The sequence below is a fragment of the Streptomyces sp. S4.7 genome, from assembly GCF_010384365.1.
Classification (GTDB): domain Bacteria; phylum Actinomycetota; class Actinomycetes; order Streptomycetales; family Streptomycetaceae; genus Streptomyces.
Map to the genome: position 1 here is coordinate 5,368,142 of NZ_CP048397.1, position 57,671 is coordinate 5,425,812.

The 57,671-nt window shown below is 69.7% G+C and carries 46 protein-coding genes, 1 pseudogene and 1 riboswitch (2 of these 48 running past the window's edge); of the genes and pseudogenes, 32 read left to right on the forward strand and 15 right to left on the reverse strand.

Features of this window, described 5'->3' with window-relative positions; translation table 11 throughout:
• Window positions 1-514 carry the 3' end of a cytochrome P450 gene (locus SSPS47_RS24060; RefSeq protein ID WP_164252835.1) on the forward strand. It extends 833 nt beyond the left edge of the window, so 514 of the gene's 1,347 nt are visible here — the last part of the coding sequence; its start codon lies beyond the left edge, outside the window; its stop codon occupies window positions 512-514.
• Between the two features lie 277 nt (window positions 515-791).
• Here SSPS47_RS24060 and SSPS47_RS24065 read toward each other — a convergent pair whose 3' ends face one another.
• Together SSPS47_RS24065 and SSPS47_RS24070 are read right to left on the reverse strand one after the other, a co-directional pair.
• Complete coding sequence (locus SSPS47_RS24065; RefSeq protein ID WP_164252836.1) at window positions 792-1,787, reverse strand: hypothetical protein; 996 nt, start codon at window positions 1,785-1,787, stop codon at window positions 792-794.
• 3 nt (window positions 1,788-1,790) lie between these two features.
• Window positions 1,791-2,198, reverse strand: a complete 408-nt coding sequence (locus SSPS47_RS24070; protein WP_164252837.1) for a hypothetical protein — start codon at window positions 2,196-2,198, stop codon at window positions 1,791-1,793.
• Window positions 2,199-2,351: 153 nt separating this feature from the next.
• Here SSPS47_RS24070 and SSPS47_RS24075 point away from each other — a divergent pair, with 153 nt between their 5' ends.
• Complete coding sequence (locus SSPS47_RS24075; protein ID WP_164252838.1) at window positions 2,352-6,416, forward strand: CHAT domain-containing protein; 4,065 nt, start codon at window positions 2,352-2,354, stop codon at window positions 6,414-6,416.
• Between the two features lie 68 nt (window positions 6,417-6,484).
• Here SSPS47_RS24075 and SSPS47_RS24080 read toward each other — a convergent pair.
• The 7 genes and pseudogenes from SSPS47_RS24080 to SSPS47_RS24110 all read right to left on the reverse strand — a co-directional run.
• Window positions 6,485-7,534, reverse strand: a pseudogene (locus SSPS47_RS24080) (IS110 family transposase); the annotation flags it as partial.
• Window positions 7,535-7,798: 264 nt separating this feature from the next.
• Window positions 7,799-10,318, reverse strand: coding sequence for a TniQ family protein (locus SSPS47_RS24085; protein WP_164252839.1), 2,520 nt, complete (start codon window positions 10,316-10,318; stop codon window positions 7,799-7,801).
• Window positions 10,315-11,451 carry an AAA family ATPase gene (locus SSPS47_RS24090; protein WP_164252840.1) on the reverse strand — a complete coding sequence of 379 codons (1,137 nt, stop codon included), beginning with the start codon at window positions 11,449-11,451 and terminating at the stop codon, window positions 10,315-10,317. Before SSPS47_RS24090 ends, SSPS47_RS24085 begins: the two co-directional genes overlap by 4 nt.
• Window positions 11,448-13,625 (reverse strand): DDE-type integrase/transposase/recombinase, encoded by a 2,178-nt coding sequence (locus SSPS47_RS24095; protein ID WP_164252841.1) that lies wholly within the window; start codon window positions 13,623-13,625, stop codon window positions 11,448-11,450. The genes SSPS47_RS24090 and SSPS47_RS24095 overlap by 4 nt, the downstream gene beginning before the upstream one ends.
• Window positions 13,622-14,335 (reverse strand): TnsA-like heteromeric transposase endonuclease subunit, encoded by a 714-nt coding sequence (locus tag SSPS47_RS24100; RefSeq protein WP_239065033.1) that lies wholly within the window; start codon window positions 14,333-14,335, stop codon window positions 13,622-13,624. Before SSPS47_RS24100 ends, SSPS47_RS24095 begins: the two co-directional genes overlap by 4 nt.
• Before the next feature lie 155 nt (window positions 14,336-14,490).
• Window positions 14,491-16,332 carry an ABC transporter ATP-binding protein gene (locus tag SSPS47_RS24105; protein WP_164254936.1) on the reverse strand — a complete coding sequence of 614 codons (1,842 nt, stop codon included), beginning with the start codon at window positions 16,330-16,332 and terminating at the stop codon, window positions 14,491-14,493.
• A 620-nt stretch (window positions 16,333-16,952) separates the two neighbouring features.
• The gene (locus SSPS47_RS24110; RefSeq protein WP_164252843.1) at window positions 16,953-18,863 is read right to left on the reverse strand and encodes an ABC transporter ATP-binding protein; all 1,911 of its coding nucleotides are present in this window, start codon (window positions 18,861-18,863) and stop codon (window positions 16,953-16,955) included.
• Between the two features lie 204 nt (window positions 18,864-19,067).
• On the opposite strand from SSPS47_RS24110, the gene SSPS47_RS24115 reads away from it, so the two are divergent.
• The 4 genes from SSPS47_RS24115 to SSPS47_RS24130 all read left to right on the forward strand — a co-directional run bounded on the left by SSPS47_RS24115 (window position 19,068) and on the right by SSPS47_RS24130 (window position 22,866).
• Window positions 19,068-20,078, forward strand: coding sequence for an ABC transporter ATP-binding protein (locus SSPS47_RS24115; protein ID WP_164252844.1), 1,011 nt, complete (start codon window positions 19,068-19,070; stop codon window positions 20,076-20,078).
• A 1-nt stretch (window position 20,079) separates the two neighbouring features.
• Window positions 20,080-20,823, forward strand: coding sequence for an ABC transporter permease (locus SSPS47_RS24120; RefSeq protein ID WP_164252845.1), 744 nt, complete (start codon window positions 20,080-20,082; stop codon window positions 20,821-20,823).
• 131 nt (window positions 20,824-20,954) lie between these two features.
• On the forward strand, window positions 20,955-22,265 hold the full coding sequence (locus tag SSPS47_RS24125; RefSeq protein ID WP_164252846.1) for a sensor histidine kinase: 1,311 nt from the start codon (window positions 20,955-20,957) through the stop codon (window positions 22,263-22,265).
• Entirely contained in the window at window positions 22,228-22,866 is a 639-nt protein-coding gene (locus SSPS47_RS24130) for a response regulator transcription factor (protein ID WP_164252847.1), read from the forward strand. The genes SSPS47_RS24125 and SSPS47_RS24130 overlap by 38 nt, the downstream gene beginning before the upstream one ends.
• Window positions 22,867-22,914: 48 nt before the next feature.
• Here the strand turns inward: SSPS47_RS24130 and glgX are convergent, their stop codons facing one another.
• A complete protein-coding gene (gene glgX / locus SSPS47_RS24135; RefSeq protein WP_239065034.1) occupies window positions 22,915-25,335 on the reverse strand; it encodes a glycogen debranching protein GlgX in 2,421 nt (806 codons plus the stop codon).
• A 150-nt stretch (window positions 25,336-25,485) separates the two neighbouring features.
• On the opposite strand from glgX, the gene SSPS47_RS24140 reads away from it, so the two are divergent.
• The 17 genes from SSPS47_RS24140 to SSPS47_RS24215 all read left to right on the forward strand — a co-directional run bounded on the left by SSPS47_RS24140 (window position 25,486) and on the right by SSPS47_RS24215 (window position 40,935).
• Window positions 25,486-26,709: an Ig-like domain-containing protein gene (locus SSPS47_RS24140; protein WP_164252848.1), complete on the forward strand. Its 1,224-nt coding sequence runs from the start codon at window positions 25,486-25,488 to the stop codon at window positions 26,707-26,709.
• Window positions 26,710-26,957: 248 nt separating this feature from the next.
• Window positions 26,958-28,217 carry an Ig-like domain-containing protein gene (locus SSPS47_RS24145; RefSeq protein WP_164252849.1) on the forward strand — a complete coding sequence of 420 codons (1,260 nt, stop codon included), beginning with the start codon at window positions 26,958-26,960 and terminating at the stop codon, window positions 28,215-28,217.
• A 125-nt stretch (window positions 28,218-28,342) separates the two neighbouring features.
• Window positions 28,343-29,113: an enoyl-CoA hydratase-related protein gene (locus tag SSPS47_RS24150; RefSeq protein ID WP_078074984.1), complete on the forward strand. Its 771-nt coding sequence runs from the start codon at window positions 28,343-28,345 to the stop codon at window positions 29,111-29,113.
• 261 nt (window positions 29,114-29,374) lie between these two features.
• Window positions 29,375-29,884, forward strand: coding sequence for an ATP-binding protein (locus tag SSPS47_RS24155; protein ID WP_078074983.1), 510 nt, complete (start codon window positions 29,375-29,377; stop codon window positions 29,882-29,884).
• A gap of 115 nt (window positions 29,885-29,999) precedes the next feature.
• Window positions 30,000-30,215, forward strand: coding sequence for an EF-hand domain-containing protein (locus tag SSPS47_RS24160; protein WP_078074982.1), 216 nt, complete (start codon window positions 30,000-30,002; stop codon window positions 30,213-30,215).
• Between the two features lie 106 nt (window positions 30,216-30,321).
• Window positions 30,322-31,224 carry a CopD family protein gene (locus SSPS47_RS24165; RefSeq protein ID WP_164252850.1) on the forward strand — a complete coding sequence of 301 codons (903 nt, stop codon included), beginning with the start codon at window positions 30,322-30,324 and terminating at the stop codon, window positions 31,222-31,224.
• A 302-nt stretch (window positions 31,225-31,526) separates the two neighbouring features.
• Entirely contained in the window at window positions 31,527-31,907 is a 381-nt protein-coding gene (locus SSPS47_RS24170) for a DUF6221 family protein (protein WP_147873758.1), read from the forward strand.
• Between the two features lie 238 nt (window positions 31,908-32,145).
• Entirely contained in the window at window positions 32,146-33,801 is a 1,656-nt protein-coding gene (locus SSPS47_RS24175) for an ATP-binding protein (protein WP_239065035.1), read from the forward strand.
• Between the two features lie 2 nt (window positions 33,802-33,803).
• Window positions 33,804-34,211 (forward strand): roadblock/LC7 domain-containing protein, encoded by a 408-nt coding sequence (locus tag SSPS47_RS24180; RefSeq protein WP_164252851.1) that lies wholly within the window; start codon window positions 33,804-33,806, stop codon window positions 34,209-34,211.
• Window positions 34,208-34,579 (forward strand): DUF742 domain-containing protein, encoded by a 372-nt coding sequence (locus tag SSPS47_RS24185; protein ID WP_147873746.1) that lies wholly within the window; start codon window positions 34,208-34,210, stop codon window positions 34,577-34,579. Before SSPS47_RS24180 ends, SSPS47_RS24185 begins: the two co-directional genes overlap by 4 nt.
• On the forward strand, window positions 34,557-35,162 hold the full coding sequence (locus SSPS47_RS24190; protein ID WP_147873745.1) for an ATP/GTP-binding protein: 606 nt from the start codon (window positions 34,557-34,559) through the stop codon (window positions 35,160-35,162). Before SSPS47_RS24185 ends, SSPS47_RS24190 begins: the two co-directional genes overlap by 23 nt.
• A 59-nt stretch (window positions 35,163-35,221) precedes the next feature.
• Window positions 35,222-36,496 carry a cytochrome P450 gene (locus SSPS47_RS24195; protein ID WP_239065036.1) on the forward strand — a complete coding sequence of 425 codons (1,275 nt, stop codon included), beginning with the start codon at window positions 35,222-35,224 and terminating at the stop codon, window positions 36,494-36,496.
• Between the two features lie 107 nt (window positions 36,497-36,603).
• On the forward strand, window positions 36,604-37,857 hold the full coding sequence (locus SSPS47_RS24200) for a cytochrome P450 (RefSeq protein WP_164252852.1): 1,254 nt from the start codon (window positions 36,604-36,606) through the stop codon (window positions 37,855-37,857).
• Between the two features lie 75 nt (window positions 37,858-37,932).
• Complete coding sequence (locus tag SSPS47_RS34905) at window positions 37,933-38,256, forward strand: hypothetical protein (protein ID WP_203557916.1); 324 nt, start codon at window positions 37,933-37,935, stop codon at window positions 38,254-38,256.
• Entirely contained in the window at window positions 38,160-38,615 is a 456-nt protein-coding gene (locus tag SSPS47_RS24205) for a class I SAM-dependent methyltransferase (protein WP_203557917.1), read from the forward strand. Before SSPS47_RS34905 ends, SSPS47_RS24205 begins: the two co-directional genes overlap by 97 nt.
• Window positions 38,616-38,818: 203 nt before the next feature.
• Entirely contained in the window at window positions 38,819-40,588 is a 1,770-nt protein-coding gene (gene ctaD, locus SSPS47_RS24210) for a cytochrome c oxidase subunit I (protein ID WP_164252853.1), read from the forward strand.
• On the forward strand, window positions 40,585-40,935 hold the full coding sequence (locus SSPS47_RS24215) for a hypothetical protein (protein WP_164252854.1): 351 nt from the start codon (window positions 40,585-40,587) through the stop codon (window positions 40,933-40,935). The genes ctaD and SSPS47_RS24215 overlap by 4 nt, the downstream gene beginning before the upstream one ends.
• A 42-nt stretch (window positions 40,936-40,977) precedes the next feature.
• Here SSPS47_RS24215 and SSPS47_RS24220 read toward each other — a convergent pair whose 3' ends face one another.
• From SSPS47_RS24220 to gcvT, 5 genes are all read right to left on the reverse strand, one after another.
• Window positions 40,978-41,475: a DUF4396 domain-containing protein gene (locus SSPS47_RS24220; protein WP_164252855.1), complete on the reverse strand. Its 498-nt coding sequence runs from the start codon at window positions 41,473-41,475 to the stop codon at window positions 40,978-40,980.
• A gap of 137 nt (window positions 41,476-41,612) precedes the next feature.
• On the reverse strand, window positions 41,613-42,995 hold the full coding sequence (locus SSPS47_RS24225) for an L-serine ammonia-lyase (protein WP_164252856.1): 1,383 nt from the start codon (window positions 42,993-42,995) through the stop codon (window positions 41,613-41,615).
• A gap of 133 nt (window positions 42,996-43,128) precedes the next feature.
• Window positions 43,129-44,397 carry a serine hydroxymethyltransferase gene (gene glyA, locus SSPS47_RS24230; RefSeq protein WP_164252857.1) on the reverse strand — a complete coding sequence of 423 codons (1,269 nt, stop codon included), beginning with the start codon at window positions 44,395-44,397 and terminating at the stop codon, window positions 43,129-43,131.
• A 16-nt stretch (window positions 44,398-44,413) separates the two neighbouring features.
• Window positions 44,414-44,791, reverse strand: coding sequence for a glycine cleavage system protein GcvH (gcvH, locus tag SSPS47_RS24235; protein WP_078074962.1), 378 nt, complete (start codon window positions 44,789-44,791; stop codon window positions 44,414-44,416).
• A 79-nt stretch (window positions 44,792-44,870) separates the two neighbouring features.
• On the reverse strand, window positions 44,871-46,034 hold the full coding sequence (gcvT, locus tag SSPS47_RS24240) for a glycine cleavage system aminomethyltransferase GcvT (protein WP_147873738.1): 1,164 nt from the start codon (window positions 46,032-46,034) through the stop codon (window positions 44,871-44,873).
• 157 nt (window positions 46,035-46,191) lie between these two features.
• Window positions 46,192-46,289, reverse strand: a riboswitch (glycine riboswitch).
• Window positions 46,290-46,516: 227 nt separating this feature from the next.
• Between gcvT and SSPS47_RS24245 the strand changes: the two genes are divergently transcribed.
• The 9 genes from SSPS47_RS24245 to SSPS47_RS24285 form a co-directional block, all read left to right on the forward strand.
• Window positions 46,517-47,191, forward strand: a complete 675-nt coding sequence (locus SSPS47_RS24245) for an AAA family ATPase (RefSeq protein WP_147873737.1) — start codon at window positions 46,517-46,519, stop codon at window positions 47,189-47,191.
• A gap of 197 nt (window positions 47,192-47,388) precedes the next feature.
• A complete protein-coding gene (locus SSPS47_RS24250; protein ID WP_164252858.1) occupies window positions 47,389-48,138 on the forward strand; it encodes an enhanced serine sensitivity protein SseB in 750 nt (249 codons plus the stop codon).
• A gap of 133 nt (window positions 48,139-48,271) precedes the next feature.
• Window positions 48,272-49,066, forward strand: coding sequence for an enhanced serine sensitivity protein SseB C-terminal domain-containing protein (locus tag SSPS47_RS24255; protein ID WP_164252859.1), 795 nt, complete (start codon window positions 48,272-48,274; stop codon window positions 49,064-49,066).
• 390 nt (window positions 49,067-49,456) lie between these two features.
• Complete coding sequence (locus tag SSPS47_RS24260) at window positions 49,457-50,455, forward strand: ABC transporter permease (RefSeq protein WP_147873735.1); 999 nt, start codon at window positions 49,457-49,459, stop codon at window positions 50,453-50,455.
• Window positions 50,456-50,538: 83 nt separating this feature from the next.
• On the forward strand, window positions 50,539-52,293 hold the full coding sequence (locus SSPS47_RS24265; RefSeq protein ID WP_147873734.1) for an ABC transporter substrate-binding protein: 1,755 nt from the start codon (window positions 50,539-50,541) through the stop codon (window positions 52,291-52,293).
• Between the two features lie 108 nt (window positions 52,294-52,401).
• Window positions 52,402-53,415 (forward strand): ABC transporter permease, encoded by a 1,014-nt coding sequence (locus SSPS47_RS24270; protein ID WP_147873733.1) that lies wholly within the window; start codon window positions 52,402-52,404, stop codon window positions 53,413-53,415.
• 65 nt (window positions 53,416-53,480) lie between these two features.
• Complete coding sequence (locus SSPS47_RS24275) at window positions 53,481-54,545, forward strand: ABC transporter ATP-binding protein (RefSeq protein WP_239065329.1); 1,065 nt, start codon at window positions 53,481-53,483, stop codon at window positions 54,543-54,545.
• A gap of 35 nt (window positions 54,546-54,580) precedes the next feature.
• The gene (locus SSPS47_RS24280) at window positions 54,581-55,804 is read left to right on the forward strand and encodes a dipeptide ABC transporter ATP-binding protein (RefSeq protein WP_239065037.1); all 1,224 of its coding nucleotides are present in this window, start codon (window positions 54,581-54,583) and stop codon (window positions 55,802-55,804) included.
• Between the two features lie 289 nt (window positions 55,805-56,093).
• Window positions 56,094-57,671: the 5' portion of an ABC transporter substrate-binding protein gene (locus SSPS47_RS24285; protein ID WP_164252862.1), read on the forward strand. It continues 93 nt past the right edge of the window; 1,578 of the gene's 1,671 nt are visible here — the first part of the coding sequence; the start codon lies at window positions 56,094-56,096; its stop codon lies off the right edge, out of view.

A 57,671-nucleotide genomic window follows, 5' to 3' on the forward strand; every position in this document is an offset into this window, starting at 1 on the left:
CTGGCTCCATCTGCTTCTCGACCGGCACCCCGCCGCCCGTGCGCAAGCCCTCGCGGCCGGCGGCGAGGGCTCGCAGCAGCGCCTTCGGGCCGTCCAGGCGCTGGTCCACGAGACGCTCCGGCTCTACCCGTCCGCCTGGATCCTGCCCCGCCACGCCGCCGAGGCCGACACCCTCGCCGGACACCCCGTCGAAGCGGGCACCGACATCCTCGTCTGCCCGTACCTCACACACCGCGACCCCGAACTGTGGCCGGACCCGGAGCACTTCGACCCCCGGCGCTTCATCGACCCGGCCAGCCGGCCGGCGCATCCGGGTGCCTACTTCCCCTTCGGGATCGGGCCCCGCGCCTGCCTCGGCCTGCAGTTCGCGCTCCGCGAGTCGACCGTCCTGCTCGAACACCTGCTCCCGGCCCACACCCTGGCCTTCTCCGCCACCCCGGCGAAGACGGTGTACGGCATCACGGTCCGCCCCGACGGCCCCGCCCTCGCGACCTCGGTCCGCCCGCTCAGCTGAAGGCCGGCCGGCCGGGGATCAGGCCAGGCTGTCGCGCCACGTGTAGGTTCCGTGACTTGATGCGCACTGGTTCCTGCAGAGACGCTGGATTCCGTGCTCGGTGAGCACTCGTCATGTCGACTGGGAATGAGCAATTGGCGCCGTTGGCGGTAGACGGTCGGTCACAGTCGGTAGGAAAGCCCAGAACCCGCGAGCTCCATCAGGGCCCGTGGCGTGCGAATTTGGCGATGGGCCCCGGTTGCCCGGTTCGGGGTGGCTGGTGTGCGGGAGAGGGCTGTCACCCGGTGGGGGGTGGGGGTGGGGTGGGGGTCAGGTGATGAGTGAGGGCGTCGCCGGTTTCGGGGGTGAAGGGACCGGAGAGGTTGAGTCCGAGAGAGTCGCCCGTTTCGGGGGTGAGTGTGGTGGGGCGGCCGGTGGGGTTGAGGCCGAGGCGGTCGGCGAGGTCGCGGGTGTGGAGGCGGGCGGTGGCCTCCAGGAGGAGTGCGTAGGTTTCGGTGGCGGTGCGGGTGCGTGCCCAGCCAGTGAGGGTGAGTGTGGTGGTGATGAGGGCGGCGGGCCACCACCAGGCGGTGAGGGGGAGGTAGAGCAGGGCCCAGGCGGTCAGGGTGGTGGCGCGGGTGAGGTTTTGGCGGGCGAAGGTGATCTGGGTGCGGGTCTCTTCGGGGAGGATCAGCCATACGTGCGGCCAGAGGGTGGTCAGGTCGAGGTGGTGGTCGCGCTCCAAGCGGACGGCTACCGCGTTGAGACGGTCCCCGCTCCACGTGGGGCGGCTGGGTTCCTCGGGGGCTATGCGGGTCATGGCGCGTTCGGCGGCGTGCCGGGCGGCGGGGTCGGCGCGTTGACCCTGGGCCCGGGTTCGGGCGTCCTGCTCGCGACGGTGGTGCCAGATACGGGCGGCGCGAGTCCAGCGGCCGCGTCGGCGGGTGGTCTGCCGGGAGGCGAACTGGCGGAGTGGGAGTGGCCAGGTGTGCCAGTCGGCGGCCAGGCAGAGCCATTCGGTCAGGGAGCCGAGGGCCTGGGCGGCCAGTCCTGCGGCGGCTGCGGCGGCCAGTGTCGCGGCCAGCAGCACTACCTGGCCGCCGGCGGTACTTGTGGCGGGGTGGTTGGCCCAGGTGGTGATCTGTTGGGTGAGGTGGGGCAGGTCGAAGGGGTGGGTGTGGCCGAGGGTGTGGGCGGTGGCCGCGACGGCAAGGTAAAGGGCGCCGGGCAGAACCAGCAGGGACAGCCACCGCTCGGCGAGTTTCTTACCCAGCTCCGACAGGAAGCCTCCCACCGGTTACAGCCGTTCCCGGCGCAGAGGGGTGCTGCTGATCGCACACTTCGGTACCGGTACGACGGGCTGGGGCCACCAGTAACGCGCACATCGGCCTGCCGGGCACACATATATCGGCTCGGCACGGGTGGTGCTGATCCCGGCCGGCTGCAGACCACGAATCCCGCCCGCGTGGTCGGTGTAGCCGTCCAGCCCCTGAGGGTCGCCGTCGGCCTGCAGGACGGCGTGCAGCACCGCGAGAGTGCCCGCCAAGTCCCCGCCGTCCTGTACGGCGGCCAGCACCTGCTCAACCGGATCCTCGTCCCCGCCCGGCCCGCTCCGCAGATCCGCGCGGATCTCCTCCAGATGACCGCAGACCGCGGCCAGCCTCTCTGCCCCGCCCGGCGCTGCCGCCTCGTCCCCGTCGGCCATGGACTTCCTCCTTGCCTTGTCTCATCACCGGCCCGTCGCATGGCCAACTTCGTTGCTGTGGAATAGCGTTTGACTCAAATCACGAGGCTACGCGGGTCCCCGTAATTCCGGGATGGCGCGTAGCAGGGGGCGTTGGCAGCATCGGGGGTTGGAATGACTGAGGAACGGCTGGCTGCGGTCCAGGCCCGGTTGAAACGGATCGCCGACACCGGCGATCCTTCCCCGGCACTGGAACCCCAAGCTCTGATCGAGGCCCGGATGGTTGCAGAACTTCTCTCCGGTGACATACGCGACCCGCGTAACATACCGGTCTGCTACGCGCTCGGCTGGCTCCACTTCCACCGGTACACAGCACTCCCGGACAGCCAGAGAGATTGGGACCTGGACGCTGCCATGGACGCGTTCACCCCCTGCTTCCTCGCCGGTACCAGCGGCTTGCCCGAGCCCCTCCTGCCACTGCTCGCCAACCGAGCGGCGACGTGGTCCGCGATGGAGGGCGCGGTAGAGCGAGCGTTCGTGCCAGCAAGGCGCCAGTCGGACCTCGACAAGACCATCAACTCTCTCCAGACCGTAATCCGGGACTTACCCGCCGACCATCCTGACCGGGCCGTACATCTGGCCAACCTCGGAGCATCGTTGAGCATCCGCTTCGGGCGGACCCGGGATGTGGCGGACCTGGATTCGGCGGTGTCAGCCACGCAGGCAGCGGTAGATGCCATGCTCGCCAGCCACCCTGACCGGGCCAAGTGTCTGTCCAACCTGGCGGTAATGCTGCAGGCCCGGTTCAAACAAGCGGGGGATGTGGAGGACCTTAGCCGGGCCGTGACCATACGTCAGGAGGCTGTGCAGGCTACGCCCGTCGATCACCCTGCCCGGGCCGAGCGTCTGGGCAATCTGGGTGCCGTCCTGCAGATCCGGTTTGAACGTGCCGGGGATGTGGGGGACCTGGATTTGGCGGTGTCAGCCGCGCAGGCGGCGCTAGATGCTACGCCCGTCGATCACCCTGATCGGGCCGGGCGGCTGTCCAACCTGGGTGCCGCGCTGCAGGCCCGGTTCGAACGGACCGGGGATCTGGAGGACGTGGACGCGGCAATTGACTGTTTTCAGGCTGCGGTGCTGGCTGCGTCTGCGGATGACGGCAAGATAGTGGCGTTTCTGCTCAACCTAGGGTTAGCGCTACGGGTGCGCTTCGAACGGACCGGAGACGTGGAGGCCCTGGGCCGGGCTGTGACCGTAAGTCGGGAGGCTCTGCAGGTCACGCCCGTCGATCACCCTGCCCGGGCCACGTGCCTGAGCAACCTGGGTACCGTGCTGCAGATCCGGTTCGAACGGATCGGGGATCTGGCGGACATGGAGCAGGCAATCGTTGTCGGTCGGGAAGCCGTAGATGCCCTGCCCGCCGACGACCCCAGGAAGGCTGAAGTTCTGGGCAATCTGGGTGTCGCGCTGCAGGTTCGCTTCGGGCGGACCGGGGATGTGGGGGACCTGGATTTGGCGGTGTCAGCCGCGCAGGCGGCGCTAGATGCTACGCCCGTCGATCACCCTGATCGGGCCCCGCGTCTGGGCAATCTGGGTGCCGTCCTGCAGGTTCGCTTCGGGCGGACCGGGGATGTGGGGGACCTGGATTTGGCGGTGTCAGCCGCGCAGGCGGCGCTAGATGCTACGCCCGTCGATCACCCTGATCGGGCCCGGTGGCTGTCCAACCTGGGTGCCGCGCTGCAGGCCCGCTTCGTGCGGACCGGGGATCTGGCAGATGTGAGCCGGGCTGTGACTGTAGGTCAGGAGGCTGTGCTGGCTACGCCCGTCGATCACCCTGATCGGGCCGGGTGGCTGTCCAACCTGGGGGTCGCGCTGCAGGCCCGGTTTAGGCGGACCGGGGATCTGGAGGACGTGGACGCGGCAATTGACTGTTTTCAGGCTGCGGTGCTGGCTGCGTCTGCTGATGACGGCAAGATAGTGGCGTTTCTGGTCAACCTGGGTGCCGCGCTAGAGGCCCGGTTCGGGCGGACCGGGGATCTGGCAGATGTGAGCCGGGCTGTGACCGTAGGTCAGGAGGCTGTGCTGGCTACGCCCGTCGATCACCCTGCCCGGGCCACGTGCCTGTCCAACCTGGGTGCCGTGCTGCAGGCCCGGTTCGAACGGACCGGGGAACTGGCGGACATGGAGCAGGCAATCGTTGTCGGTCGGGAAGCCGTAGACGCCATGCCCTCCGACGACCCCAGGAAGGCGGGAGTTCTGGGCAACCTGGGTGCCGTGCTGCAGATCCGGTTTGAACGGACCGGGGATCTGGCGGACATGGAGCAGGCAATCGTTGTCGGTCGGGAAGCCGTAGACGCCATGCCCGCCGATCACCCCGATCGGGCGATGGCGCTGTACACCCTCGGAGGCTCATTGCGCAACAGGGTCATGCTGCTCATGCGATCCAGCGACCTGAAAGCAGCGGTATCCGCTTTCACCGAGGTGTCTGGGGTGGTTTCGGCGGCGCCTTCGCTCCGTATTAGGGCCGCCCGGGCGGCAGTCGAACTGCTCGCGGGGACTGATGCGGCGCGCGCAGCGGATACGGCGGAAGCCGCGGTGCGGCTGCTACCTGAGGTGATCTTGCGCCAGCTGGGGCGGGGGGATCAGCAGCATGAACTCGGCCAGTTCGCCGGCTTGGCGGGGAATGCGGCAGCCTTGGCCCTCTCTGATCCCCGCGGAACCCGGCAGGAACGCGCCACTCGCGCGCTGCGGCTGCTGGAAACCGGGAGGGCTGTACTGCTGAGCCAGGCACTGGACGCCCGAAGTGACCTCACAGACCTGAATGAGCAGCGCCCTGACCTGGCCGAACGGTTCGTACAACAGCGCGACCTCCTTGACCAGCCCCTCACCCGCAGCCTCGCTGGCGCGAGCGAAGAGATGAACGCCCTCAAGGCAAGTCTCGACCGTGTAGCGCAGGACAGACACCTTCTGGCCAGCGACTTCGCCCAAACTCTAACCGAAATCCGCGACCTGACCGGGTTTGCTTCCTTCGCTCAACCCCCCACCACTGAGGAGCTCCTGACTCAAGCAGAGCAGGGCCCCGTCGTGATGTTCAACATCAGCGCCCGCCGCAGTGACACCTTGCTGCTCACCCAGGATGGCGGCATCACGCACTTGGAGCTGCCTCAGCTCACTGCCGACGCCCTGACGGAGAGGACCGTCTCCTTCCAGCAGGCGCTGCACACCGCCACCACGGGCCGGGACAGAACCCAGCGGCGGCAGGGGCAGGACGCGATGACCGGCGTTTTGCAATGGCTGTGGGATGCCGCGGCCGGGCCGGTCCTGGACGCGCTGGGCCATCACCGCCAGCCTCCGGCCGACGCCGACTGGCCGCGGGTGTGGTGGGCACCGGGCGGATTGCTGGGACTGCTGCCCCTGCACGCTGCTGGCTACCACGACGACCCCGCCGACGACCCGCACCGGCGGACCGTCATGGATCGGGTCATCTCTTCCTACACCCCCACCATCCGCGCTCTGCGTTACGCCCGCCAGCACACCCGCGAACACACCCCGTACGCGGACACGCCCGCTCAGGGGCTGATCGTTGCGATGTCCACCACTCCCGGCCTCCCTCAGGACGGCCGGCTGAACCACGTCAGCGCCGAAGCCGAGATGTTGCGACGCCATCTCCCCAGCACCGTAGTGCTGCGCGAACCCGATCCCGACGGCCACCTTGCTGGCCCGCCGCCGAGCAGGCCGACCAAAGCAGCCGTCCTGGACCACCTGCCCCACTGCCCGATCGTTCACTTCGCCTGCCACGGCGCCAGCCACCCCACCGACCCCTCTCAGAGCCTGCTGCTGCTCCACGACCACCAAAGCGCCCCCTTCACCGTCGCCAGCCTCACCCCAGTTCGCCTCGACCATGCCCAGCTCGTCTACCTGTCGGCCTGCCGCACTGCGGCCATCGATACCGTCAACTTGGTCGACGAGGCCATTCATCTGACCTCCGCGTTCCAACTTGCCGGGTTCCCCCACGTCGTCGGCACCTTGTGGGAGATCGACGACCAGATCGCCGTCACCGTCGCCGACGCCTTCTACACCCACCTGCGCACGCCGGACGGGACTATCGACACCAGCCGGGCAGCCTGGGCACTGCATCAAGCCGTGCGCAGCGTCCGCGACGGCTACGACCTACCCGGTCGACTCAACCGGACGCGGTCCCCCTTCCTTTGGGCCGCCTACCTTCACGCCGGCGCCTGATAGACCCCCGTTCGATCTGCACGTTCCAAGATCGATTGGGAAACGGCTTCCGCTGAGCAACCCTGGCCGGGACTGTAAAAGGCGGCGAACGCGGAGAGGAAGAAAGCCCGTTTGAGCTGCTTGTTTCCTCTCCTGGAAGGTTGTTCGCCACGGATCGAGGACCCGGAATTGCGGGTCGCGGGGGCGAGGCCGGCGTAGGCGGCGAGGTGGCCGGCGGTCGGGAAGGTGCTGCCGTCGCCGACCTCGATCAGGATCCAGGCTCCGGTCCTGACGCCGATTCCCGGCATGGACGTCAGGACCTTCGAAAGAGGGTGGGCCTCCAGGAGTTCCTCGATCCGTCCGGCCAGGAGTTTGCGCTGGTCAAGGACGGCGGTCCGGGATCCGGCCAGGCTCGGGACGATCAGCGTGGCCGCATCGGTGCCCGGAACGGTGACGGTCTGCTCGTCCAGCGCGGCGAAGATGTCCTCGACCAGCCGCTCGGCCATCCGCGGCGCCTTCGGCCGCAGCAGGGTGACCAGGCGGCGCCGGCCGGCTTTGCGGATCTGGGCCGGGGATCCGAACCGCTCCAGCAGAGCGAGGACGGCCGGGTGCTGCAACCACGGCCCCAGCACCCGCTCCAGAGAGGGATGGATCTGGGTGAGCAGGCCATGCAGGCGGTTCGCGACGCGGGTCGCTTCACCGGCCAGGTCGTCGTCGAACCCGACGATCATCTCCAGCTCGGCGATCGTCTCGTCCTGGCCGTCGATCGCCCGCAGCGTGTGCGGCATTGCGCGGGCCGCGTCCGCGATGATGAACGCGTCCTTGGCGTCGGTCTTCGCCTCGCCTGGGTAGAGGTCGGCGATCCGCCGCATCGTCAGGCCCGGCAGGTAGGCGACGGGGCATCCCATGTCGCGGGCGACGGTCAGCGGCAGGGCGCCGATCGAGGCCGGCTGGTCGACTACGACCAGCACTGTTCCGTGCTTGGCCTGCAGCTTGGCGAACAGTTCGCGGAGCTTGGGTTCGGTGTTGGGAAGGCGCTTGTTGAAGGCTTTCTTGCTGGCCGGGGTGACGGCGGTGGCGTGGTGTTCGCTCTTGCCGACGTCCAGGCCGAGGAAGACGTCGATGTCGCCGGTGTCGATCACGTGCAGGCCCCTCCATGACGCTTTCGTCCGGCCTTGCCTCGGCATCGAGCTGCCACACCCACGTTACGGAGAGCTCTTCCGGCTCGGGTGAAGCCGGTGCTCAAGCCCCTCATCAGCGGTCCGTCGATGCCTCCGGGCCCGGTGACACCACCCCCCGGATCATCAGCAACAAGGGGGGGGAAGTCATGCCGGACCCGAAGGCCGGAGGCCCCATTGCGGAGCCATGAAGACGGTAACGGGGGGGACCGTCAAGTAGGACGGTCACGCGAGATGGTTGAGCAGTGCCTCGGCTTCGGCGAGGAACACCTTGCCCTGGTCCGTGGCGGTGAGTGGGCGGGATCTTTCGATGATGGTGAATCCTGCCGTTTCTTCGATGCGTTTGAGCTGGTAGTTGAGGGTGTTCCATTGCGTGTTGAGGGCGACGGCGGCGGCCTGGAGGTTGCGGTGTCCGGGGAGCTGAAGAAGGTGGCGGAGTCTTTGGACGCAGTTCTTCGTCCGGCTGACGGCCTGCATGGCGGGAGAAAGTCCGGTGTCGAGCGAAGCGAAGGGGTTGGTGAACTCGCTGACCGGATGGTGGGGGATGCCCCACTTGTTCACGAGTCTCATCACGGAGTTCTTGCCGACGCCCAGTTCACGGGCGATGTCCGGAGAGGACCGTCCTTTGTCGCGGTACTCGGTCTCCAGCCAGGTGCGGGAGACGATGTCTTCGAGGAAGCCGGCCGGGCGGCGTCGGCGACGAGTGATGCCTGCTTCGTTCACGGCGTGCCGGACGGTGCTGCTGCTGCATCCGGCGAGTTCGGCGATCCTCCATTGGGGTAGGCGTTGCTCCAGGTAGAGCTGGCGAAGACGCTGTGGTGCGAGGACATTCTCTCGCGGGATCCGCTGCGTGGACGGGATGGAGGGCCTCGGCCTGGCGGGCTTCGGTGCGGTGATGCCGAGGGTCTCGACCGCGAGATGGAGATGAGCGGTGTCCAGGCCGAGTTGGCGGGCGAGGTCGGCGGGGCTGGGACCGCCGGAAGCGAGTTGTGCGAGCTGGCTGCGGTCGATGGTCTCGGGACCCGCAGGCAGGCGTAGGTCGGCGAACCAGTCCGGCGGGGGTTCCCAGAGCATGGGCTCATCGATGTCGTGGGCCTTGAGGTTCACGGACGCCTGCTCATGCAGAAGTCTGCGCAGGTCGGGGTGGAGCTCGTAGTGGAGGGCCAATTGCCGGGCGGGCGTGCGGGAGGCCGCTCCGGGATCGGCGCCCAGCAGCAGCCGGGCCAGGAGCCATCGAAGGCGCTTGACTCGGGCGGGTGTGCGGACGCGCCAACCATGGCGACTGCAGACTGCCTGGTAGGCGTCTTCGTCGAAGACGACGGTGTCGGGCGTGAAGAGACTGCGGCGACGCGAGTAGTCGATCGGAACGCTATGGCCATCCAAGGCTCTGGCGAGGGCGGGTAGGGCCGCGGCCAGAAGCTCTGTCCCGCCGGAGGCCAGGGCCGTGTCCAGGTCCTGGCGGTTGCTCTTGGGGCTGGTGTTGCCCAGGAGGGATGCCGCTTGTCGGTAGCCCAGGGTCGCGCCGGTCAGCAGCGTCATCGAGGCGCATGCCCGCCGGACCCCCGCGGGGCGGGCGCCGCTGTCGAAGGGGAGAAGCCGGTAGGTCCAGGAGGGCCAGATCATGGACGGAAGCTTCGACGCCCGGCGGCGTACGTCGTTGTCACTGAGGTCCGGCCAGGCTGGGGTGGAGGTGGCGGTGCCGTAGCGCAGACGGGAGGGGAGGGTGAGCTCGGAGTCGGCGTCGGTGAGCATGCGGGTGACCACGCGACGGCCGGCTGGCAGCCACTCGGCGATCTTCTTGGTGGCGTAGTCGCTTTGTGTCTTCCGGGGGCGGTCGGTGGTTTGCAGCCAGCCGAAGACCTCCTCGCAGGTGGGATGGTCTCGATCGGTGGCGATGATCGCCAGTGCGGTGCCCACGGCGGTGCTGTGCGCGTCGCTGCCTTCGTCGTTCTCGGCCCGGCCGGGCAGTTCACCGCCGCACTCCGCCAGGATGTCCGCGACCGCGGTGGGGAGGGAGGCAAGGTGACGGATGCCTCGCAGGGCCCGGCGGGCAAGGGCATAGAGTTCCTGGCTGCGAGCCAGGGCCTCTTGTTCCACCGAGGCGTTCAGAATGTCTCGGGTGACGGATATCTGGGCGGCGATGACCATGCCGTCAGAGGGGAGAGCCGGGGTTGGGGACTCGGCGAGCGGGTGACCGCAGCGAACGGAGAGTCCGATACCGGTGGCGTGCAGGCAAAGTCCGGGAGCGGATGGCGCGGCCCGCACTGGTGTGCTGACCGGCGGTGGGTTCCCGCAGGGCGGGCAGTAGTCGCGAAGTAGCAGATTGTGGCGGGTGCAGGCGAACGACCACGGCAGCCGCCAGGACAACTGCCACCGCCCGTGGCCGTCCGCAAGGCAGGCGGGGCAGAAACGGCTGCGTGAGCCGTAGTGCCGCCAGGCCGGCGGTCTGCCCATGGTGCGATCCTCCGGGGCGATGGCCACGATGACACCGTCGAACCGGTCGAGCGTCATCGCGGCCAACGCTTCGGGTGTCAGCCCGGTGCTGCGGGCGAGAGCGTCGTGTTCGGTGCCCGTCAGCCTGCGGACCATGAATCTCGGGTCTGCGGTGGTCAGCCCGATGAACCGGACGAACTCTCCGCCGCTGACGGCCAGTCGGCGGGCGTATGCCTCGATCCAACTGTCGAGGGCCTCGCCGTCGACGGGCGGAACCCAGAGGGGGATCCGCTCGTCGGTCCACCGTGTCATGCCGACTTCCGGCGGCGCTCAGCCGGGGGCGTCGGGTGGGTGGTGAGTAGGCCGGCCTTGATCGCAGCTTCGAGTTCCTTGCGGGCTTCCTCCGCGGCGGCGTCGTTCTTCACCTGGTTCATCAGGTCTTCATCGAGGCGTTCGTGGCCGGAGCGGATCGCGCGCAGACAGCTGCGGTTGATCAGTGCCATGAGGGAGGCGAAGTGTCCGGTGGAGCGTGCAAAGAGGTAATCCGACAGGTCCCTGGCGAGCATCCCGGGGTACTTCTCCGCCAGGACGAGTTTCTGCTCGATCGTCTTGAGCAGGGTGTGCCAGTGCTGGCGGCCTTCGTCGTCCTCGATCTGGAACGGCGGCAGCGTCAGCGGGGTGGTGCGACGCCCGAACTGGGCCAGTTCGGTCTGCTTGCCGGAGAAGCCCTCGCGTAGGACACCACGCTGCTGGACACCCACGCCGACGTAGATCAGAGTGACCGGGAAGACGTTCGCCAGGTACTTTAACTGGTTCGCCATACGGACCGAGTTGGAGTTCGCCCCGGCGAGGAAATGGATGTCGTCGATGATGATCGCGACCGTCTTCATGGACAACACGGCGTCCACGGCCCGCTCGGCCAGGGCGTCGGCGTTCCCGGAGGTAGGCAGGCCGTAGAAGCGGCAGATCGCCGCGTTCAGACCGCGGATCTGTGTGTTCCCGCTCAGAGCGATGTAGATGACCGGGACGCGGCGGTCGCCGCTCGGTGTCGTCTCTCCGCGCAGGGCAACCTGCTTGCGGAACAGCTTGCGGCCGTAGTCCCGCACCGCGGTGCTCTTGCCGAGCCCCGGATAGGCGTCCACGAGGGCTGCGGGCTTGGTCTTGTCCCCGTCCTGCCGGTTCGACTCGACGATCTCGGCCAAGGCGTCGTGCAGCGCGATGAGCTGGGGTGTGTCGATCGGGCCGATGTTGGCGTGCCAGACCTCCCGGTTGTCGTTGTGCACCAGCAGATCCCGCGGCGAGAGATCTGCGAGCTGGGCGCGTGTGAACTGTGGAGGCTGGATGCGGTCCGGGCCGTTGACCTCCTGCAGCCAGCCCGGCAGCCGGGTGGGGGTGTACTGACGGTCATCGCCCTCGAATGGTTCGGTGCTGTCCGCCGTACTCAACGGCTGTCCCAGACGTCGGCGTAGTACTCATCCTCATCGACCAGGACGGCGGTCTCTTCGTCTGCCGGGACCGCCTCGCACTCCTCATCCTCGTCGTCGTCCCCGCCCAGGTCCTCATCAGCAGACGCGACCACCTGCAAACCTGGTGCTGCCTCCTGGCCTGCTCCTGCGTCCGGCGAGCTGAGCGCTGCCAGACGGCGCACGGAGGGAAGCTCGGCGATCGCGTCGACCTCGGGTTCGCCTTCGCCGACCAGCCGCAGACGGTCCTGCGACAAGCGCACCGCCATGCGCCGCTCGGTCCGGTCCTCGGTCAGTCCGGCGCCCCAGCGTTCCAGCAACTCGATCAGGGCGCGTTTGGTGTCCGGGAAACGATGCGTCTTGGCCGCGATCCGGCGCGCGTACTTCAACGCCTCCAGGCTGGCCGGCCCGTTCAGAGCCGGGGCATGTTCCCAGTCCAGGGGGTGCCACAGATGTGGCTGCTTCGGATCCTGGAAGTAGATCTTCCTGATGTCGGCGCGGTCCACCGCGACCGGCCACTTTCCGGCCTGCTCGCCGCGGTGCGGGCTGATCTGATTGCGGTAGTCGTCGAGCCCGTCCCCGTTGTAGCGGAGCCCGTTGATCTCCACCCCGTAGTGGTGGATGGGGCACCACTCCTCTTCCAGGAACTCGAACGCGAGGCCCGGCCTGGCCGGGATGCGCAAGGGGCCCGCCCGGTTCACGCCGTGCTCGAACATCTCCAACGGGCTCAGCTTCAGTCCGGGGACCTCCGGGACTGTCAGACCCCGGTGGTGCCGCCTGTGATAGATCAAAGTGATCCATTCGCGGATGATCGCCTCAAGCTCGTCCAGGAAGAAGTACGCCTCGTTCTCGACGTTCTCGCCCCGGCTGTGCACGTCCGGCCCCTTGTAGCCCGGCAGGGCCGCCAACAGCCCCTGGTTCAAAGTCTTGAACCACCGTTCCACCGGCTTGTCGGTAGGCGTATAGGGGCGAGCCGGCTGCAGCGAGATGTCCAGCTTCGTGCAGACGCTCGCGATGTGGTTCGAGACGTAGATCTTGCCGTGGTCGTAGATGATCGTCTCCGCCGCGACAGGCGGCAGCAGCGGCTGTCCGTCCGCGTCCACCAGCTTCTCCGCGTCGAACACCACAGTGGAGGGAACTCCGCAGTACGGAAACGGCTCGGCCGTGCCGGTGGACACCTCCCGCGGACGAACCGTCTCGAACAAGACGCCCGCCACGTCGGTCGACTTCGTCGATACCGGCGTCAGCCGCAGCCCGGTGATCACCCTGCTGTAGAGGTCCATCGCGACCGTGAGCTCGCACTGCACCCACCGGCACGTCACCGGCTCCATCGCGAAAACATCCAGGCTGTTGGTGTCCAGCACGACGTACTCACCCGGCCGCGTCGCACGCAGTCTGCCGAAGACCCCCTGCGGACGGTTCGCGATGGACCGCTTCCCCTTCGTGCTGCCGTCGAACGCATTCGTCCCCCGGCTGAGCTCCTTCAGCAGCGTGTACCCCTTCGTCTGCTTCGGGATGCTCACCACACCGGGGCCGTACTCCTTGACCACACGCTCTTCAATCTCGATCAGCACCAGACCACGAACCGGGCGGCTGGACTTCTTCAGGCTATTGATCACCGAGCGTGCCATCTCCAGCCAGCGCGGATCCACACGGTCCAGCACACTTGCGGGCTCGCGCTTGCTCACCAGGCCCGCCGGCCCCGACTCCTCCACCAGAGCCACCCACCGGCGCACCGTGGTCACGCTGACGCCGAGCTCCGCAGCCTTCGCCTTGTACCGGTGCATCAAGGGCACGCCCGGCGCGTAGTCAGGCCGTGGTTCACCCTCCAATGCCATCTCAGCTGAGCCCAACTGGTAGCCGGACCGAACTTCCTGGACATGCCGGAACCGGGTGGTGAGCGCGTCGCCCTCCGCAGTGCTGAGCTCGCCCAGCGTCGCCGCGACCGCTGGCTGTGCAGGCGGAGTTTCCACCAGGAACTCGGTGGAGGGATGGGCCATCAGCACCGACAGATCGACCTGCCGCCACAAGGGACGGCCTTCCGCCGAGATCTGCTGCAGGAGAATACGGCGGCCTTCGATTTCCGCGATGGTGAACTGCTCGCCGTCATAGGTCAGTGGCAGGCCTGTCCGAAGCGGTGTAGTCCAGGTGTTCACGCGGACCTCCGCAGGACCCAGTCGCCACTGAGCGGACGGGACAGATCGGTGGTCAGCCGCCCTGACCACACCAGGGCCAGCAAGGGTGGCCGTGCCTCGTAGTCGGGGCGCCCAGCGGCCAGACGCCGCTCAGCGTCCGCAAGCTGGTCCCCGTCCCGGACCGTCTGCCAAGCCCGCTCGATGTCCGCCTCGGGGACCACCCCAGGTCGGCGGTATGCCGCCAGGAAACGGACGTTCTCCAAGAGCGTGCGATCCGCCCCGGACCAGATCTCGTACTCCCAGCCATGCCGCTCGATCAATTCCCCTGGCCAGGCCAGGGCCTCCACGATCTTCGGATCGGCGAGTCGATCGGCTGGCTTGACGTTGACCACGCGTACCGTCCCCGACGCCATGACCAGCAGAAAATCCGGAACATGTCGACGAACGCGCCCTCCGACCCGGGCCGTCAGATGACAAGGCTGAGCATAGATTCCACGTACCGCAGGATCCATGTCCGCCAGGAGCAGCCGGGCTAACTCCAGCCGGCTCTCGTAGACGATGGGCCCAGCCATCGTCGCCGATGCGTACCGTCCCGAGTGGTGCGTCTGGCCGTGGACGGAGCGAAAACTCCGCCACGGCACCGACCAGGTGAAGTCCGCCAAACGCAGATCCCTGAAGGGGACCTTGCGCACCGACGTGTCGTCATACCGGATCGACGCCGCGGCAGGCACACTCTTCCTGCCGGATCGCACTGGACTCTGAACGACCATAGACGCGACAGTAGTTACTGACCGCAGTCAGTGCCCACCGAATGGCGAAAGTGCCCAATCGCTGTCCACTTCACATGGGCAGTGTCCATCGGAATGCGGAACCTACACCACGCGCGTCAGGCCAGGCTGTCGCGCCACGCGCGGTGCAGGCCCGCGAACCGGCCGACGCCCCCGATCAGTTCGGCCGGGGAGCCGTCCTCGACGATGCGGCCGTGCTCCATCACCAGCACCCGGTCGGCGATCTCCACCGTCGACAGACGGTGCGCGATCACCACCGCCGTACGGCCGTTGAGTACCGTGTCCATCGCCCGCTGCACCGCCCGCTCACCCGGGATGTCCAGCGAACTCGTCGCCTCGTCCAGGATCAGTACGGAGGGATCGGCGAGCAGCGCGCGGGCGAACGCCACCAACTGGCGCTGGCCCGCCGAGATCCGGCCGCCCCGCTTCCGGACGTCCGTGTCGTATCCGTCCGGCAGACCGGTGATGAAGTCGTGCGCGCCGATCGCCTTCGCGGCCCGCTCGATCTCGTCGCGCGACGCGTCGGGACAGCCGATCGCGATGTTCTCCGCGACGGTGCCGGAGAAGAGGAACGCCTCCTGGGTCACCATCACGACACCACGCCGCAGCTCGGGGGTGTCCAGGTCCCGCAGGTCGGTGCCGTCGAGCAGGACGCGGCCCTCGGTGGGGTCGTAGAACCGGGCCAGCAGCTTGGCCAGCGTGGACTTGCCCGCGCCGGTCGAGCCGACGACGGCCACGGTCTGACCGGCCGGGAGCGCCAGGTCGAAGCGGGGCAGGACCTCGCCGCCCGTCCGGTACGAGAAGCTGACCGCGTCGAACACGACCTCCCGGCCCGGGTGCCCGCCCGTCAGCTCCGGCAGCGGGCGGGGGTTCGCCGCCTCCGGCACGGACGGGGTCTGGGCGAGCAGCCCCGCGATCTTCTCCAGCGAAGCGGCGGCCGACTGGTAGGAGTTGAGGAACATCCCGAGCCGGTCGATCGGGTCGTACAGCCTCCGCAGGAAGAGCACCGACGCGGCGAGCACACCGAGGGCGAGCGTCCCGTCGGCGACCCGGAAGGCGCCCCACAGCACGATTCCGGCCACGGCGACGTTCGCCGTGAGCCGGGAACCGATCACGTAACGCGCCATTTCGAGGATGGCGTCGCCGTTGGTGCGCTCGTGGTGGTGGTTGAGCGCGTGGAACTCGGCGTCGTTGGCGCGCTCGCGGCGGAACGCCTGTACGGGCCTGATGCCGTTCATCGTCTCCGCGAACTTCACGATGACCGCCGCGATGGCGGTGGAGCGCTTGCCGAATATGGCGCCGGCCCTGCGCTGGTACAGCCGCACCAGTGCGTACAGCGGTACGAAGGAGAGCACGGCGAGTCCGCCGATGCCGAGGTCCAGGTAGAGCAGCATCGCCGAGATGTAGACGAAGGCGAGGACCACCGCGACGAGTTCCTGGAGCCCTTCGGCGAGCAACTCACGCAGCGACTCGACGTCCGTGGTGGAGCGGGAGATCAGCCGTCCGGAGGTGTAGCGCTCGTGGAAGTCCACGCTCAGCGCCTGGGCGTGGCGGAAGATCCGGCCGCGCAGATCGAGGAGCACGTCCTGGTTCACGCGGGCGGACGAGCGGATGAAGGCGTACTGGAAGACGCCGGCTCCGGCGGCGCAGAGCAGGTAGCCGACGGCGACCGCGATCAGCGGGCCGTTGTCGTCGGCACGGAAGGCGGGCACGCCCCGGTCGATGGCGTACGCGACGAGCAGCGGGCCCGCCTGAACGGCGGCCTGCTGGAGCAGCAGGAGCAGCGCGGTCACCGCGACCCGGCCGCGCCGGGCGCGCAGCAGCGACCGGAGCAGCGCACCGGTGGCCCCGCGCGGCGCGGGCAGCGCGTCCTGCGCGAAGGGGTCGTCGTCCGGGGAGCCGGGCGACGCGGGTCTGCGCTCGTCGGGGGACGCCTCGATGCCGGGTGCGTCGGCGGGAGCCCCGAGGGCCCCGACGCCAGTACCGTGCCCGGCGCCCGGGGAGGTGACGGTGGCGGTGGGAGCGCCCGTGACGGCGCGTGTGCCCGCGCCCGTGACGGCACCTGTGCCCGCGCCCGTGACGGCACCTGTGCCCGCATGCGTGCCCGTGCCTGTACTCCCGGCCGTGACGGTGCCCGTACCTGCGTCCGCAGTCGTGACCGTGCCGACGGACGTACTCCCCGGGCCCGTCGCCGTACCGGTACCGGCGCCTGTGCCGGTCTCCCCGTCTGTCGCGTCGGCCGTCACGGCGCCCGCGCCCACGGCGGTCGGGTCCGCTCCGGCGGTACTTCCCGGGTCGTCGGTATCGGTCCCGGTCCCGGTCCTGACCCATGTCACGGCGCCCGCGCCCACGGCGGTCGGATCCGATCCGGCCGTGCCTCCCGCGCGATCGGTATCCGCCCCGTTCCCTGTCCCGCTCCCGACCCCGGTGGTCGGAGCGGTCGGATCCGATCCGGCGGTACGTCCCGTGCCATCGGTCCCGGTCCCGGCGTCGGGGACCGTGCCGGCGTCGTCCCGCCCCGGTTCGGTCGGGCCGTCGCTCGTGGTCGTCGGCGACGACGTCATCCCATGCTCCTCTCGACGGATTCCGCCCCCGTGTCGCTTCCCTCGTCGCAGCCGGCTCCTGACCGCGACCCCGTCTCCGCGTCGGCCCCGGACATCAGCCACGCGTACTCCGCGTTGTCCCGCAGCAGTCCGTGGTGCGTCCCCACCGCCGTGATCCGGCCGTCCGAGATCAGCGCCACCCGGTCCGCCAGCATCACCGTCGACGGCCGGTGCGCCACGACCAGTGCCGTGGTCTCGTCGAGCACCCGGCGCAGCGCCGCCTCGACCAGCGCCTCCGTGTGGACGTCGAGCGCGGACAGCGGATCGTCGAGCACCAGGAAGCGCGGTCCGCCGACCACCGCCCTGGCCAGCGCCAGCCGTTGACGCTGGCCGCCGGAGAGGCTGAGTCCCTGCTCGCCGACCTCCGTGTGCACACCGTGCGGCAGGTCCTGGACGAAGTCCGCCTGCGCCACGTCCAGCGCCCGCAGCAGCGCCGCTTCGTCCGCGCTCTCGGCGCCCATGCGGACGTTGTCGCCGACGGTCGCCGAGAACAGCGTCGGCTCCTCGAACGCCACCGACACCAGCTCACGCAGCCGCTGCCGGGGCATCAGCGCGATGTCGTCGCCGTCGAGCGTGATCCGCCCGCCCGTCACCTCGTGCAGCCGGGGCACCAGCGCGGTGAGCGTCGTCTTCCCGGAGCCCGTCGCGCCGACGAGCGCCATCGTCTCGCCGGACCTGATGTGCAGGTCCACCTGCGTGAGTACGGGCACGGACCCGGCTTCGGCGTCGGGATACCGGAACGACACGCCCTCGAAGCGCAGCCCGTCGGACTCCTTCCCCAGGAAGGTGCCGCTTCCGCCCCCGCCTCCGCCTCCGCCCCCGCCTCCGCCCCCGCTCCCGACCGCGTCCGCCGTCTCCTCCTTGGCGTCCATCACCTCGAAGTACCGCTCCGTCGCGGTCGCCGACTCCTGGCTCATCGCCAGCAGGAAGCCCATCGACTCCACCGGCCAGCGCAGTGCCAGAGCCGTGGACAGGAAGGCGACCAGCGTGCCGGTGGACAGATGACCGTCGGCGACCTGGACCGTGCCCAGCACCAGCGCCGCGCCGATCGCCACTTCGGGGATGACCATGATCAGCGCCCAGATGCCCGCCAGCAGGCGGGCCTTGCCCAGCTCCGTACCGCGCAGCCGCTCCGCGAGCGCCCGGAACGCGAGAGCCTGGCTGCGGTGCCTGCCGAAGCCCTTCACGATCCGTACGCCGAGAACGCTCTCCTCGACCACCGTCGTCAGGTCGCCCACCTGGTCCTGCGCCTTGCGGGCGACCAGTGAGTACTTCGCCTCGAAGACCGAGCAGAGGATCACCAGCGGCACCACGGGCGCCAGCAGCACCAGCCCGAGCGTCCACTCCTGCATCAGCAGAATCAGGAAGCCGACGAGGATCGTCGTCCCGTTCACCAGCAGGAAGGTCAGCGGAAAGGCCAGAAACATACGCAGCAGCATCAGGTCCGTCGTGCCGCGCGACAGCAACTGACCCGAGGGCCACCGGTCGTGGAACGCGATCGGCAGCCGTTGGAGGTGCCGGTAGAGATCCGCCCGCATCGCGGCCTCGACCCCCGCCAGCGGCCTCGCCACCAACCACCGCCGCAAGCCGAAGAGTACGGCTTCGAGGATCCCGAGCAGCAGCAGATACAGCGCGCCGCGCCAGATGCCGCCCGTGTCACCCTCCGCGATCGGGCCGTCGACCATCCACTTCAGTACGAGGGGGAATACCAGGGCCAGGGAGGAGGCCAGCACCGCGACGAACGCGGCACTGAACAGGCGCACACGCACCGGCCGTACATACGGCCACAGCCTGAGCAGCGAACGCACGGCCGAGCGGTTCTGGACGGCGGCTGGGCCCTTGGTAGATACATCTTCGGAGGTCGGCATCAAGGCGAGCCTACGTATCACCACTGACAGTGCCCACCGATTTCCGGCTGACGTCGGCGTCGGTGTCGGCGCCCCCGAGGACGTCGGCGTCGGTGTCGGCGTCCGCGTCCACCGAGGCTGATGCCGGCATCAACCGATCGGTTGATACGAGGTCGAGCGCGATGGCCGATGCCGCCCCGCGCCGCGCGGCGGCATCCTGCTGCCATGGCGATCATCGAAGTGAACGGCCTGCGCAAGGCCTACGGGGGAGAGCCCGCCGTCGACGGTGTCGACTTCACCGTCGAGGAGGGCGAGATCTTCGGGATCCTCGGTCCCAACGGTGCGGGCAAGACGACGACCGTCGAATGCGTCGAGGGACTCAGGGTCCCCGACGCCGGTACGGTCCGGGTCGCCGGACTCGATCCGGTCGGCGACCACGAGCAGGTCACACACCTCCTCGGCGCACAGCTCCAGGAGAGTGAACTCCAGCCGAAGCTGACGGTGCGCGAGGCGCTGGAGCTGTACTCCGCGTTCTACCCCAGGCCCGTCGACTGGCGTCCGCTCGCCGGCCGTCTCGGCCTGGAGGCCAAGCTCTCGACGCGTTTCGCGAAGCTGTCCGGCGGCCAGAAGCAGCGGCTGTTCATCGCGCTGTCCCTGATCGGCGGTCCGCGCGTGGTCGTGCTCGACGAGCTGACCACCGGTCTGGACCCGCGCGCCCGGCGCGACACCTGGAGCCTGATCGAGGAGACCAGGGACTCCGGGGTGACCGTGCTGCTGGTCACCCACTTCATGGAGGAGGCGCAGCGGCTCTGCGACCGCATCGCCGTGATCGACCGGGGGAAGGTCGCCGCGCTCGACACCCCGTCCGGGCTGATCGCGCGCTCGGCGGCGTCCACCGTCGTCTCCTTCACGCCGTCGGAGCCGCTGCGCGACGAGGACCTGGCCGCGCTGCCCAAGGCGGTGTCCGTCGAGACGAAGGGCGACCGGATCGTCATCAACGGCACCGACGAGACCGTCAACGCGGTCATCACGCTGCTCGCCCGCCACCACGTCACGGCGCACCAGCTCCGGGTCACCGAGGCGACGCTGGACGACGCGTTCCTCGACCTCACGGAGACCCGGACCGGGACGGCGTCGGCGACGAACACCGACGACCCCGCCCCCGCCCCCGCCCCCGGCACCGTCACCAAGACCACCGCCACCGCCACCGCACCGCAGCCCGAAGAGAGGGTCTGACATGGCCTCCGCCTCCACCGCCGTCCTCAGGACCGAGGCGCGCCTGCTGAGCCGCGAGCCGGGGGTGCTCTTCTGGATCATCACCTTCCCGACCCTCCTGATGGTGATCCTCGGACTCATCCCGGGCTTCGACGAGCCCGATACCGCCCTCGGCGGCCGACGGGTCATCGACCTGTACGTCCCCGTGGCCGCCCTGCTCGCCGTGATCACGGCCGGGCTCCAGGCCATGCCGCCGGTCCTGATCGGCTACCGCGAACGCGGCATCCTGCGCCGTATGTCCACGACACCGGTGCGCCCCACCACGCTGCTCGTCTCGCAGCTCGTACTGCTGGGCGGCGCCGCGCTCGCCTCGGCCGTGCTGGCGATCGCCGTCGGCAGGATCGCCTTCGGCGTGGCGCTGCCCGGTCAGATCACCGGCTATCTGGTGGCGCTGGTCCTCTCGACGGCCGGTGCCCTGGCGCTGGGCGGGCTCGTCTGCGCGATCGCCTCCACCCAGAAGGCGGGCCAGGCCATCGGCTCGGCCCTGTTCTTCCCGTCGATGTTCACAGCGGGCGTGTGGCTGCCCGTCCAGGCGATGCCCGACCTGCTGCGCGACATCGTCGGTTACTCGCCCATGGGCGCCGCGTCCGAGGCGCTCGACGCCGCGATGCGCGGCGGCTGGCCGCACTGGGCGGACCTGGGCGTGATGGCTCTGTGGACGCTCGTGCTGACCGCCGGCGCCGCCCGCTGGTTCCGCTGGGAATGACCACCGGCGGGCGGTCGCGGCAACTGGTGCCGGGGCGGGACGCGGAGGCCGGAACGGCTGCGGACCACAGGGGGGTCCGCAGCCGTTCCGGCCCCCTCCGACCGCCGGCCGGGACGGGGCACACTGTGGGGATGACGACAGCCAGGGCGGCGCGTGTGCCGGTCTCCGTGGAGGAGCGGTGGGAACAGTTCCACCGGTGGGGCCCCTACGCCCTGCTGGCGCTGTCCACCGTGGTCTCGGCCCTCAGCGTGGACGCCTTCGGCATGACCCGCAGCGCGCAGTACACGGCCGGGGCGCTGGTCGTCCTCGCCGTCGTCCTCCAGCTGTGCCGGGGCCGCGTCGGGCGCGGTCGGCCCCTGCACGAGCGCGAGCCGTCCGCCGCCGGCCTGGTCTACTACGGCCTGCGGACCGTCATCGCCTTCCTCCTCACGTGGCTCAACCCGCTCTTCGCGATCTACGCGGTCCTCGGCTACTTCGACAGCGGGCATCTGCTGCCCGAGCGCGCCGTCCGGGCCGGACTCCTCGTCCACGCCGTCATCATGGCGGGCTCGCAGTCCGGGGGACTGCCACCGGGCGGTCTCCTCCAGTGGGTCCTCTTCGCCGGGCTCCTCCTGCTCAACGGCTCGCTCACGCTCGTCTTCGCCCATCTCAGCCGCAGGGAGTCCGAGGTCGCCGCCGAGCGGTCCGCGACCATCACCGAGCTCGAACAGGCCAACGCCCGTCTGGAGCAGGCCCTGGAGGAGAACGCGGGGCTGCACGCCCAGCTCCTCGTCCAGGCCCGGGAGGCGGGCGTCGCCGACGAGCGCCGCAGGCTCGCCGCCGAGATCCACGACACCATCGCCCAGGGGCTGACCGGCATCATCGCCCAGCTCCAGGTGGTGACCGCCACCTCCGACCCCGAGCTGGCCCGCGAGCATCTGACACGGGCCGCCGCCCTCGCCCGCCACAGCCTCGGTGAGGCACGCCGCTCGGTGCGCAACCTCGGCCCGGCGGCCCTGGACCACGACACCCTGGCCGAGGCACTGAAGAAGGCCGTCGCCGAGTGGTCCGACCGGACCGGTGTACGGGCGGGGTTCACCGTCACCGGTACGGAGGAGCCCCTGCACGACGAGGTCGCCGCCACGCTGCTGCGCATCGCCCAGGAAGCCCTCGCCAACACCGCCAGGCACGCCGCGGCCGACCGGGCGGGCGTCACCCTCTCGTACATGGGTCACGAGATCACCCTCGACGTACGGGACGACGGGCGGGGTTTCGACCCCCTCGTGCTGCGCCCGCGCTCCGGTTCGAACGGGTTCGGACTCGACGGGATGCGCGCCCGCGCGGAGCGCATAGCGGGCACCGTCACCGTGGAGTCGGAGGTGGGCGGCGGCACGGCGGTCTCGGCTCGCGTACCTTTGGTCCGTCATGCCGGAGCGGACCGTCACCCTGATCGTCGTCGATGACCATCCCGTCGTACGGGACGGTCTGCGCGGCATGTTCGAATCCGCCGACGGCTTCGAGGTGCTGGGCGAGGCGTCCGGCGGCGTCGCCGGGGTCGAGCTGGCGCTCCGTGTGGACCCGGACGTCGTCCTGATGGACCTGCGGATGCCGGACGGCGGGGGAGTCGACGCGATAGCCGCCCTGACCCGGCGCGGCGCCCGTGCCAAGGTGCTCGTCCTCACCACGTACGACACGGACTCCGACACCATCCCCGCGATCGAGGCGGGCGCCACCGGCTACCTCCTCAAGGACGCGCCGCGCGAGGAGCTGTTCACGGCGGTACGGGCGGCGGCCGAGGGACGTACGGTCCTGTCGCCCGCCGTCGCGTCCCGGCTGGTCTCCCGCGTCCGTACGCCCGCCGCGGGCAACGAACCGCTCTCCGCCCGTGAGCGCGAGGTCCTCGAACTCGTCGCGCGGGGCACGTCGAACCGCGAGATCGCCGCCGAGCTGTTCATCAGCGAGGCGACGGTGAAGACCCATCTCACGCACATATACGCCAAGTTGGGTGTGAAGGACCGGGCGGCGGCGGTCGCGGTGGGGTACGACCGCAAGATCCTCGGCTGAGCCCCTCGCCGCTTCCCTCCCGAGGAGGCGGCGGCTCGCCCGCCCTCCTCAGGAGGCCGCGTCCCACCCCCGTACGCGCAGCAGCAGCACCGACCGCGCCGGCACCGTGGTGACCCTCCCCCCGTCCAGCACCGTGCCCGGCTCCTCCTCCTGGTCCTCCGACGAGGTGTCGGCCACCAGTTCGTACGACCGCGCCCACGGCTCGCCGGGCAGCGCGAAGTCCTGCGGCCCGGAGCCCGAGTGCAGGACCGCGAGGAAGCTGTCGTCGGTGATCTTCCGCCCGCGGGCGTCGCGCCCGGGGATGTCGCGCCCCGACAGGAACAGCCCGAGCGTCGAGGCGGGCGCGTACCAGTCCCGCTCGGTCATCTCCTTGCCGTCGGGCCGGAACCACGCAAGGTCGCGCAGCCCGTCGGGCGCCTGTGCGCGGCCGGAGAAGAACGCGCGGCGGCGCAGCACCGGATGGGCGTGCCGCAGCGCCAGGAGCCGTCGGGTGAGCCGGTAGAGGCCGTGGGAGCCCGGCTGGTCGAGCAGGGACCAGTCGAGCCAGCTCGTCTCGTTGTCCTGGCAGTACGCGTTGTTGCTGCCGCCCTGCGTACGGCCCATCTCGTCGCCCGCGACCAGCATCGGCACACCCGTCGACAGCAGCAGGGTGGTGAGGAGGTTGCGCAGTTGCCGCCGCCGCAGGGCGTTGATCCCGGCGTCGTCGGTCTCGCCCTCCACGCCGCAGTTCCAGGCGCGGTTGTCGTCCGTGCCGTCCCTGTTGCCCTCGCCGTTGGCCTCGTTGTGCTTGTGCTCGTAACTGACGAGGTCGCGCAGCGTGAAGCCGTCGTGGGCGGTGACGAAGTTGACGGACGCGTACGGACGCCGGCCGCCCCACGCGTACAGATCGCTCGACCCGGACAGCCGGTAGCCCAGATCCCGTACGTCCGGGGTGGCACCGCGCCAGAAGTCGCGTACGGCGTCCCGGTAGCGGTCGTTCCACTCGGCCCACAGCGGCGGGAAGGACCCGGCCTGGTAGCCGCCGTCGCCGACGTCCCACGGTTCGGCGATGAGCTTGACCCGTCGCAGCACCGGATCCTGCGCTATCACGGCCAGGAAGGGCGACAGCATGTCGACGTCGTGCATGGAGCGGGCGAGCGCCGCCGCCAGGTCGAAGCGGAAACCGTCGACACCCATCTCCGTGACCCAGTACCGCAGCGAGTCCGTGATCAGGCGCAGGACCTGCGGCTGGACGACATGGAGGGTGTTGCCGCACCCCGTGTAGTCGCTGTATCTGCGGGCGTCGGCCTGGAGGCGGTAGTAGCCGCGGTTGTCGATACCGCGCAGGGACAGCGTCGGTCCGAGCTCGCCCGCCTCCGCCGTGTGGTTGTAGACGACGTCGAGGATGACCTCGATCCCGGCGTCGTGCAGGGCGCGCACCATCCGCTTGAACTCGCCGACCTGCTGTCCCCGGGTGCCGCCCGCCGCGTAGTCGGCGTGGGGGGCGAAGTAGCCGATGGAGTTGTAGCCCCAGTAGTTGCGCAGCCCGCGCCGCAGCAGATGGTCCTCGTGGGCGAACTGGTGCACCGGCAGCAGCTCGACGGCGGTCACCCCGAGCCGTACGAGATGCTCGATCGCCGCCGGGTGGGCGAGGCCCGCGTAGGTGCCGCGCAGCTCGTCGGGGATGCCCGGATGGCGCATGGTGAAGCCGCGTACGTGCAGCTCGTAGATGACCGTGTCCGCCCAGGGCGTCTTGGGCCGCCGGTCGTCGGCCCAGGTGTCGTCGGGGGCGTCGTCGTGGACGACGACCCCCTTGGGGACGTGCGGCGCGGAGTCGTGCTCGTCGCGCACCGTGTCGGCGACCTGCTGCTGCGGCCAGTCGCGCACATGGCCGTACACCTCGGGAGGCAGCGCGAAGTCGCCGTCGACGGCGCGCGCGTACGGGTCGAGGAGCAGCTTCGCCGGATTCCAGCGGGCGCCCGTCCAGGGGTCCCAGCGGCCGTGCACACGGAAGCCGTACCGCTGTCCGGGGCGTATGCCGGGTACGAAACCGTGCCAGATCTCGTGCGTCAGCTCGGTCAGTGGGAGGCGGGTCTCCACGGCGCCGCCTTCCACGACACCGCTTCCCACGGCGCCGCCTCCTACAGAGGCCGCGTCCTCGGCCGGGCCGCCGTCCGGAGCTCCGGCGTCGTCGAAGAGGCACAGCTCGACGGCTTCCGCGCCGCCCGCCCACAGGGCGAAGTTCGTCCCCGCGACCCCGTCCGGACCCACCCGGTACCGCGCTCCCAGCGGTGTCGGCGCTCCTGGCCACACCTCGGGCGGGGGAGCGGCGGCGGCCGCCTCCCCGGCGGCCTCCGTCCCGCTGACCGCCCTCCGCCCGGCGTCCGTACCGACGCCCGGCTCGACCTCTTCGACCGGATCTCTCACATGATCCATCATCGGATCCCGGACCGGTTCCCGCACTGTCTCCTGCTCGGCTGCGCTCGCCACCTGTCAGGCCTCCCGGCTCGTCGGGCCCGCGCATCCGGCGGCCACGGCGTCCCGGCCGTGGCTCCCCCTCGCGTGGTCCTCCCACGTGTTCTGCCCGCCGGAAGGCCCCCGCTCACGTTTCCCCCGCAGGGGGGTCGTCGTTGGGGGGTCGTGACACACGTACTGAAGCGGGCAAGGACCGGCGCCGCAGCCGTTCTGACATGCGCAGGCCTGATGGCGGGGCTGGCCGGACTGACGGGCTGCACCGTCGGCGAGACCTTCACCGAAAGCAAGTCCCGGGCGCCTGGGGACACGATTCGTATCAGCCCCGAGGACCGGGCCAGGAACATCAAGCGCGGTGACCGGATCGAGGTGAGGGTTCCCGACGGCCGGCTGGAGCGGGTCGAGGTCGCGCGGGTCGACGGCGCGCAGCGCACGAAGCTGCCGGGCCGGACCTCCGACGACGGACTCGTGTGGTCGCCGGACGCGGACGCGCGCGTCGTCCTCGCGGCCAAATACAGCGTCGACGTGGTGGCCGTGGACGGCGATGGCCGCAGATCGGCCCGCCACTCCACCTTCACCACCGCCGTGCCGAAGCACCGCTTCATCGGCTACTTCCAGCCCGAGAACCGCTCGACCGTCGGCACCGGCATGATCGTCTCCTTCGACTTCAACCGGAAGATCGAGAACCGCGCCGCCGTCCAGCGCGCCGTCCGCGTCACCTCGAACCCGCCGGTCGAGGTCGTCGGCCACTGGTTCGGCGACCGCCGGCTGGACTTCCGGCCCCGGGAGTACTGGAAGCCGGGCACCGAGGTCACGGTCGATCTGCGGCTGCGGGACGTCCAGGCCGCGCCGGGGGTCTTCGGCATCCAGGAGAAGACCGTCGGGTTCACGGTCGGCCGCTCCCAGGTGTCCCTTGTCGACGCCGAGAAACACACCATGGAGGTACGGCGCGACGGCGCGCTGGTCTCGACGGTGCCGATCACGGCCGGGGCGCCCAAGACCACGACGTACAACGGGAAGATGGTCGTCACCGAGCTGTACGACGTGACGCGGATGAACGGCGCGACGGTCGGCTTCGGCGGTGAGTACGACATCAAGGACGTGCCGCACGCCCTGCGCCTGACGACATCGGGGACGTTCCTGCACGGCAACTACTGGGCCACGCCGGACACGTTCGGCTCGACCAACGTCAGCCACGGGTGCGTCGGACTGCGTGATGTCAAGGGCGGCAGCGCGGACACCCCGGCGGGCTGGTTCTTCGACAGGACGCTCGTCGGTGATGTCGTGGAAGTGGTCAACTCCCGCGACAGGACCGTCGCTCCGGACAACGGGCTGGGCGGCTGGAACCTCGACTGGCCCAAGTGGAAGGCGGGTTCCGCGGTCGCCGGCTGACGGCACGGAGCCGTACGGCTCCCAGGACCCGGCCCCGTACCCACCCTCACCTGCGTGACCGTCCCTGATTCCGGGAGACGTTGGAACGGAACAGTGACAATCCCGGGGAGTCCGGGACGGCTCGCGGTGTGATTATCTAGCGCCGTGCGCGCGAGCAAAGCGCGTGGGGGTGTGGAGCCCGGTCGTGCGTCGTTCGCACCCGGCTCCGAGGCCGAGGCGGGGCCCGGCCGTGTGAGGGGAGACGACCATTGAACGGGCAGCCGATATCGGGGGCATCGGCGGAAGCCGGCCGGGCACGGCGGGCGGGACGGGGCAGAGGGCTCGCGGCGTTCGCGCTTGGGGGCCTGCTCCTGTTCGTGACGGCGTGCGGCGGTGGGGGCGGCGAGGGCGGCGACAGCGGTGACGGCAAGGGCGAGAAGGACGGCGGGAAGGTCGAGAACGCCGCCTCCCAGGCCGTCGTGACGATCGCGCCCAAGGACGGCGCGAAGTCGGTCGCGACGAGCGGAGCGCTCAAGATCACCGCGAGCAAGGGCAAGTTGACGACCGTCGACGTCAAGGACGGCAAGGGCAACGCGGTCGACGGCAAGATCGCCGCTGGCGGCACCGCCTGGGAGCCGGCCCGGCACCTGGCCGGAGCCACCAAGTACACGGTGCACGCCATCGCCAAGGACTCCGAGGGCCGGGTGTCGGCGAAGGACACCACCTTCACCACCCTCGTACCGAAGAACACCTTCATCGGCCACTACACGCCGGAGGGCGGATCGACGGTCGGCGTCGGCATGCCGGTCTCGCTCAACTTCACCCGTGGCATCACCGATCCCGAGGCGGTCGAGCGGGCGATCAAGGTGACCGCGGAGCCGTCGGTACCCGTCGAGGGGCACTGGTTCGGCAACGACCGGCTCGACTTCCGGCCCGAGAAGTACTGGGCCGCGGGCACGAAGGTGACCGTGGAGCTCAACCTCGACGGCGTCGAGGGACGTCCCGGGGTCTACGGCGAGCAGGCCAAGACGGTGAAGTTCACCATCGGCCGCTCCATGGTCTCCACGGTGGACGCGAAGGCCAAGACGATGAAGATCGTCAAGGACGGCAAGCAGATCAAGAAGATCGCGATCACCGCGGGCGCGCCGTCGACCACCACGTACAACGGCGAGATGGTCATCAGCGAGAAGCACAAGGTGACGCGGATGAACGGCGCCACGGTGGGCTTCGGCGGCGAGTACGACATCAAGGACGTGCCGCACGCGATGCGGCTGTCCACGTCGGGCACCTTCATCCACGGCAACTACTGGGCGTCCGCCGGTACGTTCGGCTCCGCCAACGTCAGCCACGGGTGCGTCGGACTGCGCGACGTACGGGGCGGCTACGACAAGAAAATGCCGTCCGCGTGGTTCTACGACCAGTCGATCATCGGTGACGTGGTGATCGTGAAGAACTCCGACGACAAGAAGATCGCCCCGGACAACGGCCTCAACGGCTGGAACATGCCCTGGGCGCAGTGGACGAAGTAGTCCCGAAGTAGCCCGCCGGCAGTCCCCACGCGGTCCCCCGAGGGCCCGGCGCACCCCGACCGGGATGCGCCGGGCCCTTCCGCGTACCGGCGTCCTCGCGCACAGCACCCCCTAATCTGCCTGGTATGTCATCTGTGAATCTCGAAGTCTCCGGCGGCGTCGGCACCATCCGGCTGGACCGCCCGCCCATGAACGCGCTGAACATCGCGATCCAGGACCGCCTCCTCGAACTCGCTGCGGAGGCCGGGCGCCGCGACGACGTCAGGGCGGTGATCCTGTACGGCGGCGAGAAGGTGTTCGCCGCCGGCGCGGACATCAAGGAGATGCGCGACATGGACCACGCGGCGATGGTCGTACGGTCCCGGGCCCTCCAGGAGTCGTTCACGGCCGTGGCGCGGATCCCCAAGCCCGTGGTCGCCGCCGTCACCGGCTACGCGCTGGGCGGGGGCTGCGAGTTGGCCCTGTGCGCCGACTTCCGGATCGCCGCCGACAACGCGAAGCTCGGCCAGCCCGAGATCCTGCTCGGCCTGATCCCGGGCGCGGGCGGCACCCAGCGCCTGGCCCGGCTGATCGGCCCCTCGAAGGCCAAGGACCTCATCTTCACCGGCCGTCAGGTCAAGGCGCCCGAGGCGCTCGCCATGGGGCTGGTGGACCGCGTCGTACCGCCGGAGGAGGTCTACGAGCAGGCGCACGCGTGGGCCGCGAGGCTGGCCCAGGGGCCGGCCCTCGCGCTGCGGGCCGCCAAGGAGACCGTGGACGCGGGTCTGGAGACCGATCTGGAGACGGGCCTCGCGATCGAACGCAACTGGTTCGCGGGCCTGTTCGCCACCGAGGACCGCGAGCGCGGCATGCGCAGCTTCGTGGAGGAGGGGCCGGGCAAGGCCAAGTTCCTCTGACCGCACCGTGGTTGGACACCGGAGCGGGTGCGTCAACCTGGTGCCCGGCTCAGCTCCGCCTTAAGGCAACCTTAAGGCGGAGCGGTTGATCACATCCGGTGATCACCTGTGTGTGACGTGTTATCGCAGATCAGGATGGGTAGCGAGGGCGGCTTTCTGCCACGGTCATATGCCAAACTCCCTTGTGCGGGTGGCCTGTTCGGGGGTGCCGAATCCCTCGGAACGCCCCCGGCGGCCCGTCTGGGCAGCCATGATGGACGCATGGCGGGCCTTGAGGGTGTGGAACAACCGCGGCATGGCGGCGACGCGGCCGCTACGCGATTGACGCCGGCCGTCGAGGACGAACAGGCGCGCGGAGTGCTCGAACTTTTCGGCAATCCGACGGAAGCGGAAGTCCGGCTGCCGTCACGCCCCGAGTCCGCCCTGGCGGCGCGCAGACTCACCCATGTCGTCGTGCTGCGCCAGTGGGCGCTGTCCCCGCAGATGGCCGAGCACGCGGTGCTGCTCGTCTCCGAACTCGTCGGCAACGCCGTACGGCACACCGGGGCACGCGTCTTCGGCCTGCGGATGCTGCGCCGCCGCGGCTGGATCCGCGTCGAGGTGCGCGACCCCTCCCGCGGACTGCCCTGCCTGCTGCCGGTGCGCGAGATGGACACCAGCGGACGGGGGTTGTTCCTGGTGGACAAGCTCTCCGACCGGTGGGGCGTGGATCTGCTGCCGCGCGGCAAGACGACCTGGTTCGAGATGCGGGTCTCGGACCGCCGTCCCTGAGGGGCGTGTCCCTGGAAAGCGGTGTCGCCGGGAGCCTCGGCGCCTGCCGCCGAGGCAGCGGGGATGTGCCGATAATCTGACCCCTGTCAGTAGGGATCAAGAAGGGGCGGAAGCAGTGGCGGACATCGAAGAGGCGCGCAAGGCGTTCGACCGTTTCGACGGGAACAGCGACGGGCTGATCACGGCGGCGGAGTACAAGAGCGCGATGGCGCAGCTCGGCGACTTCCATGTGACGGAGACCGTGGCCCAGGCCGTGATCAACGCCCACGACTCCAACAACGACGGCCTCCTCACCTTCGAGGAATTCCTGGCGTCCCGCGCCAAGGGTTAGGCCCTGTAGCCGCCGCGCGTCGCGCTCGTCCTCGGTCGCCGGACGGGCTCCCGGGCCCGTCCGGCGACCGGGGGACCGACCGGCCACCGCGCGGGAGGGGGCGAGGATGCCGACACGGGCCGGGGCAGTCGGCGCCGGCGGCGCCGTGCTGGCGCTGCTCGTCGTGCTGTACGGCGCCGCCGTCGCCTCGCGCGGCACCGGCGAGCTGCGCATACCCGCCGCCGGCACCACCTCCCTCCTGCGCGCCGCGGTCTTCACCGCGCTCGCGCTGCACCTGGGCGAACTGGCCGGCGCCGCCCTCGCCCGCACCGGTCCGCTGCCCCGCTCCCTGGCGCTGCCCGCCGCGCTGGCCGGAGCCGCCGCCTCGGCCGGACAGATCGCGGTCCTCGCGGTGGTGAGCGACCTCGACATCCCCGCGACGTACGGCACCCGCGAGGGCGGCCTGCTGCTCGTCATGGCCAACGGCTTCCTGCTCGCCGCCGCTTGCGCCGGTACGGGCCGGCCCCGCCGGGCGCTCGTCCCGCTCGCGGGCGTCGTCCTCGCGGAGGCGCTGCGCGCCCACCCGGAGCCGTACACCCCGGAACTGGGCACGGCGCTCACGGTCGTCCACCTGACCGCCGCGTCCCTGTGGGCCGGCGGCCTCTGCCATGTCCTGCGCACCATGTGGCTGCGGCACGCCGATCCCGCGGACGGCCGGGCCGTGCTGACCCGCTACGCGCGCGGCGCCGTCTGGCTGCTGGTCGTGCTGGCCGCCACCGGAACGCTGTCCACGCTGCGCCGGCTGCCCGCCGACGTGGTCGTCACGTCGGCGTACGGCCGCGTCCTGATCGCCAAGCTCGTACTCGTCGCGGTGGCGAGCGCGTTGGCCCTGCTGGCGCGCCGGCGCCTGCTGCTGAGCCACGACGCGCACCGGGCGGCCCGCGTCGAACTCGTCGTCCTGGCGGCCGTGGTGCTGCTCTCCGCCGTTCTCACGGTCGTCCCGGACCCGCACTGGCTCAGCACGCGCTGAACAACTCGGCCGCCCCGCTCCCGGGACATCGCGTACGTGATCGGCGGGTACCGGAGTTTCCGGGGCGATGATCGTAGCGATGCGTGTCGGGCTGCCGCGCGGCAATACTCCGGACCCGGCCGGGCAGGGTGGAGCGGGAGAGGAGAGTCGTCGAGGGGCGCGCGGAGACACATCCCGCCGTCGCGGACGGCGGAGGTGTCCGCCGCTACCTCCGTGCGGCAAACTCTGTTGAACGACGTGGACGAGTACGAGATGAGCGGCACGGCGAAGGATCACGGATCGTGAGAGCAGAGAACACGGACATGCTGGCTTTTGTTCGGGCACGCCTGGACGAGGAGGAGCAGGTCGCACGGGCGGCCGGCGGGGAGAGCTGGCGGTGTCCGCCCGAGGCGCCGGGTGAGGTCCACGACCGGTCCGGCGGGATCTCCTTCAGCGTGCGGACGCAAGGGTACGACCGCCACATCGCCCTCCAGGACCCGGCGCGCACGCTGCGCCGGATCGAGACGAGCAGAGTGCTCCTGGGCGAGTACGCCGAGGTCGCGCACCTGGACGTCGACCGCCCGGAGCACGACTTCCCCTCCGGCCGCGCGGTGGGGCTGGGCTTCGTCGTCCGCCAGATGGCGGCGGAGCACGCCGGGCACAGCGACTACCAGGCGAGATGGCTGCCGCGTTTCGCGAGGTAGCCAACTGCCCCGGAACGGAGGCCCGTTCGGGCTCGGGCATGGGCGGTCGCGGAGTGAATCGGGCAGGTCACCGCCCGTGTTCGTGAAGTGACCGCCTCATATGCCGATCGGATATACGATCACTCAACAATGTCCGGCACGGGGGTAGTTGACGAGTCGCGCCCATCCAGAACCACCCATGGACCGCGGCGGACGACTCACCGCCGGACATCGACTTCAGCCAACTCGAAGGTTTCCCATGGTCCGATCCCCCACGCCCGCATCCCCGTCACGTGACCGCGGGGCGCGGCTCCTGTGGCCGGTGGCGCAGCTTCTGGCCCTGTGCGCCGTCGCCGTCGGCGCGGTGGCCCTGGCCGGCGTACACATCGGGGCGGCGGTGGCGTACGGCGCGCTCGCCCTGCTGTTACCGGTCGTCATGGAAACCCTGCGCAGACGGCACCGTGACGCCGTGTCGGACGCCGCCGAGCGGCGGGCCGAGGCCGATCGCGTACGGGCCGAGGCGGCGGGCCGTGACGCCCACTGGCACCGGCGGACCCGGGAACGCGCCGAACTGGTGCGCGCGGAAGTCGAGTTCCTCGTCACGAAGCGGCTGCCCGCGGCCTTCTCCCGGACCGAGATCCCGCGACCGCAGTACAGCGACGACGAGTTGGGCGCGGGCGTCGCCGAGTGGTTCGACCGGCTGCTGACCGCCGTCACCGAGGAGGCCGACGACCGCGAGGAGTCGCAGCGCCTGTCGCTGGTCGAGCTGGCGAGCCGGGTGCAGACGTCGGCCCACCGGATCCAGGCGACCGTGACCGGTCTGGCCGACCGCTACCCCGGCGACACGGACCTGCTGGAGACCACCATGCTGGTGGACCACGCCGCCACCCAGCAGGCCAGGCACGCGCAGAGCCTCAAGGTGCTGTGCGGCGAGTGGCCCGGCCAGCAGTGGCAGCGGCCGCTCGCGCTGGTGGACGTCGTCCGCGCGGCGTCCGGCCGCATCGTCGCCTTCAAGCGCGTCGAGGTCAGCGGTGACCCCGACGTGGGCGTCACCCCGTCCGTGGTCGAACCGCTGATCCACCTCATGGCCGAACTGCTCGCCAACGCCACGGAGTACTCGCCGCCGAAGACCGGCGTGCCCGTCACGGTGCGTACGGTGCAGCGCGGCGCGGTCATCGAGGTCGACGACGGCGGTCTCGGCCTGGACGAGTACCGGCTCGCCGAGGCGCGCGAGATCGTGTCGGGCCGCCGGCTCCTCGGCGTCGGCGACGTCGGCGAGATCCCGCAGACCGGCCTCGCCGTCGTGGGCCGCTTCGCCGAACGGCACGGCTTCCAGGTCGACCTCGGGCCCTCGCCGTACGGCGGTGTCCGCGCCGTGGTCCTGGTGCCGGTGGACGTACTGGAAACGCTCGCGCCCGCCGGTACGCCGGCGGGGCGGGTCCTGCCCGCGACGCACCCGGTCCCGGAGGTCCCCGCGCCCGCGCCGGCCCCCACGCCGCGAACGGAGCCCGGGGCCGCGCCCGCACCGGCCGGGACACCGGCGCCCGCCGCCGCGCCCGTCGTCCCCGCTCCCGCTTCCGACGCAGGCCCGCCGCGCACCGGGCGACGGCTCCCGCAGCGGCGTTCGCGGCGCGAGGACTACGCGCCCCGCGCCGGGGCGGTGACGCCCGCCCCCTCCGCCGTCACCCCGCCCGGCTCACCGGAAGAGGCCGGCGACTGGATGGAGCAGTTCTTCGAGGGCTGCCGCTCCCTGCCGTCCCCCGACGAGCCCGCGGAAGCGTCCACCGCGTCCACCGCGTCCACCGCGTCCACCGCGTCCGGCGCCCCGGACCCGGCCGTGGACTCCGCCCCCAACGAGGGCCTGCACGGCCCGTCTTCCTCCGCCGTCCCCCACCCCCCAGAAGGACAGATGTGAGTATGAGCTACGTGGAGAACCCGGAGCGGCGCGGTTGGATGATCGCCGACGTCGCCGTCGTACCGGGTGTCGAGCGAGTCATCGTGTTCAGCGCCGACGGACTCCTGCTGGCCAGTTCGGACGGAATGGACCGGGACGCCGCCGAGCGTCTCTCGGCCAGCTGCTCCGGGCTCCAGTCCCTCGGCCGCAGTCTGGGCCGGGAGTTCGGCACGGACGGCGGAGCCGTGCACCAGCAGATGGTGGAGTTCAACGGCGGTTTCCTCTTCATGCGCAGCGCCAACGGCGCCCATCTCGCGGTGGTGACGGGCCCCGTGGTGGACCCGAAGCTCGTCGCCCGGCAGATGCAGGCGCAGGTGATGAAGATCGGCGCGGGCAACCTGAGCAGCCCGCCGAGGCAGGACCCCGTATGAACGGGCCGGGAGGGGAGTACGACGACAGCGCCGGCGCGTTACGTCCGTACGTCATCACCAAAGGGCGCTCCCGGCCGAGCCGCAACACCATAAGCATCGAGACACTCCTCGTGGCGATCAGTCCTCCACGCGCCCTGCCGGTCTCGGCGACCAGGGAAGAACGCGCCCTGGTGCGGATGTGCGAGCGGCTGCTGTCCCTCGTGGAGGCGGCCGCCCATCTCGGTCTGCCGGTCAGCCTGGTGAAGGTACTGGCGTCCGATCTGGTCGACAGCGGTCATCTCTCCGCCCGTTCGGGTGTCCCCAAAGCCGCCCTGCCCGACTCGCAACTCCTCCAGGAGGTACTGGATGGTCTCCGTCGGCTCCGCTGACCGTTACTTGCCCGACACTGTCCAGCAGGCCGTCAAGATTCTCGTCGTGGGCGCGTTCGGCGTCGGCAAGACCACCCTGGTCGGCTCGGTCAGCGAGATCGAGCCCCTGCGCACCGAGGAGGTCATGACGCAGGCGAGCGTCGGTGTGGACGTCCTGGCCGGAATGAGTACGAAGACCACGACCACCGTCGCGATGGACTTCGGCCGGATCACCCTCAACTCCCGCCTCGTGCTCTATCTGTTCGGGACGCCGGGACAGCGCCGCTTCTGGGATCTGTGGGAGGGGCTGGCGGAGGGCGCGCTCGGCGTGCTCGTCATCGTCGACACCCGCAGACTGGAGGACAGCTTCGACGTACTCGAACAACTGGAGCTGCGCGGACTGCCGTTCGCGGTCGCGGTCAACGAGTTCCCCGACAGCGAGCGGTTCGGCGCGGAGGAACTGCGCGACGCGCTGGACCTGTTGCCCGAGACCCCGGTGACGGTGTGCGACGCGCGTGACCACGCCTCGTCCGTCGACGCCCTGATCAGCCTGGTCGAGTACGTCTCGGTCGGCTCGGCACGCACCCCGGAGACCGCCTCATGAGTTCGGCACCGCAGCCCGCCTCCGTACCGGGATCCGGTCCCTCGTCAGGATCAGGAGCAGTGTCCGAGCCGGCGCCCCCGCCGCGGTGCCCGGCGCACCACTCGCACGGCGGCGGTACGGGACTGCTCCCGCTGTCCGCCGCGGTGGGCGCCCCCGACCCGCGCGCCGTCTACCGCGAACTCCGCGCCGAGTGGGGCAACGTGGCCAAGGTGGAGCTCGAACCGGGCGTCCCCGCCTGGCTCGTGATGGGCTACCGGGAACTGCTGACCATCACCCGCCAGGAGCAGATCTACTCCCGCGACGGCCGCAAGTGGCGCCATATGCACGACGGCGTCGTCTCGCCCGACTCGGGTCTCCTGCCGATGATGGGCTGGCGCGCCAACGTCATCGGCGCCGACGGCGCCGAGCACCGTCGGCTGCGCAAACCGCTCGACGACGGCATCGCGCGGATCGACCAGCGCAAGGTCCGCCGCCATGTCGAGAAGATCTGCACCGACCTGATCGCGGAGTTCTCCGAGCGCGGCAGCGCGGACCTGGTGAACGAGTACGCCACGATCGTCCCGATGCTCTCGCTCGCCTCGCTGTTCGGCCTCGACGCCGCCGAGGGACGGGAGTTGCTGGACGCGCTCATCGCGCTGTTCGGCAGCGCCGACGACTCACAGGCCGGCAACCGGCACTTCGAGGAGATCCTGCTCGACACGGTGCGCGAGCGGCGGCGCAACCCGACCGACGACATGACGACGGTCTTCATCAACCACCCGAACCTCCGCAACGAGGCCGAGCGCCTCCAGTCCATCGTGGTGATGATCTCCGCCGGCAACGAGACCGTCACCGCCTGGATCTCGCACACGCTGCGCCTGATGCTCACGGACCCGAGGTTCGCCGCCCGGCTGCACGGCGGCCGGCTCGGTGTCGACGACGCGCTCGACCAGGCGCTGTGGCGCGACCCGCCGATGAACAACATGCCGGCCCGGTACGCCCTGCACGACACGGAGCTGGGCGGCCGGTTCATCCAGCGCGGCGACTGCCTGATCCTCGGCCACGCCGCCGCCAACGACGACCCCGCGATCCGCCCCGACGAAGGCGACGAGGAGCCCGGCAACCGCGCCCATCTCGCCTTCTCGGCCGGACCGCACGTCTGCCCGGCGCAGGTACCGGCGCGGCTGATCACCCGCACGGCGGTGAACACGGCGCTGAACCTGCTGCCGGACATGAAGCTCGCCATCCCCGCCGAGGAGGTGACCTGGCGCCCGTCACCCTGGACGCGGGTCCCCCTCGCGCTCCCGGCACGGTTCTCCGCGGCCCGGATCCCGGTCCGCACCGGCCGGGGCTAGGGGCTGTCCCGCCGAACGGCCTGAGCGGCCCGAACGGCCGAAGTGGCCCGGCACCGGCGGGACTTCCCCCAGATCACACCCACCAGCCCGAGTTCTGGAGAAGCGACATGACCACGCAAGCGGCGGCCTCGTCCGAGGCCGGCATACCGGTCGTCACCCTCGACCCGCACGGCAGCGACCACCACGGCGAGGCGGCCAGGCTCCGCGAACTCGGCCCCGTGGTCCGTGTCGAGCTGCCCGGCGACGTCATGGCGTGGTCCGTGACCGACCACGCCCTGCTGAACGACATGATCGCCGACCCGCGCTTCAGCAAGGACTGGCGCAACTGGAACGCCGTCCTGCGCGGCGAGATATCCGACGGCTGGCCGCTCATCGGCATGGTCAAGGTCACCAACATGGTCACCTCGGACGGCCAGGAGCACCGCAGGCTGCGGAAGTTGGTCACCCAGACGTTCACGCCCCGCCGGGTCCAGGAGCTGCGCCCGCGCATCGAGCAGATCGTGGGCGAGCTGCTGGACGCGCTGCCCACGCACGCGAACGCCGACGGCAGCGTCGACCTCCGCCGTCATTTCGCCCACCCGGTGCCCATGCGGGTGATCTGCGAACTGTTCGGCGTCCCCGAGCACGAGCGGCCCCGGCTCAAGGAGCTGATGGACAACATCTTCCGCTCCGACCTGGGACCGGAAGAAGTGACGGCCAGTCAGATCGAGCAGTATCAGCTCCTCGCACGGGTGGTCGACAACTGCCGAAGGAATCCCGGCGCCGACCTGACCAGCGCGCTCATCGCCGCCCGCGACGCGGACCCCGACTCGCTCAGCGAGGAGGAGCTGGTCGGCACACTGCTGCTGATGCTCTCCGCCGGTCAGGAGACCACGCTCAGCCTGATCACCAACGCCGTACGCGCGCTGCTCACCCACCCCGACCAGCGCGCCCTCGCCGAGCGGGGTGACGAGGCGGTGTGGGCGGACGTGGTCGAGGAGACCCTGCGCTGGGACGCCCCGATCGGCAACTTCCCCTTCCGCTACCCCCTGGAGGACGTGGAGATCGCGGGCGTACGCATCCCCAAGGGGGAGGCGATCATGGCCCCGTACAGCGCGGTCGGCCGCGACAGGGCCCAACACGGCGAATCCGCCGACGAGTTCGACATCACCCGGGAGCAGCGCAAGCACCTGGCGTTCAGCCACGGTCCGCACTTCTGCCTCGGCGCCCCGCTGGCCAGGCTCGAAGCGGCGCTGGCGATCCCCGCGGTGTTCGAGCGGTACCCGCAACTGGCGCTGGCCGTCGACCCGGCCGAACTGATCCCCGTGCCCTCGCTGTTCTCCAACAGCTCGGCCACACTGCCGGTACGTCTGGAAGCCTGACCCGCACGCCCGGCGCCGGCCCGTCCGGCCGGAGCCCCACGGTGGACAGGGACGGCGGAACGAGAGGGCGGACCCATGGCGAGCACGGCGGCGTACGACGAGATCGCGGACTGGTACGAGCACGAATTCCTCGGGGCCACCGAGGAAGGGCACGCCGACCCGCTGGGGCTCGTCGACCTCATCGACGACCTGCTCGGCGAGGGCACCGGCCCCTGCCTGGAGATCGGCTGCGGCACCGGCATCCACGCCGCCCGCGTCCGGGCGCTCGGCCGGACCCCGTCGGCGTGGACCTCGCGGCCGGGATGCCGGGCCACGCCCGCGGCCGGCTGCCGGTGGCGCGTGCCGACGCCGAGAGGCTGCCGTTCCGCGACGGATCGATGCCGGCGGTACTCGCGGTGATGGTGCACACCGACATGCCCGGCTATCCGGCGGTGCTCGAAGAGGTGGCGCGGGTGCTGCGCCCCGGCGGGGTGTTCGTGCACATCGGCGTCCACCCCTGCTTCTGCGGAGGCTTCGCCGACCGCGGCGACCCGGACAGGGTCGTCGTCCGGCCCGGCTGTCTCGACGGCCACTGGACGACGGAGTCCTGGACGGACCAGGGCCTGCGCGACAAGGTCGGCGCCACGCACCGTCCACTCCCGGAGCTGCTGCACGCCTTCCTGGACGCGGGCCTGGCGCCGGAACGGTTCGCCGAAGCCGGTGGTGCGACCCCCCTGGTCCTGGCGGCCAGGACCAGGTCGGCCGACCGAAAGCCGTAATGCAGATCATCATGAGTACGCGGTCGAGGTGCGCACCCCCGCGCCCCACGAACGTGTGAAACCGGGCCTGATGCCCGCTTCCGTGTCACTCCGCGCAACCGGCATGCAATACATTGCGGGCGTAATCATCTTTGTTTGTCGTGGTTTGCCCTGCCGGCACAGGCGAGTTCGCTTTGGCGGTCGGTGACTGAACTGGAGTTGGTGTGGCCGCACAGCCCGGATTTGAGGTCGACGCCCCGCAGGAGAGTGACGACGACTCGTACGCGAACGAACTGCCGGTACGGCGCAAGAAACCCGGCACTGTCATCGTCAAGTGGCTGACCACCACCGACCACAAGACGATCGGCTCGCTCTACCTGATCACGTCGTTCGGCTTCTTCGTGATCGGCGGAGTGATGGCGCTGGTCATGCGCGCCGAGCTGGCCCGTCCCGGCATTCAGATCGTGTCGCCCGAGCAGTACAATCAGGCGTTCACGATGCACGGCACGATCATGTTGCTGTTGTTCGCGACACCGCTGTTCGCCGGATTCACCAACTGGATCATGCCGCTCCAGCTCGGCGCTCCCGATGTGGCCTTCCCGCGGCTGAACATGTTCGCCTACTGGCTCTATCTGTTCGGCTCGGCCATCGCGGTGTCGGGCTTCATCACCCCGCAGGGCACCCCCGACTTCGGCTGGACCGCCTATACGCCATTGTCGGACTCGGTGCGCTCGCCGGGTTTGGGCGGGGACCTGTGGATCATGGGTCTGACCTTCAACGGGTTCGGCACGATTCTCGGGGCGGTCAACTTCATCACCACGATTGTCTGTATGCGCGCGCCCGGCATGACGATGTTCCGGATGCCGATCTTCTGCTGGAACGTACTGCTGACGTCGGTGCTGGTGCTGCTCGCCTTCCCCGTCCTCGCCGGTGCGCTCCTCGCATTGGAGGCCGACCGGAAGTTCGGTGCACACATCTTCGACGCCGCCAACGGTGGCCCGTTGCTCTGGCAGCACCTCTTCTGGTTCTTCGGGCATCCGGAGGTGTACATCATCGCCCTGCCGTTCTTCGGGATCGTCACCGAGATCATTCCGGTGTTCAGCCGGAAGCCGGTCTTCGGCTACATCGGTCTGGTGGGCGCCACGATCGCCATCGCGGGTCTCTCCGCGACCGTCTGGGCCCACCATATGTTCGTCACCGGCGCTGTGCTGTTGCCGTTCTTCTCCTTCATGACATTCTTGATCGCGGTACCGACCGGGGTGAAGTTCTTCAACTGGATCGGCACGATGTGGAAAGGCTCGCTGTCCTTCGAGACACCGATGCTGTGGTCGATCGGATTCCTCGTCACCTTCCTCTTCGGTGGTCTGACGGGCGTCATCCTGGCGTCACCGCCGATGGACTTCCATGTCTCCGACTCGTACTTCGTGGTCGCCCATTTCCACTACGTCGTCTTCGGCACAGTGGTGTTCGCGATGTTCGCCGGATTCCATTTCTGGTGGCCGAAGATGACCGGCAAGATGCTCGACGAACGGCTCGGGAAGATCACCTTCTGGACGCTGTTCATCGGCTTCCACGGCACGTTCCTGGTGCAGCACTGGCTGGGCGCGGAGGGTATGCCGCGGCGCTACGCCGACTACCTCCACGCCGACGGCTTCACCACGCTGAACACCATCTCCTCCATCAGCGCCTTCGTGCTGGGCCTGTCATTGCTGCCGTTTTTCTACAACGTCTGGAAGACCGCCAAGTACGGGAAGATGATCAAGGTGGACGACCCGTGGGGCTACGGCCGTTCGCTCGAATGGGCGACTTCGTGTCCGCCCCCGCGGCACAACTTCATCACGCTGCCCCGGATCCGCTCCGAGTCCCCGGCGTTCGACCTGCACCACCCGGAGGTGTCCGCCATCGAGGACGCGCACAACGAGGGCCGGCGGGACGTCGTGGAACCCGGCCAGGGCGTCGCCGCTCCACTGGGGGACGACAAGGGCGGGTCGTGACCGGCGAGTCGGCGCCGTCGCCCGGCGAGGCGTCTTCCGGCATCCAGCAGCTGGAGGGCTATCTGCTGGCGCAGAGCCGGGTGCGGGAGGCCCGTACGCACGCCGTGATCTTCGCCGACCGCATGCCCTGGCTGACCAGCGCGCAGCACGAGGAGGTCGTCAGCCTCTACACCCAGGACCACATCGCGATGTCCCGCCGGGCGCTGGAGGCGGTGGTGGCACGCGCGGGTGAGCTGAGGACGGAGTACACGGCGCGCTACGAACTGCTCAAGCGCCGGCTGCTGTGCGCCTACCTCATCGTTGTGATGGGCCTCGGGTGCGTGTTCCTGTGGCACTTCCCGCGCTGAGGGTCCGGCCGGTTCGCCCCGGCGGACGGGGCGGGCCCGTGGTCAGTGCAGTGAGTGGACCACGGCGTGGCCCCTGCCCCGGCCGATCATCCACTTGTTGACCGGAGTGGTGATCAGGAAGGCGACGGCGAAGCCGCCGAGGAGCGCGTACCAGAACAGCCCGTCGGACAGATGCGCGTCCATCGCTCCGGGAGTGAGCGCGATGATGCTGTTGTCGACGAGTTCCATGACGGCGATGGACACGGTGTCGGCGGCGAGCGCGATCTTGACCGCCGACTTCCAGTCGAGGCCCGCCCTGCGGACCGCGAACAGGGTGAAGGAGTAGCCGAAGACGAAGGCCAGGGAGATCGCCAGGACCATGGTGGGCACATTGCCCCACAGCAGGGCGGTACCGATGACCATGCCGAGGATCTCGCCGATGGCGCACCCGGTCAGACAGTGCACTGTCGCCTTGGCCGCCATGCCCCAGGACGCGCCACCGACGCCGCCCGTTCCGGCCGCCACGTGTCCCGCGTGCTCGCTGTGATCGCCGTGGTCCATGGGTCTCGACCTCATTCCGGTTCCATCGGGAGGCCCCGTCGTGGCCCGACACGACTCGACTATGTACCCCCCTAGGGTATAAGTCGCGGCTCCGGGACGCCCATCCGGATCCGCCGTGTCCTGGACCCGTCCGCTCCTCAGCACTCGATGATGTTCACCGCGAGCCCGCCCCGCGCGGTCTCCTTGTACTTGACCGACATGTCGGCGCCCGTGTCCTTCATCGTCTTGATGACCTTGTCCAGGGACACCTTGTGGCTGCCGTCGCCGCGCAGTGACATCTTCGCCGCCGTCACCGCCTTGACCGCCGCCATGCCGTTGCGCTCGATGCACGGGATCTGTACGAGGCCGCCGACCGGGTCGCAGGTCAGGCCGAGGTTGTGTTCCATGCCGATCTCGGCCGCGTTCTCGACCTGTTCGGGGCTGCCGCCCAGGACCTCGGCGAGCGCGCCCGCCGCCATCGAGCAGGCCGAGCCGACCTCGCCCTGGCAGCCGACCTCGGCGCCCGAGATGGAGGCGTTCTCCTTGAAGAGCATGCCGATCGCGCCTGCCGCGAGCAGGAAGCGGACGATGTCGTCGTCCTTCTCGGCGTCCGTGTGGCCGGCCGCGGCGAAGTTCAGGTAGTAGTGCAGCACCGCCGGGATGATGCCCGCCGCGCCGTTGGTGGGGGCGGTGACGACCCGGCCGCCCGCCGCGTTCTCCTCGTTGACCGCCATCGCGTAGAGGGTGATCCACTCCATCGCGCGCGCCGCCGGGTCACCCTCGGCGCGCAGCTGCCGGGCCGAATTCGCCGCGCGGCGGCGGACCTTGAGGCCGCCGGGGAGGATGCCCTCGCGGGCCATGCCGCGCGACACGCACGCCCGCATGGCCCCCCAGATCTCCAGCAGACCCTCGCGGATCTCGGTCTCCGTGCGCCACGCCTTCTCGTTCTCCATCATCAGCGCGGAGATCGAGAGTCCGGTCTCACGGGCCAGCCGCAGCAGTTCGTCGCCGCTGCGGAAGCGGTACGTCAGCACCGTGTCGTCCAGCTTGATGCGGTCCTCGCCCACCGCGTCCTCGTCCACGACGAAGCCGCCGCCGACCGAGTAGTACGTCTTCTCCAGGAGGGTGCCGCCGTCGGAGTCGTACGCGAGGACCGTCATACCGTTCGCGTGGTACGGCAGCGCCTTGCGCCGGTGCAGGATCAGGTCCGCGTCGAAGTCGAAGGGGACCTCGTGCATCCCGAGCAGACTGATCCGGCCGTTGGCGCGGATGGCCTCGACGCGGGCGTCGGCGGACTCGATGTCCACCGTACGGGGGGACTCGCCCTCCAGACCGAGCAGCACCGCCTTGGGTGTGCCGTGACCGTGCCCGGTGGCGCCGAGCGAGCCGAACAGCTCGGCGCGTACGGAGGCGGTGTGGACCAGCAGGCCCTCGTTCTTCAGCCGCCGGGCGAAGAGGCCCGCCGCCCGCATGGGGCCGACGGTATGGGAGCTGGAGGGGCCGATGCCGATCGAGAACAGGTCGAAGACCGAGATGGCCACGGTGGAACTCCTTGCTGGTGGTAGACGCCGTTGTCTGCCGGGGTGGTGCGGAGAACGTACGTACGAAGGTGGAACGGTGCGGGGCACCGCGCGCACCGGTCGGGTGCGCGCGGTGTTCCCTGGACCGGTGCGACTACAGACCGGGGTACAGCGGGTGCTTCGCCGCCAGCGCCTTCACGCGAGCCGCCAGGGCGTCGCGGTCGAACTCCGGCTTCAGCGCAGCCGCGATGACGTCCGCGACCTCGGTGAAGTCCTCGACCGTGAAACCGCGGGTGGCGAGCGCCGGGGTGCCGATCCGCAGGCCGGAGGTGACCATCGGCGGGCGCGGGTCGTTCGGGACGGCGTTGCGGTTGACCGTGATGCCGATCTCGTGGAGCCGGTCCTCGGCCTGCCGGCCGTCCAGCTCCGAGTTCCGCAGGTCGACCAGGACCAGGTGGACGTCCGTGCCGCCGGAGAGGACGGAGACGCCGGCCTCGGTGACGTCGTCCTGGACCAGGCGCTCGGCGAGGATCCGGGCGCCGTCCAGCGTGAGCTGCTGGCGCTCCTTGAACTCGTCGGTCGCGGCGACCTTGAAGGACACCGCCTTCGCCGCGATCACATGCTCCAGCGGACCGCCCTGCTGGCCCGGGAAGACCGCGGAGTTGATCTTCTTGGCCAGCTCCTGGGTGGAGAGGATCACGCCGCCGCGCGGACCGCCGAGGGTCTTGTGCGTGGTGGTGGTGACGACGTGGGCGTGCGGCACCGGGTTGGGGTGCAGACCCGCGGCCACCAGACCGGCGAAGTGCGCCATGTCGACCATCAGATAGGCGCCGACCTCGTCGGCGACCCGGCGGAACGCGGCGAAGTCGAGCTGACGCGGGTACGCGGACCAGCCGGCCACGATGAGCTTCGGGCGCGACTCCTTGGCCAGGCGCTCGACCTCGGCCATGTCGACCTGGCCGCTCTCGTCGTCGACGTGGTAGGCGACGACGTTGTAGAGCTTGCCGGAGAAGTTGATCTTCATGCCGTGCGTCAGGTGACCGCCGTGGGCGAGGTTCAGACCCATGATCGTGTCGCCGGGCTTCAGCAGCGCGAACATCGCCGCGGCGTTGGCCTGCGCGCCGGAGTGCGGCTGCACGTTGGCGTGCTCGGCGCCGAACAGCGCCTTGACGCGGTCGATCGCGATGTTCTCGATCACGTCGACGTGCTCACAGCCGCCGTAGTAGCGGCGGCCCGGGTACCCCTCGGCGTACTTGTTGGTCAGGACGGAGCCCTGCGCCTCCATGACGGCGACCGGAGCGAAGTTCTCCGACGCGATCATTTCGAGCGTCGACTGCTGGCGGTCGAGTTCGGCGTCGACGGCGGCGGCGACGTCGGGGTCGAGCTCGTGGAGAGAGGAGTTGAGAAGCGACTTCGAAGACATCACAGTCCCTGGGGTCTCAGTTGCCGGAGAATTCCGTGTACTCGTCGGCGGAGAGCAGGTCCTTCGGCTCCTCCGCGACGCGTACCTTGAACAGCCAGCCGCCCTCGAAGGGTGCGGAGTTCACCAGCGAGGGGTCGTCCACGACGTCCTGGTTCGCCTCGGTGACCTCGCCCGTCACGGGGGAGTACAGGTCGCTGACCGACTTGGTCGACTCCAGCTCACCGCAGGTCTCACCCGCGGTCACCGTGTCACCGACCGCGGGGAGCTGGGCGTACACGACGTCGCCGAGGGCGTTCGCCGCGAACTCCGTGATACCGACCGTCGACACGCCGTCATCGGCGGTCGACAGCCACTCGTGCTCCTTGCTGTAGCGCAGCTGCTGGGGGTTGCTCATGTCGTGAATTCTCCTGTACGCGGGGGAGTGGTGGTGAACACGTGTCTTGCGGACTGAGATGCGGTGCGGTACCCGGCGGTCACTTCCGGCGCTTGTAGAAGGGCAGCGCGACGACCTCGTACGGCTCGATCGAGCCCCGGATGTCGACCCCGACGCCCGCCGTGCCCGCCGCGGCGTGCGACGCGTCCACGTAGGCCATCGCGATCGGCCGGCCGAGCGTCGGCGACGGCGCGCCGGAGGTGACATGGCCCACCACCTGACCGCCGGCCACGACCGGGTATCCGGCGCGCGGCACCCTGCGGCCCTCGGCGACCAGACCCGTCAGTTTGCGCGGCGGCGCGCTCTCGGCGCGCTCGGCGGCGGCCTCCAGCGCCGTACGGCCCACGAAGTAGCCCTCCTTCTCGAACTTGACGACCCGGCCGAGGCCCGCGTCGAAGGGCGTGAGGCCGGTGTTGAGCTCCTGCCCGTACAGCGGCATACCGGCCTCCATACGGAGGGTGTCACGGCACGAGAGGCCGGCCGGTACGAGCCCGGCGGACGCGCCCGCGGCCATCAGCGCCTGCCACAGCCCTTCCGCGTACCGGGGCTCCACGAACAGCTCGAAGCCGTCCTCACCCGTGTAGCCGGTACGGGCGATCAGCGCGGGCACCCCGGCGACGGTGCCGGGCAGGCCCGCGTAGTACTTGAGCCCGGCCAGATCGGCGTCCGTGAGCTGGGCGAGGATGCCGGGCGAGAGGGGGCCCTGGACGGCGAGCAGCGCGTACGCGTCGCGGTCGTCCCGCACCTCTACGTCGAAGTCCGCGGCGCGGCCGGTCAGCTCGTCGAGCACCACCTGCGCGTTGGAGGCGTTCGCGACGACCATGAACTCGGGCTCGCCGTGGCTGTCGAGGCGGTACACGATCAGGTCGTCCAGGATTCCGCCGTCCTCCTGGCAGATCATGGTGTAGCGGGCGCGGCCCACGGCGAGGGAGCCGATGTTGCCGACCAGCGCGTAGTCCAGTGCCTCGGCCGCCTGCGAGCCGGTGACGGTGATCTCGCCCATGTGGGAGAGGTCGAAGAGACCGGCCTTCGTACGGACGGCGAGGTGCTCCTCACGCTCGCTGGCGTAGCGCAGCGGCATGTCCCAGCCGGCGAAGTCGGTCATCGTGGCGCCCAGTGAGCGGTGCACGGCGTCCAGCGCGGTGAGGCGCGGGGCGTCGGGACCGGCCGCTTCGGGGGCGGGGGTGTGAGACGTATTGCTCATAGGTGTGGCTCCCAGGGCATGACAGAGAGGACAATCCTCCCCATCTGTCATCGGAACCTGAGAGGTTCATCACGACCGCACGTACACATACGCGCACGGAGTCACGACTTGCACCTTGGGTGGAACCGCCTGGCGGCGATTCGCTTTTCAGATCTGCCTCGTCCGCGCGGTACTGGGCCTGAGAGATTCAAGGGAGGAACTTGCTCCTTCGGCGCCCGGCACCCACGGTGACCAGGACTCTCCCGCGCGGATTCGAACGGCCGGTATGGAGTTGGCGCGCACATCATCGCACGCGTCGGCCTCCATAGGGAGGGAGGGCGGCGGGGACATCGGCGGAGCCACCGCCGGTGGGGTCCCTCCGATCCGGCGGCCGGGACCGACGGGGCCGTGAACAGCGAAACGCTTGTGCCGCATTACCAGTTCTTTAAACTTCATGGGCAAGGGTCATCGGCGATGACGATGGACCCGACAGGGGGAGGGCGATGACGTTGCAGCGGTCCCGTGCAAGTGCCTACGCGACGACCGCGGGGGTGCCCGCCCAGCCGGAAGCGGTCCGCCGCAAGGCCCTGGCGGCCGTCCCGCCGGTCGTCCGCGACCTGCGGGAGCGGGGGCGCCGGGGGCCCCGGAGCCTGGTGTTCGGCGACGGTGACGTGGTCGTCGTCTCGGGTCTGCCGGGCAGCGGGAAGTCCACGCTGATCGCCCGGACGGCCGTCGGCCGGGGGATCGACTCGCAGGACACCCGCGACCGCTGGGCGCGACGGCTGCCGGGGAGGCTGCCGTACGCCGTCTACCGGCCGCTCGTGCGCCTCGCGCACTACGCCGGGCTGCGGCGTGCGCTGCGCTCAGGCGAGAGCGTCGTCGTGCACGACTGCGGCACCCAGGCCTGGGTACGGCGCTGGCTGGCCCGCGAGGCACGCAGACGCGGCAGACGGCTCCATCTCGTCCTGCTGGACGTGACCCCGAAGACCGCCCGCGCGGGCCAGCGCGAGCGCGGGCGCGGGGTGTCCGGGTACGCCTTCGCGCGCCACCGGCGCGCGGTGTCCCGCCTCGTCGCGGACGCGGAGGCGGGGCGGCTCCCGGCGGGCTGCGCGTCGGCGGTCCTCCTGGACCGCGGGGCGGCGGGCGCGCTGACGGGGATCGACTTCCCGAACCGGTGAGCACCCTGGCGGGGCGTTCGAGGACGAACCGCCGCCCACCGGAGCGGGTCGCACCGCCCCGGCCGTCCTGGTTGCGGCAGGCGGCAGGCGGCAGGCGGCGGACCGCAGCGCCGCCGTCGGTTGCGCTGCCGGCCGCGTCCCACCGGCGTTAGGGTTTCCGCGGCGCGCAGTACGCACGGGCGGACACGGGAGAGTCAGTGAACACAGCATGGCCGGGCAACGAGCTGGAAGAGGTGCTCGCCGCCTCGCTCGGGAACGCCTCGGCGGGCGGGCGGCTGGTCGAGGTACTCGGCCGGAGCCGGCTCTGGGTGCCGCTGCCCAACGGCGGCGGACCCGACAGCCCCGGACTCGATCTGCCGACCATGGAGATCGAGGGCGTGCCGTACGTCCCCGTCTTCAGCTCCGAGCAGCAGTTCCTCCAGTGCGTCGGGGCCCATATGCCCTACACCGTCGCCCCGGCCCGTGAGTTCGCCCGCGGCCTGCCCCCTCGCCTCGGTATGGCCGTGAACCCCGGCGGCATGGTCGGGGCCCCGCTGCCGCCGCTCGCCGTCGCGGAGCTGTGCCGGGTGGGCCGTACGCCGCTGGACGGCCCCGCCAGCGGAGGCCGGGTGCGGCTCTTCGAGCCCGACTGGCAGGAGGACCCCGTCGACTTCCTCACCGCGGCGGCCGAGGAGTTCGAGGCGTCGGGCGTCGTCCTCACCGCGCGCCGCGGCCTCGCGAGCATCGAGGGCGAGCCCCCCGTCCTCTTCGTCGGCGTCCAGCTCTCCTCCTGGGAGGCCGCCGAACGCAACGCGCCCATGGACGCGCTCGGCCGGGCGCTCGGCCGGGTCCAGGTCGGCTGGCCGGTCAATCTCGTGCTGCTGGACGCCACTCAGGATCCGGTCGGCACCTGGATGCTGGAGCGGGTGCGCCCCTTCTACCAAAGGACGGCCGCGCCGCCCGCGTAACACGCCGTGGCACGTCAGCCCCGGAACCGGCAATGACCCGCCGGACTAAGCTGGTTTGATGGCCTGGCCGGCAAGGGCCCCGAGCGGGGGGAGGCCGGTCCGGATGGTGGATCGACGAGGGGCGGGACCAAGAGTGAGCGCGTCAGGCACCGCGGCGACGGGGCAGGTCGAGCACATGCTGCGCCAGGTGACGCCAGGACGCTACGACGCCTACGAGGCGCTGCTCCAGGCGCTCGCCGACAGCGCCGCCGGCCAGGTGTGGATGCTGCTGTGGCACGGCCGCGCGGGCTCGCCCGACGCGCAGTACGGGAACATGGAGGTCGACGGACTGGGCTACGCGCCCTGCGTCACCTCCGCCCAGGAGCTCTCCGTCAGTGGCTGGAACCGCGCGCACGAGGTCGTCACGGGCCGCGACATCGCCCGTGCCCTCTACCCCGAGCGCTGGGGGATCTGGCTCAACCCGCACGCGCCGGGCGGCGGCGTCGGCATCCCCTGGCTCGATCTGCGCCGGATCGCCACGGGTCTCGACCGGATGCCGGCCGGACCGCTGCGGCTGTCCGAACCGGCCGTGGAGATCCCGCAGTTCTACGCGCTGCTCACCCAGAACGCCCACCGCACCCCCGCCGTACGGTCGTTGCGCCGCGCGTGGGTCCACCCCGCGCTCGGCGCGCCGTATCTCACCATCGGTCTGGATCTGTACGACACGAGCCCGGCGTCCGTCGACGCCGTACGCGCGATGATGCAGCAGTCCATCGGCGCGGTCCCCGAAGGGCTGCCGGTGTCCACGGTCGCGATGTCCGACGAGTACGACCCGGTCACGATGTGGCTGCGCGCCAACTCCCGGCCGTTCTACGACCGGGAGGCCCACGGGCCGCCGCAGGCCGCTTCCGGTTACGGCTATCCGCCCGCCGCGCCGCGCGCCTACTGATCCGCCGCCGCCCGGTACTGACCAGTACGGTCACCTCGCCGAGGTACGCCTTCCGGACAGCGCGAGCCGTAACGAAACGTGGCGAAAACGTCCCTTCCGCTCCGCTCACGCGATCACAACGTCCGGATAACGGTAGGTGTCTGACTCCATCACGTTTGGGCAAACATTCCCTTTGGACTATGGCGGGTGATCACTACCGCAATGAAGACTCCCCGGCAGCGGGGACCGTCGGTCCTCTGTGCGAGCAGCCCAGCATCGCTCCACGGGAAGCCCTCTGAGAGGATCTTCCGCGACACCAGCGCCGAAGCGTGCGCCAACTGATGCGAGACAGGCCGTTACAACGGCGGGTACGGGGCCGGCGAGCGCCGGCCAGGAGGGGTCGAAGACGTTGTGACCGCACCGATCGAGACCACCAAGTCGGCTGCCGAAGTGCAGCCGGAGGCAGTGCTCACGGGCGCCAAGCAGAGCCAGATCGAGGGTCGTTCGCTCGGGCGAATAGCCTGGACGCGCTTCAAGCGCGACAAGGCCGCCGTGGCCGGCGGCATCGTTGTCATCCTCCTGATCCTCCTCGCGATACTGGCCAAGCCCATCCAGGCCGTGTTCGGTCTCGACCCCAACGCGCTCAACCAGGACCTGGTGGATCCCTCACTCCTCGCCCCCAAGGGCGCCTGGGGCGGCACGAGCTGGGACCACCCGCTCGGTGTGGAGCCCGGTCTCGGCCGTGACCTCCTCGCCCGCATCATCGAGGGCTCCTGGGTCTCGCTCCTCGTCGCCGCCGGAGCCACCCTGCTCTCCGTGGCCATCGGCACCCTCCTCGGCGTCGTCGCCGGTTACTACGGCGGCTGGGTCGACGCCGTCGTCAGCCGGCTGATGGACACCTTCCTCGCCTTCCCGCTGCTGCTCTTCGCGATCTCGATCTCGGCCGCCCTCCAGGACGGCGCGTTCGGGCTCAGCGGACTGCCCCTGCGGATCGGTGTGCTGATCTTCGTGATCGGCTTCTTCAACTGGCCCTACATGGGCCGGATCGTGCGCGCGCAGACCATGAGCCTGCGGCGGCGCGAGTTCGTCGACGCGTCCCGGAGTCTGGGCGCCAGAGGGCCGTTCATCCTCTTCCGGGAACTGCTGCCGAACCTCGTCGCGCCGATCCTCGTCTACTCGACGCTCCTGATCCCCACCAACATCCTCTTCGAGGCCGGTCTGAGCTTCCTCGGAGTGGGCATCGCCCCGCCGCAAGCCTCATGGGGCGGCATGCTCACCACCGCGGTGGACCTGTACGAGGTCGATCTGCACTACATGTTCGTGCCGGGCATGGCGATCTTCATCACCGTGCTGGCATTCAATCTGCTGGGTGACGGGCTGCGTGACGCACTCGACCCCCGCAGCAAGTGACCCCCCGGTTCCACCAGCACCATCCACAGCGGCCGACCTTCAGCTCCGTGCCGTACTCCATTGATAGAGGGGCTTTCCTCAGGATGAAGACCAAGAAAGCGACAGCTGTCCTGGCGACAGCCATCGTGCTGGCGCTGAGCGCGTCGGCTTGCGGCGGCTCGGACAGCAAGGACAACGACAGCAAGGGCGGTGCCGGCAAGGACGCCGGTCTGACCTCGGTCGTCAACAAGTCCGACAAGAAGGGGGGCACCGTCACCTACGAGCACTCGGACGTGCCGGACTCCCTCGACCCGGGCAACACCTACTACGGCTGGGTGCAGAACTTCTCCCGGCTGTACGGCCGTACGCTCACCTCCTTCAAGCCGGCCGCCGGCAAGGAGGGCCTGGAGGTCGTCCCCGACCTCGCCGAGTCGCTGGGCGAGGCGAGCGCGGACGCCAAGACGTGGACGTACAAGCTCCGCAAGGGCGTCAAGTTCGACGACGGCAGCCCGGTCACGTCCAAGGACGTCAAGTACGCGATCGAGCGCAGCAACTTCGCGCCCGAGGCCCTGTCGAACGGCCCCACCTACTTCAAGGCGTATCTTGACGGCGGCGAGAAGTACAAGGGCCCGTACAAGGACAAGTCCGCCGAGGGCCTGAAGTCCATCGAGACCCCGGACGACCAGACGATCGTCTTCAAGCTCAACAAGCCGTTCGCCGACTTCGACTACCTGGCGACCTTCTCGCAGACGGCCCCCGTGCCGCAGGCGAAGGACAAGGGCGCCGAGTACGTCAAGCAGATCTCGTCGTCGGGCCCGTACAAGTTCGAGTCGTACAACGAGGGCCGCAGCGCGACCCTCGTGCGCAATCCGCACTGGGACAAGGCCACCGACCCGATCCGCCCGGCGCTCGCCGACAAGATCACCATCAAGTTCAAGGTCAACCCGACCACGGTCGACCAGCACCTGATGAGCGACAACCTCACGGTGGACGCCGCGGGCACCGGTCTTCAGACGAAGACCCAGCCCAAGGTCCTCACCAAGAAGGCCGAGTTGGCGAAGACGGACAACTCGTACGCCGGCGCCACCTCGTACCTCGCGCTGTCGACGAAGGTGAAGCCCTTCGACAACGCGGACTGCCGCAAGGCCGTGCACTACGCGATCGACAAGGCGTCCGTCCAGGGCGCGCTCGGTGGCCCCACCAAGGGCGACGTGGCGAGCACGCTGCTCCCGCCGACGGTCAACGGCTACCAGAAGTTCGACCTGTACCAGACCGAGGGCAACAAGGGCGACATCGCCAAGGCCAAGGCCGCGCTCGCGGACTGCGGTCAGCCGGGCGGCTTCAAGACCAACCTGACGGCCCGCTCCGACCGCCCCGACGAGGTGCAGATGGCGACCGCCATCCAGGCCTCGCTCAAGAAGGTCGGCATCCAGGCCGAGATCAAGCAGTACCCGGCGGGCAAGTACTTCAGCAACTTCGCCGGTGTTCCGAGCTACGTCAAGGAACACGACCTCGGCATGATGATGATGGCGTGGGGCGCCGACTGGCCGACCGGCTTCGGCTTCCTCGACCAGATCGTCAACGGCTCCGCCATCAAGCCCTCGGGCGGCAACAACCTGATGGAGCTGGACGACCCGAAGATCAACAAGGCGCTGTCGGACGGTATCGCGCAGACCGACGACGCCGCCCGCACCAAGGCGTGGGGCGAGGTCGACAAGCTCGTCCTGGAGAACGCCTCGGCCGTGCCGCTGATCTACCGCAAGAACCTGCTGTACCGCCCGGACTCGGCGACCAACGTCACCGTGACCCAGGCGTACCTCGGCATGTACGACTACCTGCTGATCGGCTCCACCACCTGATTCAGCGGTAGAGCCTTCCCAACCCCCCGAAATGCCTGAAAGGCAGGTGAAGGCATCGGGTCCGCCGGCCGGGTCACCCCCGGCCGGCGGACCCGGCGCCGATCGGCTGTGACTGCGTACATCATCCGACGCGTGATCGCCGCGGTAATGCTGTTGCTGGTGGTCAGCGCAGTCACCTTCGCGATCTTCTTCCTTGTTCCACGGCTCGGTGGGCAGACGATCGACCAGCTGGCAGTCCAGTACGTCGGTAAGGACGCCAACCCCGAATCGGTCGCCGCCGTCAAGGCGAACCTGGGGCTCGACCAGCCCCTCTACACGCAGTACTTCGACTTCATCAAGGGCATCTTCGTCGGCGCCGAGTACAACTTCGGCCCCGACCCGTCCATGTGCAACGCGCCCTGCTTCGGCTACTCCTTCAAGACGCACGTCGAGGTGTGGCCCGAGCTGATGGACCGGGTGCCGGTCACGTTCTCCCTGGCCATCGGTGCCGCGGTGATCTGGCTGATCTCCGGTGTGGCCATCGGTGTCCTCTCGGCGCTCAAGCGGGGCTCGATCTTCGACCGCCTCGCCATGACGCTGGCCCTCACCGGCGTCTCGCTGCCGATCTTCTTCACCGGCATGCTCGGTCTCGCCGTGTTCACCGTCCAGTGGCCCCTGTGGTCGGACGGTGTCAACTACGTCCCGTTCACCGACAATCCCGCGGACTGGGCGTGGAACCTGATCATTCCCTGGTGCAGCCTCGCCTTCCTCTACTCCGCCCTGTACGCCAGGCTCACCCGGGCCGGCATGCTGGAAGTGATGGGGGAGGACTACATCCGTACGGCGCGGGCCAAGGGCCTGCGGGAGAGCACGGTCGTCGGCAAGCACGGGCTGCGGTCCGCGCTGACGCCCATCGTCACGATCTTCGGTATGGACTTCGGCCTGCTGCTCGGCGGCGCCGTCATCACCGAACAGGTCTTCTCCTTCCAGGGCATGGGCGCGTACGCGATCCAGTCGGTGAAGGAGGCCGACCTGCCGATCGTGATGGGCGTGACCCTGTTCGCCGCATTCTTCATCGTCATCTGCAATCTGCTGGTGGACCTGGTGTACGCCGCCATCGACCCCAGGGTGAGGTACTCGTGAGCGAGGTTTCCAAGGAGCAGTCCGCCGTACGGGTTCCGTCTCCCGCCTCCGCGCCGGGCGAGCCGGTGGTCTCCGAGGCCGCCGGGGGCCCCGGGTCCGGCGGTACCGGCGAGCCCTTCCTCTCCGTACGCGACCTGCGTATCCACTTCAACACCGACGACGGTCTGGTGAAGTCGGTCGACGGCGTCAGCTTCGACGTCCACGCCGGCAGGACCCTCGGCATCGTCGGTGAGTCCGGCTCCGGCAAGTCGGTCACCTCGCTCGGCGTGATGGGCCTGCACCGCTCCGCCAACGCCGCGATATCCGGCGAGGTCTGGCTGGACGGCGAGGAACTGGTCGGGGCCGACCCCGACCACGTACGCCGGCTGCGCGGCCGGAAGATGGCCATGATCTTCCAGGACCCGCTGTCCGCGATGCACCCGTACTACCGCATCGGCGCGCAGATCGTGGAGGCGTACCGCGTCCACCACAAGGTCACCAAGAAGGTGGCCCGCGCGCGGGCGGTCGAGATGCTCGACCGGGTCGGCATCCCCGAGCCGCACAAGCGTGTCGACAGCTATCCGCACGAGTTCTCCGGCGGTATGCGCCAGCGCGCGATGATCGCGATGGCCCTGGTCAACAACCCCGAACTGCTCATCGCCGACGAGCCGACGACCGCCCTGGACGTGACCGTCCAGGCGCAGATCCTCGACCTCATCAGGGATCTGCAGAAGGAGTTCGGCTCCGCCGTCATCATGATCACCCATGACCTCGGGGTCGTCGCCGAGATGGCCGACGACCTGCTGGTCATGTACGGCGGCCGGTGCGTGGAGCGCGGACCGGCCGAGAAGGTGTTCTACGAGCCGCAGCACCCCTACACCTGGGGTCTGCTCGGCTCGATGCCCCGGATCGACCGTGAGCAGACCGAACGGCTCATCCCCGTCAAGGGCCAGCCGCCGTCGCTCATCAACGTGCCGGAGGGCTGCGCCTTCAACCCGCGCTGCCCGTACGCGGATGTGCCCAAGGGCGGCATCACGCGCACGGAGCGTCCCGAGCTGAAGCAGGTCGGCAGCGGGCACCACTCCGCCTGTCACATGACGCAGGAGGAGCGGACCAAGATCTGGACCGAAGAGATTGCGCCGAAGCTGTGAGCGCCGACGCCGTGAGCAACGCAAAGGATCCCGCTGTGGCGGACAGGCCGGTAGAAGCGGTAAAGGACAAGGCGGGTGAGCCCCTGCTGAGGGTGGAGGGGCTGGTCAAGCACTTCCCCGTCAAGAAGGGGCTGTTGCAGCGCCAGGTCGGCGCCGTCAAGGCGGTCGACGGGCTGTCCTTCGACGTCCACGCCGGTGAGACGCTCGGCATCGTCGGTGAGTCCGGCTGCGGGAAGTCGACCATGGGCCGGCTGATCACGCGGCTGGACGAACCGACCGGCGGGCGCATCGAGTTCCAGGGCCACGACATCACGCACATGTCGGCGGGCAGGATCCGTCCGCTCCGCCGTGACGTGCAGATGATCTTCCAGGACCCGTACTCCTCGCTGAACCCGCGCCATACGATCGGCACGATCGTCGGGGCGCCGTTCAAGCTCCAGAAGGTGGAGCCCGAGGGCGGGGTCAAGAAGGAGGTCCAGCGGCTGCTGGGTCTGGTGGGACTGAGCCCCGAGCACTACAACCGCTATCCGCACGAGTTCTCCGGCGGCCAGCGCCAGCGCATCGGTGTCGCGCGGGCCCTGGCGCTCAGCCCGAAGCTGGTCGTCGCCGACGAGCCGGTCTCGGCGCTGGACGTGTCGATCCAGGCGCAGGTGGTGAACCTGCTGGACGACCTCCAGGACGAGCTGGGGCTCACGTACGTGATCATCGCGCACGACCTCTCGGTCATCCGCCATGTATCGGACCGGATCGCCGTGATGTATCTCGGCAAGATCGTCGAGCTGTCGGACCGCAAGTCGCTCTACGAGCGGCCGATGCACCCGTACACGAAGGCGCTGCTGTCCGCGGTGCCCGTGCCGGACCCGAGGCGGCGCGGGGTCAAGAGCGAGCGGATCCTGCTCAAGGGCGACGTGCCGTCGCCGCTCTCGCCGCCCAGCGGCTGCCGGTTCCACACCCGCTGCTGGAAGGCGACCGAGGTGTGCCGGACGGTGGAGCCGCCGCTGGTCCGGCTGGAGCCGGGGCACGAGGCCGCCTGCCACCACCCGGAGAACGCGCCGGACCAGATTCCGGACGATACGAGGGTGCTCGCCTCGGCGCGCGAGGCGATCGCGCTCGTGGGGGAGGCGGTCGCTTCCGGGGCCGCCGCCGCCGAGCCTTCCGGGGCTTCCGCGCCGGGGACCTCGGAGAAGACCTCGGGGGAAGCCCCCGCGGAGGGTTCCGGGGAGACCTCCGAGTCGCCCAAGGGGCTCACCAAGGAGTAGCCCGCCCGCACCACGTGCAGACGCACGGCCCCCCGTCCGTATGGTCCACCATGCGGACCGGGGGCTTCTGCGTCGTACGAGAGGTTCACCCGGTTCGCCCACCCAACTGCGTCTCACCTGGGATGACTTGACTGGTAGGGGTGAGATGTCCCGGAGTCGGGTTATTTGTCGAGTGTCCGGATCTCAGGTCTGCAACTCCGCATTGCGATCTGTTCATTTGGCACTTTCTTGACTGTAATGTTCGGCCGTCAAGACCGAGCCCTGACTCGTCGGACCCCTGGGGTGGACCATGCGAATAATCAAGTCCCGAGCCGCTGGAGCGATCGTGACGGCGTTGGCCGTCACGCTGATCGCCACCGGCTGCTCCAGCGAGCGCGACGGGGAAGGTGACTCGGGCGGCGCGAAGGACACCTTTGTCTTCGGCGGCCCGGGTGACCCCGGTTCGCTCGACCCGGCGCTCGCGAGCGACGGCGAGACCTTCCGGGTCACCCGGCAGGCCTTCGAGGCGCTGCTGGAGCACGAGTCGGGCGGCAGCGAGCTGGCCCCCGGTCTGGCCGAGAAGTGGTCGAGCGACCCGGCCGGCAAGGTATGGACGTTCAACCTCCGCAAGGACGTGACCTTCCACGACGGCGAGAAGTTCAACGCCGCCGCCGTCTGCGCCAATTACGACTACTGGTTCAACTGGACGGGCACGTACCAGTCCAGCGCGGTCTCCTACTACTGGCAGACCGTCATGGGCGGCTTCGCGAAGAACGAGGACCCCGAGACGCCGAAGGCGAACTACAAGTCCTGCACCGCGAAGGACGAGAACACCGCCGTCATCGAGGTCAACGAGCCCTCCGCGAACCTCCCGGGCGGCTTCTCCCTCCAGGCGCTGGCGATCCACTCGCCCAAGGCCCTGAAGGAGTACGCGAAGCAGGAAGCCACGGCCAAGGGCGACGCGATCACGTACCCCAAGTACAGCCAGGTGGCCGGTACGGTCGCGGGCACCGGGCCGTACAAGATCAGCGAGTGGAACAAGGGCAACAAGGAAGTCTCGCTGGAGCGTTTCGACGACTACTGGGGCACCAAGGCGAAGATCAAGAATCTGGTCTTCCGCACCATCGACACCGAGGACGGCCGCCGTCAGGCCCTCCAGGCCGGTGACATCGACGGCTACGACCTGGTCGCGCCCGCCGATGTGAAGACGCTGGAGAACGGCAAGTTCCAGGTCCCCACGCGTGACGTCTTCAACATCTTCTACGTCGGCATGAGCCAGGGCAAGAACGCGGCCCTGAAGAAGCCCGAGGTCCGGCAGGCGATCGCGCACGCCATCGACCGCGAGAACCTGGTCAAGACCCAGCTTCCCGAGGGCGGCGTGGCGGCGACGCAGTTCATGCCCGACACGGTCGCCGGCTACTCGGACGCCGTGAAGACGTACCCCTTCGACACCGCCAAGGCCAAGTCGCTGCTCAAGGACGCCGGCGAGAGCGCCCTGAAGGTCGACTTCTGCTACCCGACCGAGGTCACCCGCCCGTACATGCCCGCTCCGCAGGACATGTTCGAGCTGATGAAGGCCGACCTGGAGAAGGCCGGGATCACCGTCACCCCCAAGCCCATGAAGTGGGCCCCGGACTACCTGGACGCCACCGAGGCGGGCGGCTGTGCACTGCACATGCTCGGCTGGACCGGTGACTTCAACGACGGCTACAACTTCATCGGCACCTGGTTCGCCGAGTTCGACAAGCAGTGGGGCTTCAAGGACAAGGCCGTCTTCGACGCACTGAAGACCGCGTCGGCCGAGACCGACCCGGCGAAGCGGACGGACCTGTACAAGAAGGCCAACGAGACGATCATGGCGTACCTGCCGGGTGTGCCGATCTCCTCG

Bases quoted from the DNA above. Each gene is read 5' to 3' on its own strand.
- SSPS47_RS24165 (WP_164252850.1), top strand. From the start codon at position 30,322: ATGCCGACACGGGCCGGGGCAGTCGGCGCCGGCGGCGCCGTGCTGGCG.
- SSPS47_RS24085 (WP_164252839.1), bottom strand. From the start codon at position 10,318: ATGACACGGTGGACCGACGAGCGGATCCCCCTCTGGGTTCCGCCCGTC.
- SSPS47_RS24205 (WP_203557917.1), top strand. From the start codon at position 38,160: ATGCCGGGCCACGCCCGCGGCCGGCTGCCGGTGGCGCGTGCCGACGCC.
- SSPS47_RS24245 (WP_147873737.1), top strand. From the start codon at position 46,517: ATGACGTTGCAGCGGTCCCGTGCAAGTGCCTACGCGACGACCGCGGGG.
- SSPS47_RS24075 (WP_164252838.1), top strand. From the start codon at position 2,352: ATGACTGAGGAACGGCTGGCTGCGGTCCAGGCCCGGTTGAAACGGATC.
- SSPS47_RS24110 (WP_164252843.1), bottom strand. From the start codon at position 18,863: ATGCCGACCTCCGAAGATGTATCTACCAAGGGCCCAGCCGCCGTCCAG.
- SSPS47_RS34905 (WP_203557916.1), top strand. From the start codon at position 37,933: ATGGCGAGCACGGCGGCGTACGACGAGATCGCGGACTGGTACGAGCAC.
- SSPS47_RS24125 (WP_164252846.1), top strand. From the start codon at position 20,955: ATGACGACAGCCAGGGCGGCGCGTGTGCCGGTCTCCGTGGAGGAGCGG.
- gcvT (WP_147873738.1), bottom strand. From the start codon at position 46,034: ATGAGCAATACGTCTCACACCCCCGCCCCCGAAGCGGCCGGTCCCGAC.
- SSPS47_RS24185 (WP_147873746.1), top strand. From the start codon at position 34,208: ATGAACGGGCCGGGAGGGGAGTACGACGACAGCGCCGGCGCGTTACGT.
- SSPS47_RS24130 (WP_164252847.1), top strand. From the start codon at position 22,228: ATGCCGGAGCGGACCGTCACCCTGATCGTCGTCGATGACCATCCCGTC.
- gcvH (WP_078074962.1), bottom strand. From the start codon at position 44,791: ATGAGCAACCCCCAGCAGCTGCGCTACAGCAAGGAGCACGAGTGGCTG.
- SSPS47_RS24180 (WP_164252851.1), top strand. From the start codon at position 33,804: ATGAGCTACGTGGAGAACCCGGAGCGGCGCGGTTGGATGATCGCCGAC.
- SSPS47_RS24220 (WP_164252855.1), bottom strand. From the start codon at position 41,475: ATGGACCACGGCGATCACAGCGAGCACGCGGGACACGTGGCGGCCGGA.
- SSPS47_RS24265 (WP_147873734.1), top strand. From the start codon at position 50,539: ATGAAGACCAAGAAAGCGACAGCTGTCCTGGCGACAGCCATCGTGCTG.
- glyA (WP_164252857.1), bottom strand. From the start codon at position 44,397: ATGTCTTCGAAGTCGCTTCTCAACTCCTCTCTCCACGAGCTCGACCCC.
- SSPS47_RS24200 (WP_164252852.1), top strand. From the start codon at position 36,604: ATGACCACGCAAGCGGCGGCCTCGTCCGAGGCCGGCATACCGGTCGTC.
- SSPS47_RS24115 (WP_164252844.1), top strand. From the start codon at position 19,068: ATGGCGATCATCGAAGTGAACGGCCTGCGCAAGGCCTACGGGGGAGAG.
- SSPS47_RS24155 (WP_078074983.1), top strand. From the start codon at position 29,375: ATGGCGGGCCTTGAGGGTGTGGAACAACCGCGGCATGGCGGCGACGCG.
- SSPS47_RS24120 (WP_164252845.1), top strand. From the start codon at position 20,080: ATGGCCTCCGCCTCCACCGCCGTCCTCAGGACCGAGGCGCGCCTGCTG.
- SSPS47_RS24170 (WP_147873758.1), top strand. From the start codon at position 31,527: ATGCTGGCTTTTGTTCGGGCACGCCTGGACGAGGAGGAGCAGGTCGCA.
- SSPS47_RS24150 (WP_078074984.1), top strand. From the start codon at position 28,343: ATGTCATCTGTGAATCTCGAAGTCTCCGGCGGCGTCGGCACCATCCGG.
- SSPS47_RS24070 (WP_164252837.1), bottom strand. From the start codon at position 2,198: ATGGCCGACGGGGACGAGGCGGCAGCGCCGGGCGGGGCAGAGAGGCTG.
- SSPS47_RS24190 (WP_147873745.1), top strand. From the start codon at position 34,557: ATGGTCTCCGTCGGCTCCGCTGACCGTTACTTGCCCGACACTGTCCAG.
- SSPS47_RS24175 (WP_239065035.1), top strand. From the start codon at position 32,146: ATGGTCCGATCCCCCACGCCCGCATCCCCGTCACGTGACCGCGGGGCG.